At 72.4% G+C, this 55,207-nt stretch carries 55 protein-coding genes (1 of these 55 cut by a window edge); 23 read left to right on the forward strand and 32 right to left on the reverse strand.

Features of this window, described 5'->3' with window-relative positions:
* From AC5L3C_RS33855 to AC5L3C_RS33870, 4 genes are all read left to right on the forward strand, one after another.
* On the forward strand, positions 1-235 hold the 3' portion of the coding sequence (locus tag AC5L3C_RS33855; protein ID WP_493652921.1) for a hypothetical protein. It extends 14 nt beyond the left edge of the window; 235 of the gene's 249 nt are visible here — the last part of the coding sequence; its start codon lies beyond the left edge, outside the window; it ends in the stop codon at positions 233-235.
* Positions 219-716, forward strand: coding sequence for a VOC family protein (locus AC5L3C_RS33860; RefSeq protein ID WP_240661363.1), 498 nt, complete (start codon positions 219-221; stop codon positions 714-716). Before AC5L3C_RS33855 ends, AC5L3C_RS33860 begins: the two co-directional genes overlap by 17 nt.
* A 21-nt stretch (positions 717-737) precedes the next feature.
* Complete coding sequence (locus AC5L3C_RS33865) at positions 738-1,100, forward strand: DUF488 domain-containing protein (protein ID WP_125509018.1); 363 nt, start codon at positions 738-740, stop codon at positions 1,098-1,100.
* 120 nt (positions 1,101-1,220) lie between these two features.
* Positions 1,221-2,585, forward strand: a complete 1,365-nt coding sequence (locus AC5L3C_RS33870) for an APC family permease (RefSeq protein WP_493652922.1) — start codon at positions 1,221-1,223, stop codon at positions 2,583-2,585.
* 30 nt (positions 2,586-2,615) lie between these two features.
* On the opposite strand, the gene AC5L3C_RS33875 is transcribed toward AC5L3C_RS33870, so the two are convergent.
* The 6 genes from AC5L3C_RS33875 to AC5L3C_RS33900 form a co-directional block, all read right to left on the reverse strand.
* Positions 2,616-4,334: a VanW family protein gene (locus tag AC5L3C_RS33875; protein WP_493652923.1), complete on the reverse strand. Its 1,719-nt coding sequence runs from the start codon at positions 4,332-4,334 to the stop codon at positions 2,616-2,618.
* A 172-nt stretch (positions 4,335-4,506) separates the two neighbouring features.
* On the reverse strand, positions 4,507-5,532 hold the full coding sequence (locus tag AC5L3C_RS33880; protein WP_493652924.1) for a MerR family transcriptional regulator: 1,026 nt from the start codon (positions 5,530-5,532) through the stop codon (positions 4,507-4,509).
* A gap of 6 nt (positions 5,533-5,538) precedes the next feature.
* Entirely contained in the window at positions 5,539-6,210 is a 672-nt protein-coding gene (locus AC5L3C_RS33885; RefSeq protein WP_493652925.1) for a HEAT repeat domain-containing protein, read from the reverse strand.
* 75 nt (positions 6,211-6,285) lie between these two features.
* Entirely contained in the window at positions 6,286-7,032 is a 747-nt protein-coding gene (locus AC5L3C_RS33890; RefSeq protein ID WP_493652926.1) for a polysaccharide deacetylase family protein, read from the reverse strand.
* A 37-nt stretch (positions 7,033-7,069) separates the two neighbouring features.
* Entirely contained in the window at positions 7,070-7,972 is a 903-nt protein-coding gene (locus AC5L3C_RS33895) for a DMT family transporter (RefSeq protein WP_493652927.1), read from the reverse strand.
* A 13-nt stretch (positions 7,973-7,985) separates the two neighbouring features.
* Positions 7,986-8,831, reverse strand: coding sequence for an SDR family NAD(P)-dependent oxidoreductase (locus AC5L3C_RS33900; RefSeq protein ID WP_493652928.1), 846 nt, complete (start codon positions 8,829-8,831; stop codon positions 7,986-7,988).
* 238 nt (positions 8,832-9,069) lie between these two features.
* Here AC5L3C_RS33900 and AC5L3C_RS33905 point away from each other — a divergent pair, with 238 nt between their 5' ends.
* The gene (locus tag AC5L3C_RS33905) at positions 9,070-10,134 is read left to right on the forward strand and encodes an MGDG synthase family glycosyltransferase (protein ID WP_493654139.1); all 1,065 of its coding nucleotides are present in this window, start codon (positions 9,070-9,072) and stop codon (positions 10,132-10,134) included.
* Positions 10,135-10,164: 30 nt separating this feature from the next.
* Here AC5L3C_RS33905 and AC5L3C_RS33910 read toward each other — a convergent pair whose 3' ends face one another.
* The 4 genes from AC5L3C_RS33910 to AC5L3C_RS33925 form a co-directional block, all read right to left on the reverse strand.
* Complete coding sequence (locus AC5L3C_RS33910) at positions 10,165-10,998, reverse strand: ribonuclease BN (RefSeq protein WP_493652929.1); 834 nt, start codon at positions 10,996-10,998, stop codon at positions 10,165-10,167.
* The gene (locus AC5L3C_RS33915) at positions 10,922-12,952 is read right to left on the reverse strand and encodes a sigma-70 family RNA polymerase sigma factor (RefSeq protein WP_493652930.1); all 2,031 of its coding nucleotides are present in this window, start codon (positions 12,950-12,952) and stop codon (positions 10,922-10,924) included. The genes AC5L3C_RS33910 and AC5L3C_RS33915 overlap by 77 nt, the downstream gene beginning before the upstream one ends.
* 224 nt (positions 12,953-13,176) lie before the next feature.
* A complete protein-coding gene (locus AC5L3C_RS33920; protein WP_493652931.1) occupies positions 13,177-15,234 on the reverse strand; it encodes a SpoIIE family protein phosphatase in 2,058 nt (685 codons plus the stop codon).
* A 141-nt stretch (positions 15,235-15,375) separates the two neighbouring features.
* Entirely contained in the window at positions 15,376-17,484 is a 2,109-nt protein-coding gene (locus tag AC5L3C_RS33925) for an MMPL family transporter (RefSeq protein ID WP_493652932.1), read from the reverse strand.
* A gap of 73 nt (positions 17,485-17,557) precedes the next feature.
* Between AC5L3C_RS33925 and AC5L3C_RS33930 the strand changes: the two genes are divergently transcribed.
* From AC5L3C_RS33930 to AC5L3C_RS33945, 4 genes are all read left to right on the forward strand, one after another.
* Positions 17,558-18,067: a MarR family winged helix-turn-helix transcriptional regulator gene (locus AC5L3C_RS33930; RefSeq protein WP_493652933.1), complete on the forward strand. Its 510-nt coding sequence runs from the start codon at positions 17,558-17,560 to the stop codon at positions 18,065-18,067.
* 139 nt (positions 18,068-18,206) lie between these two features.
* Positions 18,207-19,442 carry an AfsR/SARP family transcriptional regulator gene (locus tag AC5L3C_RS33935; RefSeq protein ID WP_493652934.1) on the forward strand — a complete coding sequence of 412 codons (1,236 nt, stop codon included), beginning with the start codon at positions 18,207-18,209 and terminating at the stop codon, positions 19,440-19,442.
* Between the two features lie 120 nt (positions 19,443-19,562).
* Positions 19,563-21,080 (forward strand): aldehyde dehydrogenase, encoded by a 1,518-nt coding sequence (gene adh, locus AC5L3C_RS33940; RefSeq protein WP_493652935.1) that lies wholly within the window; start codon positions 19,563-19,565, stop codon positions 21,078-21,080.
* Entirely contained in the window at positions 21,080-21,484 is a 405-nt protein-coding gene (locus AC5L3C_RS33945) for a DUF779 domain-containing protein (RefSeq protein ID WP_493652936.1), read from the forward strand. Before adh ends, AC5L3C_RS33945 begins: the two co-directional genes overlap by 1 nt.
* A 64-nt stretch (positions 21,485-21,548) precedes the next feature.
* Here the strand turns inward: AC5L3C_RS33945 and AC5L3C_RS33950 are convergent, their stop codons facing one another.
* Entirely contained in the window at positions 21,549-21,956 is a 408-nt protein-coding gene (locus AC5L3C_RS33950; RefSeq protein ID WP_125509048.1) for a peptidase inhibitor family I36 protein, read from the reverse strand.
* Positions 21,957-22,217: 261 nt separating this feature from the next.
* Here AC5L3C_RS33950 and AC5L3C_RS33955 point away from each other — a divergent pair, with 261 nt between their 5' ends.
* Positions 22,218-23,279: a right-handed parallel beta-helix repeat-containing protein gene (locus tag AC5L3C_RS33955; RefSeq protein WP_493652937.1), complete on the forward strand. Its 1,062-nt coding sequence runs from the start codon at positions 22,218-22,220 to the stop codon at positions 23,277-23,279.
* A gap of 45 nt (positions 23,280-23,324) precedes the next feature.
* Positions 23,325-24,353 carry a methyltransferase gene (locus AC5L3C_RS33960; protein ID WP_493652938.1) on the forward strand — a complete coding sequence of 343 codons (1,029 nt, stop codon included), beginning with the start codon at positions 23,325-23,327 and terminating at the stop codon, positions 24,351-24,353.
* Positions 24,354-24,432: 79 nt separating this feature from the next.
* On the opposite strand, the gene AC5L3C_RS33965 is transcribed toward AC5L3C_RS33960, so the two are convergent.
* The 7 genes from AC5L3C_RS33965 to AC5L3C_RS33995 form a co-directional block, all read right to left on the reverse strand.
* Positions 24,433-24,768, reverse strand: coding sequence for a TcmI family type II polyketide cyclase (locus AC5L3C_RS33965; RefSeq protein WP_493652939.1), 336 nt, complete (start codon positions 24,766-24,768; stop codon positions 24,433-24,435).
* 40 nt (positions 24,769-24,808) lie between these two features.
* Positions 24,809-25,291 (reverse strand): SRPBCC family protein, encoded by a 483-nt coding sequence (locus tag AC5L3C_RS33970; RefSeq protein ID WP_125509056.1) that lies wholly within the window; start codon positions 25,289-25,291, stop codon positions 24,809-24,811.
* Between the two features lie 2 nt (positions 25,292-25,293).
* The gene (locus AC5L3C_RS33975) at positions 25,294-25,554 is read right to left on the reverse strand and encodes an acyl carrier protein (protein WP_125509058.1); all 261 of its coding nucleotides are present in this window, start codon (positions 25,552-25,554) and stop codon (positions 25,294-25,296) included.
* 27 nt (positions 25,555-25,581) lie between these two features.
* Complete coding sequence (locus tag AC5L3C_RS33980; protein WP_493652940.1) at positions 25,582-26,826, reverse strand: ketosynthase chain-length factor; 1,245 nt, start codon at positions 26,824-26,826, stop codon at positions 25,582-25,584.
* Positions 26,823-28,091 carry a beta-ketoacyl-[acyl-carrier-protein] synthase family protein gene (locus AC5L3C_RS33985; protein ID WP_493652941.1) on the reverse strand — a complete coding sequence of 423 codons (1,269 nt, stop codon included), beginning with the start codon at positions 28,089-28,091 and terminating at the stop codon, positions 26,823-26,825. The genes AC5L3C_RS33980 and AC5L3C_RS33985 overlap by 4 nt, the downstream gene beginning before the upstream one ends.
* Positions 28,088-28,555, reverse strand: coding sequence for a cupin domain-containing protein (locus AC5L3C_RS33990; RefSeq protein WP_125509064.1), 468 nt, complete (start codon positions 28,553-28,555; stop codon positions 28,088-28,090). The genes AC5L3C_RS33985 and AC5L3C_RS33990 overlap by 4 nt, the downstream gene beginning before the upstream one ends.
* A 70-nt stretch (positions 28,556-28,625) precedes the next feature.
* Positions 28,626-29,750, reverse strand: coding sequence for a SchA/CurD-like domain-containing protein (locus AC5L3C_RS33995; protein WP_125509066.1), 1,125 nt, complete (start codon positions 29,748-29,750; stop codon positions 28,626-28,628).
* A gap of 272 nt (positions 29,751-30,022) precedes the next feature.
* Here AC5L3C_RS33995 and AC5L3C_RS34000 point away from each other — a divergent pair, with 272 nt between their 5' ends.
* Entirely contained in the window at positions 30,023-31,663 is a 1,641-nt protein-coding gene (locus tag AC5L3C_RS34000; RefSeq protein ID WP_125509069.1) for an FAD-dependent oxidoreductase, read from the forward strand.
* 189 nt (positions 31,664-31,852) lie between these two features.
* Here AC5L3C_RS34000 and AC5L3C_RS34005 read toward each other — a convergent pair whose 3' ends face one another.
* Positions 31,853-32,821 (reverse strand): hypothetical protein, encoded by a 969-nt coding sequence (locus AC5L3C_RS34005; protein ID WP_125509071.1) that lies wholly within the window; start codon positions 32,819-32,821, stop codon positions 31,853-31,855.
* Between the two features lie 159 nt (positions 32,822-32,980).
* Positions 32,981-34,426 carry a glyceraldehyde-3-phosphate dehydrogenase gene (locus AC5L3C_RS34010; RefSeq protein WP_493652942.1) on the reverse strand — a complete coding sequence of 482 codons (1,446 nt, stop codon included), beginning with the start codon at positions 34,424-34,426 and terminating at the stop codon, positions 32,981-32,983.
* A gap of 199 nt (positions 34,427-34,625) precedes the next feature.
* Here AC5L3C_RS34010 and AC5L3C_RS34015 point away from each other — a divergent pair, with 199 nt between their 5' ends.
* Positions 34,626-35,030, forward strand: a complete 405-nt coding sequence (locus AC5L3C_RS34015; RefSeq protein ID WP_493652943.1) for an SseB family protein — start codon at positions 34,626-34,628, stop codon at positions 35,028-35,030.
* A gap of 27 nt (positions 35,031-35,057) precedes the next feature.
* On the opposite strand, the gene AC5L3C_RS34020 is transcribed toward AC5L3C_RS34015, so the two are convergent.
* The 5 genes from AC5L3C_RS34020 to AC5L3C_RS34040 all read right to left on the reverse strand — a co-directional run bounded on the left by AC5L3C_RS34020 (position 35,058) and on the right by AC5L3C_RS34040 (position 39,684).
* Positions 35,058-35,441, reverse strand: coding sequence for a MarR family winged helix-turn-helix transcriptional regulator (locus tag AC5L3C_RS34020; RefSeq protein WP_493652944.1), 384 nt, complete (start codon positions 35,439-35,441; stop codon positions 35,058-35,060).
* 82 nt (positions 35,442-35,523) lie between these two features.
* Positions 35,524-36,555, reverse strand: a complete 1,032-nt coding sequence (locus AC5L3C_RS34025; protein ID WP_493652945.1) for a LacI family DNA-binding transcriptional regulator — start codon at positions 36,553-36,555, stop codon at positions 35,524-35,526.
* A complete protein-coding gene (locus AC5L3C_RS34030; protein ID WP_493652946.1) occupies positions 36,552-37,445 on the reverse strand; it encodes a carbohydrate ABC transporter permease in 894 nt (297 codons plus the stop codon). The genes AC5L3C_RS34025 and AC5L3C_RS34030 overlap by 4 nt, the downstream gene beginning before the upstream one ends.
* Entirely contained in the window at positions 37,442-38,368 is a 927-nt protein-coding gene (locus tag AC5L3C_RS34035) for a carbohydrate ABC transporter permease (protein WP_493652947.1), read from the reverse strand. Before AC5L3C_RS34035 ends, AC5L3C_RS34030 begins: the two co-directional genes overlap by 4 nt.
* Positions 38,365-39,684: an ABC transporter substrate-binding protein gene (locus AC5L3C_RS34040; RefSeq protein ID WP_493652948.1), complete on the reverse strand. Its 1,320-nt coding sequence runs from the start codon at positions 39,682-39,684 to the stop codon at positions 38,365-38,367. Before AC5L3C_RS34040 ends, AC5L3C_RS34035 begins: the two co-directional genes overlap by 4 nt.
* A 218-nt stretch (positions 39,685-39,902) precedes the next feature.
* On the opposite strand from AC5L3C_RS34040, the gene AC5L3C_RS34045 reads away from it, so the two are divergent.
* From AC5L3C_RS34045 to crcB (AC5L3C_RS34065), 5 genes are all read left to right on the forward strand, one after another.
* On the forward strand, positions 39,903-41,924 hold the full coding sequence (locus tag AC5L3C_RS34045; RefSeq protein ID WP_493652949.1) for a beta-galactosidase: 2,022 nt from the start codon (positions 39,903-39,905) through the stop codon (positions 41,922-41,924).
* 142 nt (positions 41,925-42,066) lie between these two features.
* On the forward strand, positions 42,067-42,324 hold the full coding sequence (locus AC5L3C_RS34050) for an ArsR/SmtB family transcription factor (protein ID WP_493652950.1): 258 nt from the start codon (positions 42,067-42,069) through the stop codon (positions 42,322-42,324).
* A gap of 54 nt (positions 42,325-42,378) precedes the next feature.
* Positions 42,379-42,822, forward strand: a complete 444-nt coding sequence (gene crcB / locus AC5L3C_RS34055) for a fluoride efflux transporter CrcB (protein WP_493652951.1) — start codon at positions 42,379-42,381, stop codon at positions 42,820-42,822.
* The gene (locus AC5L3C_RS34060) at positions 42,819-43,181 is read left to right on the forward strand and encodes a DUF190 domain-containing protein (protein ID WP_493652952.1); all 363 of its coding nucleotides are present in this window, start codon (positions 42,819-42,821) and stop codon (positions 43,179-43,181) included. The genes crcB (AC5L3C_RS34055) and AC5L3C_RS34060 overlap by 4 nt, the downstream gene beginning before the upstream one ends.
* Positions 43,178-43,552 carry a fluoride efflux transporter CrcB gene (crcB, locus tag AC5L3C_RS34065; RefSeq protein WP_493652953.1) on the forward strand — a complete coding sequence of 125 codons (375 nt, stop codon included), beginning with the start codon at positions 43,178-43,180 and terminating at the stop codon, positions 43,550-43,552. The genes AC5L3C_RS34060 and crcB (AC5L3C_RS34065) overlap by 4 nt, the downstream gene beginning before the upstream one ends.
* A 6-nt stretch (positions 43,553-43,558) precedes the next feature.
* On the opposite strand, the gene AC5L3C_RS34070 is transcribed toward crcB (AC5L3C_RS34065), so the two are convergent.
* Positions 43,559-44,632, reverse strand: a complete 1,074-nt coding sequence (locus AC5L3C_RS34070) for a fatty acid desaturase family protein (RefSeq protein ID WP_493652954.1) — start codon at positions 44,630-44,632, stop codon at positions 43,559-43,561.
* Between the two features lie 165 nt (positions 44,633-44,797).
* Between AC5L3C_RS34070 and AC5L3C_RS34075 the strand changes: the two genes are divergently transcribed.
* The 3 genes from AC5L3C_RS34075 to AC5L3C_RS34085 all read left to right on the forward strand — a co-directional run bounded on the left by AC5L3C_RS34075 (position 44,798) and on the right by AC5L3C_RS34085 (position 47,655).
* Entirely contained in the window at positions 44,798-45,469 is a 672-nt protein-coding gene (locus AC5L3C_RS34075; RefSeq protein WP_493654141.1) for a FadR/GntR family transcriptional regulator, read from the forward strand.
* Complete coding sequence (locus tag AC5L3C_RS34080; protein ID WP_493652955.1) at positions 45,469-46,479, forward strand: asparaginase; 1,011 nt, start codon at positions 45,469-45,471, stop codon at positions 46,477-46,479. The genes AC5L3C_RS34075 and AC5L3C_RS34080 overlap by 1 nt, the downstream gene beginning before the upstream one ends.
* 243 nt (positions 46,480-46,722) lie before the next feature.
* Complete coding sequence (locus AC5L3C_RS34085; protein WP_493652956.1) at positions 46,723-47,655, forward strand: glutaminase; 933 nt, start codon at positions 46,723-46,725, stop codon at positions 47,653-47,655.
* A gap of 6 nt (positions 47,656-47,661) precedes the next feature.
* Here AC5L3C_RS34085 and AC5L3C_RS34090 read toward each other — a convergent pair whose 3' ends face one another.
* Both AC5L3C_RS34090 and rho read right to left on the reverse strand, forming a co-directional pair.
* Positions 47,662-48,813 carry a D-alanyl-D-alanine carboxypeptidase family protein gene (locus AC5L3C_RS34090; RefSeq protein ID WP_493652957.1) on the reverse strand — a complete coding sequence of 384 codons (1,152 nt, stop codon included), beginning with the start codon at positions 48,811-48,813 and terminating at the stop codon, positions 47,662-47,664.
* Between the two features lie 85 nt (positions 48,814-48,898).
* Positions 48,899-50,023, reverse strand: coding sequence for a transcription termination factor Rho (rho, locus tag AC5L3C_RS34095; protein WP_493652958.1), 1,125 nt, complete (start codon positions 50,021-50,023; stop codon positions 48,899-48,901).
* Between the two features lie 57 nt (positions 50,024-50,080).
* Here rho and AC5L3C_RS34100 point away from each other — a divergent pair, with 57 nt between their 5' ends.
* Together AC5L3C_RS34100 and AC5L3C_RS34105 are read left to right on the forward strand one after the other, a co-directional pair.
* Entirely contained in the window at positions 50,081-50,245 is a 165-nt protein-coding gene (locus AC5L3C_RS34100) for a hypothetical protein (RefSeq protein ID WP_493652959.1), read from the forward strand.
* 9 nt (positions 50,246-50,254) lie between these two features.
* Positions 50,255-50,983 (forward strand): class I SAM-dependent methyltransferase, encoded by a 729-nt coding sequence (locus AC5L3C_RS34105; RefSeq protein WP_493652960.1) that lies wholly within the window; start codon positions 50,255-50,257, stop codon positions 50,981-50,983.
* 494 nt (positions 50,984-51,477) lie between these two features.
* On the opposite strand, the gene AC5L3C_RS34110 is transcribed toward AC5L3C_RS34105, so the two are convergent.
* The 4 genes from AC5L3C_RS34110 to AC5L3C_RS34125 all read right to left on the reverse strand — a co-directional run bounded on the left by AC5L3C_RS34110 (position 51,478) and on the right by AC5L3C_RS34125 (position 54,904).
* The gene (locus tag AC5L3C_RS34110; protein WP_493652961.1) at positions 51,478-52,221 is read right to left on the reverse strand and encodes a GntR family transcriptional regulator; all 744 of its coding nucleotides are present in this window, start codon (positions 52,219-52,221) and stop codon (positions 51,478-51,480) included.
* Positions 52,222-52,339: 118 nt separating this feature from the next.
* Entirely contained in the window at positions 52,340-53,308 is a 969-nt protein-coding gene (locus AC5L3C_RS34115; RefSeq protein ID WP_493652962.1) for an acetylxylan esterase, read from the reverse strand.
* Between the two features lie 146 nt (positions 53,309-53,454).
* On the reverse strand, positions 53,455-54,174 hold the full coding sequence (locus AC5L3C_RS34120) for a ferredoxin reductase (RefSeq protein ID WP_493654142.1): 720 nt from the start codon (positions 54,172-54,174) through the stop codon (positions 53,455-53,457).
* 124 nt (positions 54,175-54,298) lie between these two features.
* Positions 54,299-54,904: a sulfite oxidase-like oxidoreductase gene (locus AC5L3C_RS34125; RefSeq protein WP_493652963.1), complete on the reverse strand. Its 606-nt coding sequence runs from the start codon at positions 54,902-54,904 to the stop codon at positions 54,299-54,301.
* Between the last annotated feature and the right edge of the window lie 303 nt (positions 54,905-55,207).

The following is a 55,207-nucleotide window of genomic DNA, read 5'->3' on the forward strand; positions in this document are numbered from 1 at the left end:
GTTCGGAGGCGGAAGGCGGCACCGCCGCGAGACGCTGGGGCTGGGCACGGCACAGCGCAACATCGCCGCCTCCATGGTCGTCGCGACGCAGAGCTTCGACGACCCCCGCGTCAACGCCATGGTCGTGGTGACCTCGTTGCTCACGCTGGTCGTCCTGTTCCCCATCGCTTTCACGATGAGAAAGCTGCGCCCCCGGGCACAGCGGGACGGAAGGACACATGGCACCTCCACATGAAGCGGCGTCTTCCCGTCGGCCCCCCGCACCGCTTCCGGACGGTCCGGAGGCGGCCGGCGCCGAACCCGGCGGTTACGGTCCGAGGCTCGCCTCGGTCGTGCTGTTCGTCCGTGACCACGACGAGTCGGCGGACTTCTACCAGGAGCTGCTGAACATGGAGCTCACGGTCCGCACCGCCACGGCCGCGCTGCTCGTGAACCGGGGCGGCTTCCAGGTGTACCTGCGCACGGTGGGCCCCACGGCCCCGCACCCGGTGGGCCACGTCGGCGCACAGTACGTGATCTGGGCGGCGGACGGCCCCGACGACTTCCAGCGGTGTGAGCGCGTGCTCAGGGCCCGCTCCGACCGTGTCGACGTCCGGCACGAGGAAGGCTTCACCCTCATCGAGGGCCGGGACCCCAGCGGCCTGCCCGTGCTGGTGGCCCACCCGGGGCCCGGCGAAGTGGAGCGCCTCGAGATCATCGCCCGCTACTACGTGTGACGTCCCACCAGGAGGTCCCTCATGACACACCACAGGACCGTCCGGGTCCGCCGCGTCTACGAGGAGCCCGAGCCAGCCGATGGCACCAGAGTGCTGGTCGACCGCATCTGGCCCCGCGGCATGAGCAAGGACGACGCCCGGCTCGACGAGTGGTGCAAGCAGGTCGCACCCTCGACCGAACTGCGCAAGTGGTACGGCCACGATCCGGAGAAGTTCTCCGAATTCGGCCGCCGCTACCGGACCGAACTCGAGGACGCCGAGCACGCGGAGGCCGTGGAGCACCTGCGTGAACTCGCCGCGAAAGGTCCGCTGACGCTGCTCACCGCGACCAAGGAGCCCGGGATCAGCGCGGCCGAGGTACTGGCGCACGTGCTCCGGGACTGACCGGCGCCGCGCGGGTGTGCCGCGGACGTACCCCGAATGCACCAGGCACAGGTATCACGTACGGGCCCGCCGGGCAGGCAACACCGTGTTCAGTGCGGAACGCCTCAGCGGGGAGCCTTCATGTCCACACCCGGAGAGGACGCGACCGGTTCACCGGGCGGAGGAGAGGAACCCTCGCTGCGGCGCGTCATCGGCCCCCGGCTGATGGTGCTGTTCGTGGTCGGCGACATCCTCGGCACCGGCATCTACGCCACGACCGGGGAGGTCGCAGGCAAGGTCGGCGGGGCCCTGTGGCTGCCGTTCGTCATCGGGTTCGCCGTGGCCCTCCTGACCGCGGCCTCGTACGTCGAACTCGTCGGCAAGTACCCGAAGGCGGCGGGTGCCGCCCTCTACACGCAGAAGGCGTTCCAGGTCCCGTTCCTGACCTTCATCGTCGCCTTCATGGTCATGTGCTCGGGCCTGTCCTCGGCGAGCGCGGCGGCCCGCGCCTTCGGCGGCGACTACCTGGCCGAGTTCACGGACTTCTTCCCGCCCACCTTCATCGCCATCTTGTTCATCCTCGCGCTGGCGGCGCTGAACCTGCGGGGCGTGTCGGAGTCCGTGAAGACCAACGTGGTCCTCACTCTGGTCGAGCTGACCGGTCTGGTCGTCATTCTCGCGATCGGCGCCTGGGCGGTCCTGACCGGTGAGGGCGAACCGGGCCGGCTCGGCGAATTCCGGGTGGAGGGCGGCGGTATCGAGCTGATCACCAGCGTGCTGGGTGCCACCGCGCTCGCCTTCTTCGCCTTCGTCGGCTTCGAGGACTCCGTCAACATGGCCGAGGAGACCAGGGATCCGGCCCGTACGTTCCCGCGTGCCATCTTCATCGGCGTCACCGTCACCGGCGCCCTCTACGTGCTGGTCGCCCTGGTCTCCTCGCTCCTCGTCGACTACCGCGTGCTGGGGGAGTCCAGCGGCCCGCTGCTGGAGGTCGTCAAGGCCGGCGGGCTCGACTTCCCGCCCAGGCTCTTCGCCCTGATCGCCCTGTTCGCGGTCACCAACTCGGCGCTGATCAACATCATGATGGCGTCCCGTCTGTGCTACGGCATGGCGAACGAACGCATCCTGCCGCGCGCCCTGGGCCGTGTACTGCCCAGCCGCCGCACCCCCGTCGTCGGCATCGTGTTCGTCTCCGTCCTGGCCATCGGCCTGGTCTCCACCGGGGAGATCGCCGGCCTCGGTGACACCACGTCCTTCCTGCTCCTGTGCGTCTTCGCCGTCGTCAACATCGCCGTCCTCGTGCTGCGCCGCGACCGCGTCGCACACGACCACTTCCGCGCCCCGACGGCTCTGCCGGTGCTCGGCGCGGTCACCGCCCTCGTCCTGGCCGGTCCGCTCTCCGACCGGCCCGCGAACGTCTACATCCGGGCGGGCGTGCTGCTGGCCATCGGCATCGGGCTGTGGGTCCTCAACAAGGCGGTGATGAAGGCGCGCGGGGAGGCGTGAGCCCCGCCCCGCCCCGGGCGTCCGGCGCCCTCAGAGTTCGTCCGGTGTCTCTTCGCAGACGATCTCGTTGCGCGGGGCGTAGTGCGTGCGGAACGGTTCCCGCTTCACCTCCCGGCCCTCGTCGCGGAAGACCCGCTCCACGGTGACGTCGAAGCCCTCGAGCGGGGTCTGCGGCACGCACTGCTCGTCGGTGCTCACCTTCGTCCCCGGCTGCTGGACCCGGGTGCGCGGCCCCTTGACCGAGGTGATCTCGTCGTACTTCTTGGTGCCCAGGAAGCTGACGGTCACCGAGGTCTCGGTGGACTCGGCCTGGATGTACACGGCCTTGCCGGAGTCGTTGGCGAACTTCAGGTCGAGGCTGCCCCAGGCGACCGTCGCCTCCCGGCCCTCGGGGTAGCGCTCGATGTAGAAGGAGTGGGCGCCGTGCTCGACGGGCTTGACGCCCGCGAAGAACATGGCGTTGAAGACCGTGGTGGCGACCGCGGAGACCCCGCCGCCGGGGGCCTTGGCGTACTGGTCGTCGTAGATCATGATGCCGTCGACGAAGCCGTTGGCCTTGGTGCGCGCGCCGACGGTCCGGTTGAAGCTCCAGGTCTCGCCGGGCATGACGACGGAGCCGTTGATGAGGTCCACGGCGCGGCCGACGTTCGTCGTGCGGTAGGCGGCGGGCTCGAAGTTGACGGTGAAGGAGGACAGCTTTTCCGTCAGCCCCAGGCGGGCGGCGTTCTCGCGGGTGACCTCGGGCTGGATCCGCCGTGTGTCCACCTCTCCGGCGCGGTCGGTGCCGGACCGGGTGAGCAGGGGCAGGACGGCCTTGCCCAGTGCCTTGTCGGTGACCTCGAGACCGGCCCTGGCATCGGCGGTCACCACGGCCTTGTCACCCGACGGCGCCAGTTGCGCGTTGCGCGGCGCGGCGGGGAGCTTGTTGAGAGGGCCGGCCACCTCCGGCGCCGCGCGCAGGCCCTTGCTGTCGAGCTTCGGCGTCAGCCTGCCGTCGTCGTCCGGCCGCATCGTCAGGTGCTTGCCCAGCACGGCCGGGGAGAGCGTGAACCGTTCGCCGCCGGCGGTGAGCGTGACCGGCGCCGACATCGCGGGCCGCGCGAACGCGTGCACCGCCCGCCGTACCTCGTCCGCGGTGACCTTCGGCGCGGTCTCGCGTGCGGGGAGCACCGTGACCGGGTCCGCCGGGCCGCGCAGGAAGGGGGCGCGCAGGGCGTCCACCGAGGCGTCCACGTCCAGCGCGTATCCGGTGCGCGGGGCGACCTGCTCGACGCGGCCGTCCTTGAACGAGACGGCGCCGTCGCGGGCCTTCTGGTCGACCGTGTCCGCCACCTTCCCGAGCGCGGCACGGGCCTTGTCCTCGTCGACGTGGACGACCGGCTCGATGGCACCCCCCGACCGGAACAGCCCGCCGATCGCGCTGACCGGATCGGCGCCGGTGGGCGTCGCGCGGTCGAGGGTCGCCGGGATGTCGACGGTGTAGCCCGCCTGCCGGGGATCGACGGTGGCGCGGCGGTCGCCGACCTTCACCGGGAGTGCTTCCGGGCCCGCCAGCTGCCGTTCCAGCGTGCGGGCGGCCTCCTCGCGGGTCAGACCCCCGAGGTCCACGCCGCGCACCGTCGTACCCGCCTCGATCTCCCCTCCGGTGACCAGCAGCCCGGCGAGATACAGACCGCCGACGCCGATGGTGAGCGCGCCGCCCGCGAGGGCGAGGGGCGGGAGGGACGTTATCCGGGGGACGGAAGGCATCCGGGGGCGCATGAGTCTCCTGAACGATCGTTGTAGCGTGCACCCGATATGGCGGGAAAGTGCGCGAGAGCAGTCGGCCAAGCTACATGCCGCCCGGAACGAAAAGGTATATCGAACCTCACATCGGACGTTCCGGATCATCGGACGTCATGGGCCGGAGGCGGTTCCGGGTTCAGCGGGGTGATTCCGTCCCCGTGTCCGTCCCCCGTGCTTCGCGCAGCCGGAGCACATACGTCGCGGTGAGCGCGACGCCCCGGTCCGTGTCCTGCGTCAGCCCGGCCAGCGCGCGGGAGGCCGTGCGCCCCGGGATGTCCGCGAGCGCCTGCGTCAGCCGCCGGCGTGCGGACACGTCGAGAGCGTCGTCGCTCAGGCGGCCGACGAGCCCGGCCGCGATCCGGTCCGCCGTCCCGGGATCACGCGCCAGCTCGCCCAGGGCGTCCGCCGCATCCACGTCGTTCGTCGCCCCGACGATCATGTCGACGAGCGTCGGAACCGCCTCGGCCACCCCCCGGGTCCCCGACGCCACGGCCGCGTGCCCGCGCACCACGGGGTCGGAGTGCGTGAGGGCGTCCCGCAGCAGCGCGGTCGCCGCGTCGTCCGTCATCTCGGCGAGGGCACGGACCGCGCGCTCCCGCACCTCGGCCCGTGGTGAAGCGAGCCCCTCCGCCAGCAGCGCCGGCCCGCCGCCCGAGCGTGCCAGTGCCCAGCGCAGGGCTCCGGCGACGTTCGGGTCCGTCTCGCCCAGCACCGCCTCGGCCAGCGCCTCCGCCGGCACCTCCGCCGTCGAGGACAGGGCCGCGCTCTGGCGCCGGCCCGCGCTCTCCGATCCCAGGGCGTGCAGGAGGGCGACGGTCTGCAGGACGTCCTCCCAGTCGGCGGGCCGCGCGGCACCGATCCGGCGGAGCCGGGTGAGGAGCTCCGTCTCACGGGCGATCCGCTCCCGCGTCCGCAGCACCAGGTCGTCGACGATCCGGCCGAGCGCGAACCCCGGATCGTCCAGCGCGCGCCCGACCTCATGCAGTGACAGGCCCAGCGACCGCAGGCTCTCGATGTGGAAGATCCGCCGGATGTCCTCGCCGGAGTACTCCCGGTAGCCGCCCGCGGTCCGGCCCGACGGCCGTACCAGGCCGAGCCGCTCGTAGTGCCTGAGCATGCGGGCGCTGACCCCGGACCGCCGTGCCACCTCACCGATCAGCACCCTGCGTCACTCCTTCTCGCCCGCCGCGCCCAGGGCCACGATGCGCTTCGCCTCCTCGATCGCGTACTCGAACCCGGCATCAGGGTCGCTCATCAGCCGTTGCGTGGCGATCGCGTGCTGCCGCACCCGTGGGTCGGGGTCCGCCGTCGCGGCGTGCAGGACCGGCACACTCGCCTCCCCGAGCGCGGCCAGCGCCCGGCCGAGACTCAGCTGCGTCCGCCTCCCGCCGCGCCCGAGCTGGGTCGCCAGCACCTCGGCCAGCGCGCCTTCCTCACCCGCGGGCACCAGGACCACCGCCGCCCGCCAGGCGCTCCGCGCCACCTCGTCGTCCGCGTCGGTCAGGACCGCCCGGGTGATCGCCGGCCACGCCCGGCGGTCCCCGATCTTGGACAGCGTGTGCAGCGCCTGGCTCCGTGCCTGAGCACGGTCCGAGCGGACTTCCCCGACGAGCCTCGGGACCGTGGCCGACGGCGGGTGCCGGGTGAGCGCCCAGGTCAGCATGTCCCGCACATGGAAGACGGGCTCGACCGCACTGCGTTCGACGAGTCTGCCGACCCACCGGGGGTCCGGGGCCGAGCCAGCCGCCAGTGCCGCCCGCAGGCGCGTCGACGCGTCGGCGTGCTCCAGCCCCTGGAACATCCGTCGTACGAGGTCCGTGTGCTCTTCGTGCGCGGTCATCGGGACCACCTCCTGGTCCGCAGTGAAGACCTTGTCACGGTGTCAAGGTCAAGCGGACCGGGTGCGGACGCCCGCTCAGCGGTGGTCCACGCCGTGTTCGGCGAGCGGGCCGACCGCCAGGCCCGCCCTCCGGCAGTCGTCCACGATGCCGGGCAGCGCGGCCAGCGTGGCCCGCCAGCAGCCGGGTGCCGCCATCCGGTCCGTGTCGTGCAGCAGCACGGTGCCCCCGCCGCGCAGACCGGCCGTCACGGCCGAGCGCACCGACGCCGCGGTGGCCCCGGCGGTCCAGTCCCTGCCCCAGGCGGTCCACAGCACTGGGCGCAGGCCCGCCGCACGCGCTGCCGCCCAGCGCCCGGAGGTGAGTATGCCGTAGGGCGGCCGGTACCAGCGGGGGCGCCGGCCCGTCAGCTCGGCGACGGCGCCGGCGGCCCGCAGCAGGGCGCGTACGTCGTCCGCCGGCGCCGGCAGCCACGGGCGGTCGTGGCTCCAGCCGTGCACGGCCAGCTCGTGTCCCCGGCGGAAGGTCTCCCGCACCACCGAGGGATGCCGTACGGCGCCGTCGCCCAGGACGAAGAAGGTCGCCCGGATCCCGAGCTCCTCCAGCGCGTCGAGGAAGCGCGGGGTGGAGTCCGGGTCGGGTCCGTCGTCGAAGGTCAGGGCGACATGGCCGGGGCGGCCCACACCGGCGAGGCGCGGGACGCCGCGGCGTACGACGGGCAGCCAGGTGGCGGCCGGAGCGATGTGGACCGCGGCGACGGCGGCCGGAGGAGCCAGCACGGCGGTCGCCCACCGTACGAGCGAGGGGCCGGCGAACGGGGACATCGGGACCGACTCCTTTCCGCGTGGGCGCTCGGAGCGCCTAGGACACCGGACGGGGGGAGCCGCTGCCCGAGCGCCGCGACGTCGTGTCCCAGCCTCCGGAGACCGACGGGGCACGGGCCAGCTCCGCGGCGCCCACGCCGATGAGCAGCACACCGGCCACCGCGGGCACCACCAGCACACCGAGGGTGATTCCCTCCCCGAACACCGCCCACCCCAGCCCCACACTCGTCAGCGCGTCGCCGAGGGTCAGCGCGGGCGCGGACGCCGCCAGTGTGCCGGCACGGAACGCGCCCTGCGCCAACAGGAAGGCGGTCACTCCGGCGACGGCGGTGGCGTACAGCGGCCACGTGCCCAGCACGGCGCCCGCCCCGTCCGGGATTCTGCCGGTCACCTCCTTCATCAGCGCAGCCGTCAGGGAGAACGACACGGCCGACGCCAGCCCGAGGAGCGCCGCGCGCGCCGCGCTCCCCACCGCGCGGGCCGTCACCACCAGGACCACCACGACACCCAGGGTCACCCCCCCGGTCACGAGCCACGTCCCCGCGGTGGCGGTGGACCGCCCCGGGGCCGGAGCGACGGAGGTCAGGAACACCGCCAGCCCGGTGGCCAGGGAGAAGAACGCCAGCCAGGTCCTGCGGTCCGGACGGCGGTGGAAGACGACGCTGCCGACCACGAGCGTGAACATCAGCTCGGTGGCCATCAGCGGCTGGACCAGCGCGAGACTGCCCACGCCGAGCGCCGCGGCCTGCAGCACGGTCGTCACGATCAGCATCCCGGCACCGGCGAGCCAGTAGGGATTGCGCAGCACCCGGCCGAGCCAGCGCACGGCCCCGCGCACACCCGCGCCCGCCTCCGGTTCGGCCGCAGCGGCCCGCCGTTGCAGCACCGTGGACGCGGCGTTGGCCAGCGCCGCCAGCAGGGCCAGCACCACGACCAGCACGCCGTGACGCCGTTCAGCCGAACACGGCGGCGAGCCGCCGGTACAGGCCGGGCGCCGCGCCACGCACCCGGGCGGGCACACGCAGCCAGCCGGGGACATAGACCTCGTCCCGCCCCCGCGCGACCGCGCTCCACACGGCGTCGGCGACCCGCTCGGCAGGCACCGGGCCCGGCCACCCGCGCCGGTAGGGGGTGCCGCGCCGTTCGAAGAACGGCGTGTCCACCACGCCCGGCACCACGAGACTGACGGCGACGCCGCTGCCGCGCAGCTCGTAGCGCAGGGCGTCGGCGAAGGCGCCCAGCGCGGCCTTGGCCGCCGAGTACACGGCCTCGCCGCGCACGCCCACCGTCCCCGCGAGGGACCCGATCAGGACCAGACGTCCGGAACCGGCCTCCACCATGTGCGGCAGCACCTGCCGGACCAGCCGCAGCGTGGCGAGGAGATCGGTCTCCACGACCTCCTCGAGGGCGGACGGCGGCATCGTGCGGAAGTCCCCGGCCCAGCCGACGCCGGCGCCGGCCACCAGCAGGTCCACCCGGCCGGCGTGGTCCAGGGCGAACCGGGTCAGCCGGTTCTCGATGCCGGGACGTGTCAGGTCGGCGGGGAACACCGCCGCCGGTGCCGCCTGCGCGACCCGGAGCAGGCGCTCCTCGTCCCGGCCGTTGAGCACCAGACACCATCCCTGCGCGGACAACCGCCGCGCCACGGCGGCCCCGATGCCCGAGGAGGCGCCGGTCACCAGCGCGGTACGCGGACACCCTGCCTCGCCGGCCACGCGGACGTCCGCCGCGTCGGCCCGCGCGGCGGACGTCCGGGAGAACGGCACACCGGTCGTGCCGGCACCGGAAGCGTGAGACATGGGCTGCACCTCGGCTACGAGGGGAACGCCCGGAACACGGTCGGCCGCGGCCGCTCCCGGCGTTCGACGGGGGAGTGACATCCGGGAGTAACCCGGACCAGGCGGACCAAACCCCGCACAGCGTGTTTCACCGGCGCAGCACAGGGAGACACGGCATCCCGTGCACTCACCGTCCTCGGCCCCCCGCCCGCCCGCGCCGGCGGACGGCAGGCTGCGCCTGCTGATCGTCAGCGCGAGCATGGGGGCCGGTCACGACACGGTGGCCGGCGAACTCGCCCGCCGCGCCCGCGAGCAGGGCCACGACGCCCAGGTCGTGGACCTCCTGCGGCTGCTCCCGCACGGCCTGGGCGCCGGGCTGCGCCTCTTCTACCAGGCGTCGGTACGCCACTTCCCCTGGGTGTACGCCGGTCTCTACCGCGCGCTGCTGCGCCCGGGCCCCCGGTACCGCCCCAGCGGTCTGCCCCTCGCCCGGCTGGCGGGCGGCCGGCTGACGGACCTCGCGGACCGCACGGGCGCCGACGTGGTGGTCCCCGTCTTCCACCTGGCCGCCCAGCTGACCGGCGACCTCAGGACGCGGGAGCGGCTACGCGCCCCGAGCGTGGTTCTCATGATCGACTTCGCCGTCCACCGGCAGTGGCTCCACCCCGGCAACGACCTGTACCTCTGCCTCACCGACGACGCCGCGCGGGACGTGGCGCGCGATATCGCCGTGCCCGTCGAGACGACCGGTCCCGTCGTGGCCCCCGACTTCTTCGCACCGGCGCCCGGGGCCGCCGCATGGACCCGGCGCTTCGAACGGCACGCCCCCGGACACCCGCCCGTCGTGCTGTCCGCCGGCGCCTGGGGCGCGGCCTACGACCTGGACGGGACCACCCGGCTGCTGGCCTCCGAGGGTTTCCTCCCGGTCGTGCTGTGCGGCCGCAACGAACGCCTGCGGGCCCGCCTGGCCGGGCTGCCCGGCGCGCTCGTACCGGACTGGGTCACGGACATGCCCGGCCTGCTGCGGGCCGCCCGCATCCTGGTCGACAACGCCGCCGGCCAGACCGCGGTACAGGCACTGGCCTGCGGGCTGCCCGTGGTCGGCTACCGTCCGCTGCCCGGCCACGGCGCGGAGGGCGTACGGCGGATGGCGGCGCTCGGCGTCTCCGAGATCGCCACGGACCCCGCCGGGCTGCTGCGCGCGCTGCGGCGGCTGTCGGCGGACGGCGCCCACCGCGACCGCAGGGTGGCCCGCGGGCGGGAACTCTTCCGCGGGGACGCGCTGGCACGGGTGACCGCGCCGGCCGGCACGTCCGCCGTGTGAGCGGCCGGCACCGCCGGAGGAGGACAGGGGTCAGCCGTTGTCGCGGGTCGGCTTCGCCCCGGCCGTCGGGGGCAGGTCGTCGGTGAACCGGTGCCCGTGGTGGTCCAGCAGCCAGCGGCCGAACAGGGCGCCGCCGAAGATCACGAACCCCACGCCGATGAGCCACGACTCGACGATGAGGACGACACCGACCGTGCCGTAGCTGATCGCGTTGTCGACGATCAGCGGGGTGAACACGAAGTAGGAGAAGCCCCGCAGGCCGATCAGCCCCGCCATGGTGGCGAGCGCGCCCGGCAGCAGATGCCACCAGCGGACCTGGCCGCCCAGCAGGAAGCGCTGGCCCCACCAGAAGAACAGCACACCGGTCGCCAGCGAGAGCGTGATCCGCTCCGGTCCGTACATGGCGTCGCGGGTGAGCACCTCCTGGTAGAGGTAGGCGGTCAGGAAACACAGCCAGGTCGCCTGCCGCCAGATCCGGTGCCACGGTCCCGGGGGCAGGGCCCAGGTGCGCTCGTACCCGTTCTGCACCACCCCGCCGAACGGGATACCGAAGACGGCGAGTGCCACCACGCCCCACACGCTGGTCGTGCCGACCACTTCACGCGGCGGGCTGATGATCTCCGCGAGCACGCGGGCGGACCGCCCGGACAACCCCATGCCGTCCGCCAGCCAGGCCGCGAAGCCGCCCCGCCCGAGCGGATCGGCGGCGGCGATCACGATGAGCAGGGGTGCGAGGGTGACCAGGGCGAGGGTGGCGAAGCCCAGGGCCCTGTGCATCAGTTCGAGGTCACGGCCGCGCCGCAGCAGGACGTCGACGCCCAGCCACTCCCATCCGCGCCGGAGCACGCGCAGGTGACGCCTCACGGTGCGCTCCTTCATCGGCTCGCGTACCCGCGTCGGTGTCACGCGGTGGCAGGCGGGACGGACCCGGGCGGGTCAGGTGGTTCCTCTCCGTGCATGGTGCGCCGGGCGGGGGCCGCGCGGCCCGCCGGGTACGGCGCCACACGCCCGACCGCGCCCTCGAACACCGGATCGTGCCGCTGGCACCCGGCGTACAACACCGGGCCCGGCCCTCGGCACCCGGCGCATGGGGCCGTCGCCCGCCCGCCGAAACCCCCCGGCCCCGCCCCGCACCACCCCACCGGCACCGGAACCCCGCGCCGTCCGGCGATCGGAGCCCGGCGGCGGACGGCGCCCGCCGCCTCGGGCCGGTCGCGGTCCGGTGTGCAGCGCCGACCGGGCACCGCGCTTTCCGGGCGGCCGGTGCCGGGGACACGGTGGCGGCTGATGAGGGGGGTGGCGGGTCGGCGGGTGCACGGAATCGCGGCCCGTGACCGGTTGGGGTCCGGTGTGCGGTGTCGGCCGGTGTGCGCGATCGCGGGTTTGTTTGGTGCCGGGGTTTCGGGTCGGTCGGTGTCCGGGGCTGTGTGGTGGCCGGGGGCTGCGGCCCGTGACCGGTTGGGGTCCGGTGTGCGGTGTCGGCCGGTGTGCGCGATCGCGGGTTTGTTTGGTGCCGGGGTTTCGGGTCGGTCGGTGTCCGGGGCTGCGTGGTGGCCGGGGGCTGCGGCCCGTGACCGGTCGGGGTCCGGTGTGCGGGGTCGTCCAGTGTGTGGAATCGCGGGTCCGTCCAGTGCCGGGGTTTGGGGTCGTGCGGCGCCCGGACGCCGACGGTGGCCGGCGCCTGCGGCCTCGAGCTGTTCGCGGTGCGGCGTGCGGTGTCGGCCGGTGTGCGCGATCGCTGGTTCGTCCGGGCGCGGAGTGCCGGGGCGGTCGGGGTGGGGGTCCCTGGGGCGCCCGGTGGTCGTCGGGTCGGGGCGGCCGTGGTCCGAGGGTGCGCAGGGTCCGGGCGCCGGGGCTGCGGGGCGGGCGGGGTGCGCAAGCGTGGGCCCGTCGTGGGCCGGAGTCCCGGGACCGGTGCGGTGCCGGGTGGTGCCGTCGTGGCCGGACGCGACGGGCGGACCGGGCGGACGTTGAGCGGGCCGCGTGTCCCGGCCCCGGGACCGGTGCCGGACTCGCCGGTGAGGAGTGCTCCCCGGAGCCGGTCCAGGCAGCGTCGCAGGATGCGGGACACCTGCATCTGCGAGACACCGACGGCCTCCGCGATCTGCTGCTGGGTGCGCTCCCGGTAGAAGCGCAGATACAGCACCCGGCGGTCGCGCTCCGGCAGCTGCCGCACCAGGGCCGCCAGCGCCACCGTGTCCACGACCCGGTCCAGGGCGGGATCCTCGGCGCCGACCAGACAGGCGAGCGAGGACCCCTGCCCCTGCCCGGCGGGCTCGTCGAGGGACCGCGTGCGGCAGGCATGCACCGCGCGCAGGGTGGACCGCACGCGCTCCTGCCCGAGCCCGGTGTGCGCGGCGATCTGCTCGGTCGTGGGCGAGCACCCGCCGAACCGCTGTTCGATCTCCTCGACGGCGTTCAGGATCCGCCCGCTCGCCTCCTGGAAGGGGCGGGGGAGCCGCACCGTGGCCGTGCGGTCGCGCAGATGCCGGCGGAGTTCGCCCGTGACCTTGGGCAGCGCGTACGAGAGGAAGGCGTGGCCCAGGGCGGGGTCGTAGCCGTCGACGGCCTTGATCAGCCCGAGAGACGCGACCTGAAGGAGATCGTCGAAGTCCTCACCGTGGCGCTGGAAGCGGCGGGAGACGCGCCGCGCCATCGGCAGCAGCCGGCGGATGACCTGGTCCCTCAGGGTGGCCCGGCGCTGCCCCGGCGGCTGTGCCGAGAGCTCGCGCAGCAGCGCGTCCAGTTCCTCCGAGGACGGCTCCGGCACGGCGGTGTCGCGCGTCCGGTGCACGTCGGCGGCTGGTGGGGTGGACATGGGCCTCAGAGGGGGGTCGGGCCTGGTGGGGAGACGGACACGGGGCCATCGGCGGTCACCTTGCGGCGAGGAGCCGTGGCACCCACGTCAGAGTCGGAGTCACCCCCCGGCCGGGTTCTGAAACCCCGCCTGGGCCGCGTGCGGGAACGCTGTCCGTCCGGTGGGTGACGCAGGGCGGCCGTCGCTTGCGCTCCCGCGCGCACGGCGCGAACGCCCCCGCCGCGTTAATGAGGGCTGATGAGGAGCAGCGCGATGTCGTCGCCGGGAGTGGGCGCATGCCGGATGAGCGCGTCGGCCATGGTGTCGAGGTCGGCCGGGTCCCCGTGTTCGAGGAGTCCGGCGAGGGCGGTGATGGCGTCGTCGAGGTCCACTCCGGGGGCTTCGACGAGTCCGTCGGTGTAGAGGACGAGCACGGAGCCGGGCGGCAGCGCAACCTCGCGGGTCGGGTAGCGGGAGTCCGGGTCGATCCCGAGCAGGAGGCCGGGCGGGACCAGGACGGGTTCGGTGTGTCCGTCGGCGTGGCGCAGCAACGGCGGCGGATGACCGGCGCTGGCCAGGCGGGCGCGCCGGGTGGCGAGATCGAGGTGGACATAGAGACAGCTGGTGAACAGATCCGGCTCGAGGTCGTTGAGCAGGCGGTTGGTGCCGGCCAGGACCCGGTCGGGGGACGACCCCGCGGTGGCGTGGGCATGGACGGCCGTGCGGACCTGCCCCATGAGCGCCGCGGCGTCCACGTTGTGCCCCTGCACGTCGCCGATCGCGGCACAGGCGGTGTGCTCGTCGAGGCGGATGAGGTCGTAGAAGTCGCCGCCGATGGCGAGGCCCTGGGCGGCCGGGAGGTAGCGTGCGGCGACCCGCAGACCGGGGACGTCGGGCAGCCGGTGCGGTAGCAGGGCGGACTGCAGGCGGTGGGCGAGGTCGTGCTTGCTGTCGTAGAGACGGGCGCGGTCCAGCGCCTGCCCGATCAGCCCGGCGATCGACATCAGGACGGCGCGTTCACCGGGCGGGAACGGATGGCGCTTGCGGTAGGAGATGAGGAGTGAGCCCTTGGGCCGGCCGGAGGCGATCAGCGGCAGGATGGCCCACGCGGCCATCTCGTCCTCGTGCACGGTGGACGGATACTCGCGGGCGAGGTCCGTGAACGTCGGGTAGAAGCCGGGGACACCCGTGGTCAGCACCCGGACCACGGGGAGGTCCGAGCTCAGCCGGACGGACTCGAAGCGCTGTACGAGGTCGGGGCTGTAGCCGCGGTGGCCGGTGATCCGCAGGCGGCCGTCGTCGACGGTCATCAGCACCATGCCCTGGGCGCCGAGCGCGGGCAGCAGCTGGTCGGCGGTCTGGTCCACCACGTCCTGCACGCCGATGGCCTCGGTCAGGGTGGCCGCCAGCTGCATCAGCTGGTAGAGCAGGGTGGCGCGACTGGGACCGACGGCCGCGTCGGACGGCGCGGGCGCGGCGGCGTACGGGTCGGCGGGGGTGATGCGGACGCTGATGCCGGAGAGGTCCGGATACAGCTCGAAGGACAGCCAGGTCCGCGGCGGGCGCAGCACGGTGAACGTCTGCGGCTGCCGGCTGACCAGCGCGGCCCGGTAGCGGTCCTCGACCTGGGGGACGTCCATCCAGGGCAGGGCCTCCCAGGGCAGCGCGCCGATCAGGTCCTCCCGGTCACGGCCGAGGAGATCGGCGCAGCCGGGGGTGACGAAGGTGAGGCGGCCGCGCACGTCCAGGGCGCAGGAGCCCCCGGGCAGCCGGTCGACGAAGGCCGCGGCGGCTTCCGCGTCGTCCCGGGGGCCGAGCCGGCCGGCCGGTATGGGCAGTGTCCGCGGCCGCTCCGTGACCCGCACCGGAGCGCCGCGCTCCGTGGCCTGCTGGAAGATCGTGCCCAGGAGGTGACAGCCCGACTCGATCGCCTCCCGCTCGAGGGCGGTCGGCTGCGGCGGCCGGGTTCCGGACCACAGCAGCACCAGCCCGCCGCGCACCGTGCCGCCCGAGCTGACCGGTGCGGCCGACAGGGCGAAGTCGTACGGCAGGACGAGGGCCGGCCGCGGGTAGCGGCGGGCCATCTCCTCCGGGCCGCTGATCCACACCAGGCGCCGCTCGCGCACGGCGTCCGCCACCGGAATCGGGTCGGTCAGCGCCACGCGCCGCCACGGGGTCGCGAGCTCCTGGGGCACGCCCGCCACCATCACCAGCGACAGCGCGTCGGCGCCCGGCGGCAGTACGTACAGCAGTCCGCCGTACGCACCGCTCTCCCGGACCACGGCGGCCATCGCGGTATCCATCAGCCGTCCATCCGATCCCACAGCGGCAGGGCACACGGTCCTGGCGGGGCGGCACCCCACCAGTCACACCGCATACCACGCATATGCGGACACTATGCCCCGCGTGCCGTGATGGCATCCAGGTGTCCGGGAAGGGTGACGTCACCCCGTCGGCTCGGCTCCGGGCGCCGGTTCCGGGGAGCGCCGGGACAGGGCGCTGGGCCACCACGCCGGCGGGCCGATGTCGAGCGTCAGGGCGGGGACGAGCAGCGACCGCACCACGAGGGTGTCGAGCAGCACCCCGAAGGACACGATGAACGCGATCTGCACCAGGAACGCCAAGGGGATGACCATCAGCGCGGCGAACGTCGCCGCCAGCACCACACCGGCCGAGGTGATCACCCCGCCGGTCGTGGTCAGCCCGCGCAGCACCCCCTGCCGGGTGCCGTGCACGAGTGCCTCCTCCCGGACCCGGGACATCAGGAAGATGTTGTAGTCGACGCCGAGGGCGACCAGGAACACGAATCCGTACAGCGGTACGGACGCGTCGGTACCCGTGAAACCGAGCAGGTGCTCGAAGACGAGCGTCGCCACGCCGAGCGTCGCCAGGAAGTTGAGCGCCACGGTCGCGACCAGCAGCACGGGGACGAGCAGCGAACGCAGCAGCAGCACGAGGATCAGCAGGATGATGCCGAGCACCACCGGAATGATCACGGTGCGGTCCTGCGCGGCGGTCTCCTGCGTGTCGTACTGCTGGGCGGTGTAGCCGCCGACCAGCGCGTCTGCCCCTGGCACCGCGTGCACCCTCTCGCGCAGCCGCTCGACCGTCCGCTTGGCGGCGTCGCTGTCCGCCGCGTCCTGAAGGGTGGCGTCGATACGGACGCGCCCGTCCACGATCTGCGGTTCGCCCCCCGGCCGTCCCGAGGCGGACACGGGGGCGGCCGAGTCCACGCCCTCGGTGTCGCGGGCCGCGGCCGTCACCTCCTCGGCGCGGTCGGCGTCGGCGATGACGACGGCCGGGTTGCCGGACCCGCCGGGGAAGTGCTCGCCGAGCTCCGCCTGGGCGGCCACCGACGGCGCGTCGTTCACGAAGATCTCGTCGAGTGGCGTCCCCTTGGCGGACAGGGAGGGAGAGAACGCCGCGAAGACGGCGAGGACCAGTGCGGTCGCCGCCCACACCCGGCGCGGCCGGCGGTCCACCGTCGCGGCGACCCGGCGCCACACCCCGTGGCCCTCCACGGAGGCGTCCGCCGCCTTCGGGCGGGAGGGCCAGTACGCCGCCCGGCCCAGCAGGGCCAGCACGGCCGGCAGGAAGGTGAGGGCGGAGAGGACCGCGCACACGATGCCGATGGCGCCGACCGGCCCGAGCGCCCGGTTGTTGGTGAGGTCGCTGGCGAGCAGGGCCAGCAGGGCGAGCGCCACGGTGGCCGCGCTGGCCACGATGGCGCCGAAGGAGCGGCGCACGGCCGCCGCCGCGGCCGCGGCCCGGTCGCCGCGCGCGGCGAGTTCCTCGCGGAAGCGCGCCGCCAGCAGCAGGGCGTAGTCGGTGGCGGCGCCGATCACCAGGATGGAGAGGATGCCCTGCACCTGGCCGTCCACCTGGACCACGTCCCGGTCCGCCAGCGCGTAGACCACGGCGCAGGCGAGCCCCAGGGCGAACACGGAGCCCAGGATGATCATGAACGGCAGCAGGACGCTGCGGTAGACCAGCAGCAGGATCAGCAGCACCGCGGTGAGCGCCACGCCCAGCAGCAGTCCGTCGACGCCCGAGAACGCGTCCGACAGGTCGGCCTGGGTCGCCGCCGGTCCGGCGATACGGGCCGTGGTTCCGGGTACGCCGTCCGCGGCACGGCGCACTTCGTCCAGGACCGCGGGCATGTCGTCGCCCAGGTCGGACTCCAGCTGAACCACCGCCTGCAGGGCCTTGCCGTCCTCGGAGGGCACCGCCGGCGAGGGGCGGCCGACGACCCCCTCGGCCCCGGCGAGCCCGCCGACCGCGGCCGTGGCCTCCGCCCGCTGCTCCTCCCCGATCCGGGGGCCGTCCGCCGTCCAGACCACGATCGCCGGCAGGGTCCCGGACTGGTCGAACGCCTTGCGTGCCTCGAGGACCTGGGTGGACTCGGCGCTCCGCGGCAGGAACGTGGACTGGTCGTTGGTGGCGACCTCGCTCAGCTTGCCCGCGTACGGGCCGAGCGTTCCGCCCACCCCCAGCCAGACGACGAGCAGGACCATGGGCACGAGCCATCGGGCCCAGCGCGGCGTGTTCTTCATGAGCATCCCCACGAACCGTGAAATGAGTCAACCATCGAGTATCTCAATGATTGAGTGATCTTATACTGAAGCCATGAGCGGTACCGGTACCCCCTCGACGCCGATTCAGGGGCACGACCCGGCGGGACTGCGGTCCTTCGCCGTCCAGTTGCGCCGGATGAACAACGAGTTCAACCGCATCGCCCACGACTTCGCGCAGTCCCAGGGACTGCACCTCACCGACGTCCAGGCGCTCATCGCCATCCTCGACGCGGACTCCGATCCCGGCGCGGAGGGCGGGCCCATGACACCCGGACGCCTGCGCAAGCGGCTCAACCTCACCTCCGGTGCGGTGACCGCCTGCGTCGACCGGCTGGAGAAGGCGGGGCACATCCGCCGCGTCCGGGCGGCCGGCGACCGCCGGGTGGTCCACCTGGAGTACGCGGAAGGAGCCCGAGACGTCGCCCGGGACTACTTCGGCCCCCTGGCCCGCAGCACCGACGCCGCACGCGGCCGCTTCAGCCCCGGCGAACTGGCGGTGATCGCGCGGTTCCTGACCGAGCTGAACCGGGAGCTGGCCCTGCTGCGCGAGAACTCCGGCTGAGCGGCCGCACGACCCGGCGCCCGCACCTTGCTTTTGCGGCCGGACTGACGGATAACACAGACATCGGCCGGGGACCGGGCCGCGGCGCGGTCCCCGCGGCCGATGCCGGTTGTTCCCGACGGACGGCAGGGAAGGGCACATGTCACAGCGCAGTGACCTGCGCCGGCACCGGGCCATGCTGGAGAGCGCGTGGTCCCGCTGGGTGCCGCAGATGCAGGCCGCCGGCAAGCGGCCCCTCGGAGCCGAGGCACTGAGGCAGGACGTGACCGAGTCCTGGCTGCGCTCACTGCACAGCGTGGACCCGGCGCAGGACAGCGCCCCCGTCACCGACGGGGGAGCGGTGCACCACCGCTGGCTCGGCTCGCCGCTGCGCCGGCCGGTCGACGGCCTCACCGACGAACTGCGCGCCATAGCGGAGGACGCCGGATTCGTCACCGCGGTCACCGACGAGACCGGCACCATCCTGTGGACCTGCGGCGGACGCACCATGCGGCGACGCGCCGAGCGGGTCAACTTCGCGCCCGGCGGCCGGTGGGACGAGGGCGCCATGGGCACCAACGCCCTGTCCCTCGCCCTGCGCACCGGCCGGCCCAGCTCCGTCTTCTCCGCCGAACACCTGGTCACCGCCCTGCACGGCTGGGTCTGTTACTGCGCTCCCGTGCACGGCCCGGACGGGCGCGTCCTGGGCGTGCTCGACATGTCCACCACCTGGGACCGCTCCAACCCGCTCGCCATGGCCACCGTGCGCTCCCTGGTCGCCACCATCGAGTCCCGGCTGCGCACCGAACCGCCCCCTGCCGACCCGGCCCCCGCACCCGTACGGCTGACCTGCCTCGGCACCGGGGACGCGGCCCGCGACGGAGCCCCCCTGCCCCTGCCGCCCCGGCAGCTGGAGATCCTCACGCTGCTCGCACTGGAGCCGGACGGCTTCACGCCCGCCAGGCTCCGCACGGCCCTGTACGGCGACCGGACGGTCACCGCCTCCACGTTCAAGGCGGAGATCTCCCACCTGCGCCGGGCCCTGCACGGCGGCATCGCCACCCGCCGCTACGCGCTGACCGTCCCCGTGTCCTGCGACGCCCGCGAGGTGCTGCAGGCCCTCGAACACGGGGACGTGGACACCGCGCTGCGGCTCTACCGCGGCCCGCTGCTGCCCCGCTCCGAGGCGCCCGGCATCGAGGAGTGGCGTACCCACCTGGAAGTGGCCGTGCGCGAGGCCGTGCTGGCCGGCTCCAGCCCGGAACACGCCCTCAGCTACGGCGAACGGGCCCCCTACGACGCGGAGGTGCACCAGCACGCGCTGCGCCTGCTCGACCCGCACGACACCCGCCGCGCCCTCGCCGCCGGCCGGCTCGCCACCGCCCTGCGGTACTGACACCCCGCCGCGGGACGCGGCACCAACCTCCCGCCAACCCCGGCGGCGCACAGTGCCCACCGTCACGACGGACCGGACCGTCGGGACCGTCGCACTCGCCACCCATCGAGGAGAGCCGCCATGGTGTACGCGCAGCCGGGAACGGACGGCAGCATCGTCGACTTCGCTTCGCGGTACGACAACTTCATCGGCGGGGACTGGGTCGCCCCCGTGGAGGGCCGGTACTTCGACAACCCCACACCGGTGACCGGCGCGACGTTCTGCGAGGTCGCCCGCTCCTCCGCCGCCGACGTCGAACTCGCCCTGGACGCCGCGCACGCCGCCGCGGGGGCCTGGGGCGCCACGTCCGCGGCGGAGCGGTCGAACATCCTCAACCGGATCGCCGACCGCATGGAACAGAACCTCGAGAAGATCGCCGTCGCCGAGACCTGGGAGAACGGCAAGCCGGTACGCGAGACGCTGGCCGCCGACATCCCGCTGGCGATCGACCACTTCCGCTACTTCGCCGGAGTGGTCCGTGCCCAGGAGGGCAGCATCGCCGAGATCGACGCCGACACGGTCGCCTACCACTTCCACGAGCCGCTCGGCGTCGTCGGCCAGATCATCCCCTGGAACTTCCCGATCCTCATGGCCGCCTGGAAGCTCGCGCCCGCGCTGGCGGCCGGGAACTGCGTGGTGCTCAAGCCGGCCGAACAGACCCCGGTCAGTCTGCTGTACGTGATCGAACTGATCGCCGACCTGCTCCCGCCGGGCGTCCTCAACGTCGTCAACGGCTTCGGCGTCGAGGCGGGCAAGCCGCTCGCCTCCAGCCCGCGCGTCGCCAAGGTCGCCTTCACCGGCGAGACCACCACCGGACGCCTGATCATGCAGTACGCCAGCGAGAACATCGTCCCCGTCACCCTGGAACTGGGCGGCAAGAGCCCGAACATCTTCCTGCCCGACGTCACCGCCGCCGACGACGACTTCCTGGACAAGGCCGTCGAGGGGTTCGTGATGTTCGCGCTGAACCAGGGCGAGGTGTGCACCTGCCCCTCCCGCGCGCTCATCCACGCGTCCGTCTACGACGAGTTCATGGCCCGCTGCGTCGAACGGACCAAGGCCATCGTCAGCGGCGACCCGCTGGACCCGGAGACCATGATCGGCGCCCAGGCCAGCAACGACCAGTACGAGAAGATCCTGTCCTACATCGACATCGGCCGGCAGGAGGGCGCCGAGATCCTCACCGGCGGCACCCCGAGGGCCGTGCCGGGCCTGGAGGGCGGCTACTACGTCGAGCCGACGATCTTCCGCGGCACCAACGACATGCGGATCTTCCAGGAGGAGATCTTCGGCCCGGTCGTCTCCGTCACCACCTACGACTCGGTCGACGAGGCCCTGAAGATCGCCAACGACACGCTGTACGGCCTCGGGGCCGGCGTGTGGACCCGGGACGGCAACACCGCCTACCGCCTCGGCCGCGGCATCAAGGCCGGCCGGGTGTGGACCAACTGCTACCACGCCTACCCGGCGCACGCGGCCTTCGGCGGCTACAAGAAGTCCGGCATCGGCCGCGAGAACCACAAGATGATGCTCGACCACTACCAGCAGACGAAGAACCTGCTGGTCAGCTACTCCGGGCAGAAGCTCGGGTTCTTCTGATGGAGGCCCGCACCCGGCGCGTCGAACTGACGCCCGCCGCCGAGGAGTTGGTGCGGCGACTGGTGGCGGTGCACGGTCCGGTGATGTTCCACCAGTCGGGTGGCTGCTGCGACGGCAGCTCACCCATGTGCTACCCGCGCGGCGAGTTCCGGGTCGGCGCCTCGGACGTCCTGCTCGGGCACGTGGCCGGCGACGCCCCCTTCTGGATGAGCGCCGACCAGTACGCGTACTGGTCGCACACCCACCTCACCGTGGACGTGGTCACCGGCCGGGGCGGCGGCTTCTCCCTGGAGGCCCCCGAGGGCGTACGCTTCCTGCTCCGCTCCCGGCTGCTCACCGAGGAGGAACTGCACCGCATCGAGACCGAACCGCCCCTGCCCACCGGGGCGGACCCGGCCGGATGAACCCCGGCGGCGTCACACCGGGCGGGGGCCGTGCCACGGCCCCCGCCCGGCCCCCGTCCCCTCGTCAGCTTCCGCAGGTCCCCTTGATCCACCGGTGCGAACGCAGCTTGTACGTGCCGGCGAGGTTCCCCTTCTTGCCCTGCTTGGTGCAGCCCTTCCGGGTCCCGTAGTCCTTCCCGGAGTAGTAGGCGACTCCGCTCCAGTTCGAGCTGGTGCCGTTGTTCTTGATCGACTTCACGTTCTTGGTGGCGGACCAGGAACACTTGATGTTGCCGTTGCGCCAGTCGGGATCGGCCTGGCTCCACATGCACATGTCACCCGTGTAGTCCGAACCGGTGTAGAAGCAGACGTACTTCTCCGGGCAGGGCGGCGGCGCGGAGGCGGCGGCGTTGGCACTGCCCGGCATCACCAAGGTGGCGGCGGTAGCCACCCCGGCGGCGAGGCCGGCGAGCATGGTGCGGGTCTTTCGCATCGTTCCCCCTGTGGTCGGGGCGATCAGACGGATCGCCCTCGTGCCTGTCTGTCCGGTTACTCTCCCCGACCCGGGCCCACGCGGCCAGGCCCTTGCTCCCTGCCGCAAAAGCCCAGGTCACGTGGGAGAGCGGAATGCCGCGGGCGCACTTCGGTGATCCCGGCCGCGTACGGCCCGGCGGGGTGCCGCGGCCCGCGAGCGCCGCGCCCGGCTGGGTGATCACCGGTGGCGGGGCGGAAGCCCCGCTCATAGCTTCGGCTCATGAACAGACGACACATCGCGTATCTCGCCTGCACCACCGCCGTCTTGGCCGCCGGTCTGGGAGCCGCCCCGTCGACCGGGCACCACCCCACCGTGCACCGTGTACAGCCCGGCCAGTCGATCCAGAAGGCCGTCGACGCCGCCGAGCCGGGCGACACCGTGCTCCTCGCCCCCGGAACCTACCGGGAGAGCGTCACGATCACCGCGTCGGACATCACCCTGCGCGGCCACGGCGCCAACAGCACCCTCCTGCTGCCCGCCGAGAAGGCCAAGGGCGCCTGCGCCGAGGCCGGAAACGGCATCTGCGTCACCGGCACCGACAAGAAGCCCGTCGAGGACGTCTCCGTACGGTCGCTGACGGTCCGTGGCTTCGACAAGAACGGCGTGTGGGCCACCGGGACCGAGGGACTGAAGGTCCGTTACGTCACGGCCGAGAAGAACGGCCAGTGGGGCATCGCCGAGGAACGCTCCGCGGACAGCGACATCAGCCACAACGTGGCACGCGGCAACGGCGACGCGGGCCTCTTCGTCGCCAACACCGTCGACACCGAGGAGGGCGCCCGCGACGCCCGGAAGACCGTCGTCCGGCACAACAGGACGGAAGGCAACCGGGTCGGCGTCACCGTACGGCGGCTGCGCAACCTCAGCGTCACCCACAACGAGGCCACCGGCAACTGCGCCGCCGTGTTCGTGGTGGGCGACGAGACCACGCCCCGCTCCGGCCACCTGGACGTGAAGTACAACCACATCCACGCCAACAACAAGTACTGCGCCAAGACACCGCGCCTGCCGTTCCTCCAGGGATCCGGCATCGTCCTCACCGGCGTCGAGAAGACGGTGGTGGCCTACAACCGCGTGGAGGACAACAAGGGCACCTCCCCGCTGTCCGGCGGCATCGTGCTCTTCAAGAGCCTCGTCGGCACGCCCAGCGAGCGCAACGAGATCCGCGACAACCTGGTGACCGGCAACAGCCCGGCCGACCTGGCCAACCGGGACACCGCCACGACCAACACCTTCAGCCGCAACACCTGCACGCTCTCCGAGCCCGCCGGTATGTGCTGACCCGCACCCCCCACCCACTGCACCACAGCAGAAGCGAGGCAACGGATGACCACCGTTGATCAGGCTCCCCCGCCGCCCATGCGGCTGAGGGAGCTCGTATTCGGGGCGGCCTGCGCCGCCGCCGTACGCGCGGCCGTGCGTCTGGGCGTTCCCGACGCCCTGGACGACAGCCCCATGACCGTCGACGACCTGGCCGCCGCGGTGAAGACGCAGCCGCACACCCTGCGCCGGCTGCTGCGCGCACTGTCCTGCCAGGGCGTCTTCACCGAGAACCCCGACGGCACCTTCGCGCACACCGAGATGTCCCGGCTGCTGCGCGAGGACGACCCGCACAGCCTGCGCTACATCGCCCTGTGGTGCACCGAGCCGTGGACCTGGAACGTCTGGCCGCTCCTCGACGAGGCGGTGCGCTCCGGCCGCAACGTCTTCGAGGACGTCCACGACCGCGAGTTCTTCACCTACCTCAACGAGTCCGCCCCCGAGTCCGCCCACGTCTTCAACCGGGCGATGACCACCTCCAGCGAGCAGTCCGCCCGTGACGTGGCCCTGCTCCTCGACCTGGACGACGCCTCCTCGGTCGTGGACATCGGCGGCGGCCAGGGCCACGTCCTGGCCAGCCTCCTGGAGAAGCACGCCCACCTCCACGGCACCCTGCTCGACCTGCCGGGCGTCGTGGAGAACGCCGACCCCCGGCTGCGCCCGGGCGGCGCACTCGCCGGCCGGGTCGACGTCGTGGCAGGCGACTGCCGGGAGTCCGTCCCCGTCGAGGCGGACGTCTACATCATCAAGAACGTCCTGGAGTGGGACGACGACAGCACCCGCCGGGCCCTGGCGAACGTCCGCGCGGCGGCCCGGCCGTCGGCGCGTGTCGTGGTCATCGAGAACCTCGTCGACGACACCCCCTCGATGCGGTTCACCACCGCCATGGACCTGCTGCTCCTCCTCAACGTCGGCGGCGCCAAGCACACCCGGCAGAGCATGACCGACCGCCTGACCGACGCGGGCCTGACCATCGACGAGATCCGCCCGGTCAACGCCTATCTCCACGCCTTCGAGTGCACCGTGCCCGGCTGACCCCCGCGGCCGCACAGCCCGAGGCCGCCGGCTCCGCGACTGACGCGGGACCGGCGGCCTCGGGCTGTGCGGCCGCGGCTCAGGAGCCGGCGTCGCGCTCCCAGCGGTAGAAGCACTGCGCCATGGCGTCCTTCGGGCTGCGCCACGTGGCCGGGTCGTAGGGGCTGACGTACGCCTCCAGCCGCTCGCTGATGCCGCGGAACTCCGGATGCGAGGCCAGCCGGGCGATGGCCGGCGCCGGGTCCTGCTCGGCCTCGATGAGGTGCAGGTACACGTCGTCGCCGAACTGGAACAGGCTGCGCCTGCTGACACCGACCAGATGGGGGAGTTCCCCCCGGTCGGAGGCGGCGAACACCTCGGCGATGTCCGGCGCTGAGCCGGGCTTCATCCGGGCGACGATGAGGGCGTGGTGCATGGGGTGTCCTTCCCTGTCCGGGTCCTGCCGGGACCGGCGCTCAGCGCGAGGACGCGACGGACGCGCTCTCGCTGTCGCGGGCGACCTGCTCGATCCGGTCCCGGATGAGGGCCATCTGCGTACGGGAGTTGCGGTTGATGTTGTCCGTCATCCACGCGTCGTCGACCGGGGCGTCGGGCTTCATCGCGAAGTCCTGCGTCCAGCGCATCTGGACACCGCCCGGCAGCTCCGCGTACTCCCACAGGATGTCCATGTGGGCGAACGGGCCCGTCTCCACCCGGCGGGCACGCACGATCCGCTTCTCGCGGTCGGGGGTGCGCTCCGACACCCAGCTCCACACCTTCCCGTTCTCGTCGGGGTGCATGGTCAGCCGGAACGTCGTCGTGTCGCCCTCGCGGGAGAGGATCTCCACGGACGCGTACTCGCTGAACAGCCGCGGCCAGTTCTCCAGGTCGTTGGTCATCTCCCACACGAGGTCGAGGGGAGCGTCGATCGTGATGCTGTTCTCGGTGTGTCCGGCCATGTTCAGGCTCCAGCCGTGAGGGTGCTGTTGACGAGGTTCAGGAACTCGCGGGGCGTCTTGCAGCGCTCCGAGTCGGGGGGCAGCGACTGGCCGTACCGGTTCTCCAGCTCGCCGACGATGCCGAGCAGACCGAGCGAGTCCAGTCCGAAGGAGTCGAACGGGGACTCCGCGGCCTCCTTCAGCTCCCGCGGGTCGACGGTGATGCCGGCCGCCTGCTTCATCAGGGCGGACAGCTCTTCGAAGGTCACTTCGGTGGTGATCATGGGTGACTGCTCCTTCCCCGCCCGGACCTACCGGGCGGATTCGTCACCGCGGCGCACGACCAGCGCCGCGTTGGAGCCCATCAGTCCCCTGCTGAGGACGAGGGCGGTACGCAGCTCGGCGGGACGAGCCTGCGACATCACCAGGTCGAGGTCGTGGCAGATGTCGAACACGTTGGGCGTCGGAGGGATCAGGCCGTGCTCCATCGCGAGCACCGCCGCCACCGTGTCCAGCACGGGCGCCGCACAGTAGGCCCGGCCGATGCCGGTCTTGGGCGCCGTGACCGGCACCCGGGTGCCGCGCCCGCCGAAGACGTCGGCGATCGCCAGCGCCTCCGCGTGGTCCGCCTCCACGACGCCCATGGCGTCGGCGAACACCACGTCGATCTCCTCAGGGGCGCAGTCCGCCTCGTCGAGGGCGCCGCGGATCGCGCGGACCAGGCCCTCCCGGGACTCCGCCCAGCGGGAAGCCCCGGTGAACGTGGCGGCATGGCCGGCCACGGTCGCCCGTACCGGCACCCCGCGCTCACGGGCCCGCTCCTCGTCCTCGACGACGAGCAGGGCGCCGCCCTCGGCGGGCACGAAGCCGCACGCCTTCTCGGTGAACGGACGGTAGGCGCGGTCGGGGTCGTCGAGGGTGCTCAGTTCGGGGTAGCCGAGCTGGCACACCATCGAGTACGGGGCCAGGGGCGCCTCCGCGGCGCCCACGACCATGACGTCGGTACCGCGCCGCACGGCCCGGCTCGCGTGCGCGAGGGAGTCCAGACCGCCCGCCTCGTCGCTCGCCACCACCCCGCACGGCCCCTTCAGACCGCCGCGGATGGAGATCTGGCCGGTGCTCGCGGCGTAGAACCAGGCGATGGACTGGTAGGGGCCGACGAACTTGGAACCCTGCCCCCACAGTTTCTGCAGCTCGCGCTGGCCGAACTCGCCGCCACCGGACCCGGCGGCGGTGACCACCCCGACCGAGAAGGGCTCCGCCGGCTCACCGCCGAGCCCGGCGTCGTCGAGGGCCAGGGCGGCCGCGGCCATCGCGAAGTGGCTGAACCGGTCGGTCTGCACCAGGAACCGGTCCTCGATCAGGGCCGCGGGGTCGAAGGACCGCACCTCCCCCGCCACCCGCAGCGGCAGGTGGTCGCAGCCCTCGCGGCCGATCAGGTCCAGTACCGTGAGGCCTTCACGGACGGACTTCCAGTAGGCGTCGGACCGCTGTCCGTTGGGCGCGATCACACCGATCCCGGTGACGGCAGCGCGCCGGGGGCGCCGATTGCTCATCGTGTCCTCCCGCCCGTCCCCGTCAGCAGCACCGCGGACTGGAAGCCGCCGAACCCGCTGCCCACGGAGAGCACGTTGGTCAGCTTCCGCGGCCGCGCGGTGCGCGGCACGTAGTCCAGGTCGCACTCCGGGTCCGGGGTCTCGTAGTTCGCCGTCGGCGGCACGACCTGGTGCTTGAGCGCGAGCACGCACGCGACCACCTCGATCGCGCCGATCGCGCCCAGCGAGTGCCCCACCATCGACTTGATGGAGCTCATGGGCGTGTCATGGGCGTGCGCGCCCAGCGACCGCTTCACGGCGGCCGTCTCGTGCCGGTCGTTCTGCCGGGTGCCGGACCCGTGCGCGTTGACGTAGTCGATCGACGTCGGGTCGATACGGGCCTGCTCGAGCGTGGTGTCGATCGCCCGGGCCATCTCCAGGCCCTCGCTGGTCAGACCGGTCATGTGGTAGGCGTTGCCGTAGGTGGCGTAGCCGCTGATCTCGCAGTGGATCTCCGCCCCGCGGGCCCGCGCGTGCTCGTACTCCTCGAGGACGAGCACCGCCGCGCCCTCGCCCATCACGAACCCGTCGCGGTGGGCGTCGAAGGGCCGGGAGGCGTGCTCGGGGTCGTCGTTGTTCGGCGACGTCGCCTTGATGGCGTCGAAGCAGGCCATGGTGATCGGTGAGATCGGCGAGTCCGATGCTCCCGCGATGCAGACGTCGGCCCGGCCCTCGGCGATGGTGTGGAAGGCGTAGCCGACGGCGTCGAGCCCCGAGGTGCAGCCGGTGGAGACGGTCTGCACCGGGCCACGGGCGTCGAACTGCTCGGCGACGACCGAGGCGAGGGTGCTGGGGGAGAAGGCCAGATGCAGCTTCGGCTCCGCCTTGCGGTGGTCCACGTCCCAGCGCCGCCCGTGCTCGCTGACCCGGACGTAGTCGCTCTCCAGCCGGGTGGTGCCGCCGACCGCGCTGCCGAGGGAGACCGCGGTGCGCCAGGGATCCACGGCCGCGGTGTCGAGACCGGAGTCGCGCACGGCCTCCCCGGCCGCCACCACGGCGAACTGTATGTAACGGTCCGCGTGCTGGCACAGCTCCATGTCCAGACCGTGCTCGTAGGGGTCGAAGTCGCACTCGGCGGCTATGCGCGAACGCAGGCCCGCCGGGTCGAACAGGGTGATGCCGCGGGTCGCGGTGCGGCCGGCTGCGAGAAGATCCCAGAACGCCGTCGCTCCGATGCCGCCGGGAGCGACCACACCTATACCGGTGACGGCCACTCGCCGGGTCATTTTATGGCCTCGCTCGGCTCGGCCGGCCGGCCGTGCTCGGGACCGCCGACCTTCAACTGCGGCCCGGCGACGGCGCTCTCGGTCTCCTCGGTGTCGACGTGGCCGAGGCTCGGATGCGGCGCGAGCGGCCCCAGGTGGAAAACCATCCGGGCCTCCTGGTCGCCGACGTTGCGGAAGCGGTGCCGCATGTCGACCGGGATCATCAGGGCCTGCTCGGCGCGGAGCGCGAACGGCTCGCCGTCCAGGTCCACTTCGAGCGCGCCGCTGACGACGTACACGAACTCCTCGGAGTACGGGTGGTAGTGCTCGCCGATCCGTTCGCCGGGCTTGATGACGGCCAGGCCCATGAACCCGCTGGTGGAGCCCACGGTGGCCGGTGTGAGCAGGGTCCTGAGGTCACCTCCGCGCCGTCGGTTGGGTTCCGTCTCGCTCAGGTCCACGATGCGTGGATGCTGCTTGGACATGGTTGATACCTCCGGGTGTGCCGGTGACGTGCGCGGCGGGAACGGCCGCGGACGTCACCGCGGTCGACCGTCAGGAATCCGCTGAGCTGCGGTCGGTGACGGGCAGCATGTCGGCGTGCGCCAGCAGGCTGTTGAGGTTGCGCTCCGAGTCCAGGGCGCCCTCGACACCGATCGCGGCGCCGTCCAGGAGACGCTCCAGCTCCGCCGCCTTCCCCGCACCCTTGATGCCGAGGGCGGCGGCCGGGTCCAGGTCGAGGTCGCGGGTGACGTCGACGAGACGCACCACGGTGTCGTCCCGCTGGAACACCGTGCTCGCGAACACCGGGCTGTCCGGGTCGTCGGCCGCGGTCTCGTCCTGGTGGGCGAGGAACCGGGCCAGGTCCATGCCACGGCCCTCGACGGCCGGGTAGTACAGTGCGTGCCGCCGCAGCCCGGCGGGCTCCGGCCGGCCGGCCGTCACATGGTGGACGGCGGGGAGCGCGGCCCGGGTGAAGAAGACCCGCGCGGACTCGGGGTCGGTCAGATCCCGGTCCTGCTCCAGATACGGGTTGATGGCCTCCTCGACCGCGCGCACCTCCGGCTGCCGGGCGACGTGCCGCAGCGCGGCCAGCAGGTCGCCCTCCACCTCCACGGCCCGCACGACGCGGTTGCCGTGCATGAACAGCGACGTGCGGCGCAGCCGCGTGGTGTCGTCGACCTGTGCCTTGGGCGACTCGTACCCGGCCAGCAGCTCCGCGACCTTGGACTCGGACCCCGGCTTGACGGTGAAGGTGAGGGCGTGGCGCGCCACGCCGTCGCCCACCCGTGCGGCCGTCTGGAGTCCCGCCGAGGCGGCCTCGGGGGTGAGCGGCCGGTCGGGGTGGGTCTCGCGCAGGATGCTGTAGCGCATCGACCGGGTGTCGCGGACGCAGCTGTGCATCGGCCGGACGGTTTCGACGTGTTCCTCGCTGTTCACCCACGCGAGGAACGGCGGGGCGCTCTCCCACTCGCTGGTGATGAGCCACTGCGAGGGGTTCTCGATCGACTGGCACAGCTGGTCGCTGATGTGTCCGGGGACGGACGCGACCTTGTTGCGCATGTGCTCGTAGGCGTCGAGGAACTGCTCCTGGGCCCCCTCGTACAGATCGAGCAGCAGGATCACCCGCAGTCTGGAACCGTCGAAGGCCGACTGCGCTATGCGTCCCGACGTGGTCATCCGGCGCACCTCTCCTCTTCTCGTGAAGCCCCTGCGCGGGGCTTCTTCCGGAAGCTCTTCACGGAAGGTCAGGGAACGACCGCCGTGTCCGATGGGCCGGGGTCGCCATGTGTCGATGGTTGACGCGACCCCAGCGGCGCGCGAGCGACACGGGGCACCCGGGTGAACCCCGCGCCATCCGGGTGCCGCCGGGACGCGAAGGGGCCCGTACCGGGCATGGAATGTGCGTCCCGTTCCGCAGCCCGTCCCGGGCGACGCTGGAGGCGTTTTCCATGAACCGACCCAACACGGCCGGCGAGGCGGTTCACCGCACGCCCGTCCTCATCGTCGGCGGCTCCCTGGTGGGGCTGTCCATGTCCCTGTTCCTGGGGCGGCTCGGGGTGCCGCACACACTCGTCGAACGTCACGCGGGCACGTCGATCCACCCGCGCGGCCGGGGCAACAACGTCCGCACGATGGAGCTGTTCCGGACCGCCGGGGTGGAGCGGCGCATCGCGGAGGCGGCGTCGGTGCTGGCGGACAACCACGGCATCCTGCAGACGCCGAGCCTGGCGGGCGACGCCGGCGAGTGGCTGTTCCGTGAGATCGACCCCGGCGGCGGGCTCGCCCGCTTCAGCCCGGCCGGCTGGTGTCTGTGCAGCCAGAACGACCTCGAGCCCGTGCTGCTGGCGAGCGCCCGGGAACTCGGCGGCGACCTGCGCTTCGGCACCGAGATGATGTCCTTCGACCAGGATCCCGACGGGGTGACGGCGCACCTCAAGAGCCGCGAGACGGGCGAGCACACCACCGTACGGGCGGACTACCTGGTCGCCGCGGACGGCCCCCGCAGCCCCGTGCGCGAGCGGCTCGGCATCGGGCAGAACGGACCCGGCGACCTGTTCCACAACGTCAGCGTCACCTTCACCTCCCGGGACCTCGCCGGGGTCGTCGACGACCGGAAGTTCATCGTCTGCTACCTCACCAGCCCGGACGCCGACGGCGCGCTGCTCCCGGTGGACAACCGTGAGCACTGGGTCTTCCACGCGCCCTGGCACCCCGAACACGGCGAGACGCTCGAGGAGTTCACCGACGAGCGGTGCGCCGCCCACATCCGGAGGGCCGTCGGCGTCCCCGATCTCGATGTGACGATCACCGGGCGGGCGGCCTGGCACGCCGCCGAGCGGGTCGCCGAGCGGTACACCGAGGGCAGGGTGTTCCTGGCCGGTGACTCGGCGCACGAGATGTCGCCCACCGGGGCGTTCGGCTCCAACACCGGCATCCAGGACGCCCACAACCTGGCCTGGAAGCTGGCCGCCGTGCTGGACGGCCGGGCGGGTGTGGCCCTGCTCGACTCCTACGACGCCGAGCGCAGGCCGGTCGCCGAGGCCACCAGCGCCCGTGCCTCGTCCCGCTCGGTGGAGCACAGCCACCCCGGGTACACACCGGCCGACGCGACCGCCGCGGTGGCCGGCCGCCGCGGCGGCATTCTCAACGTGGCGCTGGGCTACCGCTACCCGCGCGGCGCGGTGCTGGGCGCCGACCCCACGGCGCCGGTGGTCCCCGACGCCCTCGCCCTGACCGGCGAGCCTGGTACCCGCGCTCCGCACCTGTGGCTGGACCGCGCCGGTACGCGGATCTCCACGCTGGATCTGTACGAGCGGTCACTGGTCCTGCTGAGCGGGGAGGACGGGGCGTGGCACGAGGCGGCGGGGCGGCTGTCGCTGCCGGTCGAGTCCTACCGGGTCGGTGAGGGCCCCGATGCCGACCTGACGCCTGAGGCCGGCACGGACTGGACCGGCGCGCACGGCATCACCCGCGACGGCGCGGTCCTGATCCGCCCGGACGGCTTCGTCGCCTGGCGGTGCACGCAGCGCCCGGCGGACGCGGAGACCGCACTGCGCGAAGCAGTCACGACGCTGCTCTGCCGCCCCTGACGCCGTTCGTACCGTGCGCCGGGCCGGCCGTGGGGTGTTCGCGCAGCCCGGCGCTTGCGGGGTGCCTCCCCCACTCTCGGCTGCGCTCGAGCGGGAGGTACCCCCACCGCCCACCCGTGCCGCCCTGGGGGCACCTCCCAGGCCCTTCAGGCACTGGGGGAGGCACGGCTGCCCGCGGAGCGGCGCGGGTCACCCCCCGCCGATACCTCCTTGACGGCCCCGTTCCGACTTCGCCTGATGCTGTTCGAAGCGTTGGAGCGCGGGGCCGTCGACGTCCCACGGCCAGGGCGTGACCGTGCCCTGGAGGGCCTGGAAGACCGGGTGGGCGTCGGCGGCCCGCCCCGCCGCGCACAGCGCGTACGCCAGGACGTTCAGATCCGCCGGCGCCGCCACGTGCTGGAAGAAGCCCGGCTTCGCCCACAACGCGGCCGCCTGGTCCAGTGCCGCCGCGATCTGTCCGCCCTCCCACAGCTGACCGGCGGTCATGGCCCGCACCCCGCCCTGCGCCAGCAGCCCCTGGTACTGCCGGACGGCCGCGGTCAGCTCGACCGCCGCACACGGTGCGTTGGCCGGGATCCGCGTGCGCACCACGTCGATGAAGTCGAGGACGGACGCACTGGAACCGCCCTCCTCCGGCGAGAGGTACGCGAGCATCTGGAAGTACGCCTCACGGTGCCAGCGGTCGCGCGAGGTGGCCTCCCGCCAGACGGCGTTGACCTCGTTCTGGCCGTACCGCTCGATCCGTGACACACCGAGCAGCGCCACCCACGGCAGCGGGTCCTCCGGCCGGAGTTCGGCGGCCCGGCGGCAGTGGGACATCAGCTCTCCGGCGTCCTCCAGCCGTCCGTCCCGCAGTCCGCGTGTCAGCCCGGTCCAGGAGTGGAACACCAGGGCGTCGGCATGGTCCGGCTCCCGGTCCAGCCAGGCCGCCGCGATGCCGGTGTCCGCCGTCGCGCCGGCCAGGACGGACACCCGGTGGCTGCGGCTGTCCCAGTCGTCCCCGGCCTCCTCCAGCAGCGAGGCCGCCAGCGTCACGTCGGCCGCTTTGGCGCTCCCGCTCCGCTTGCTCAACTTGCCCAGCACGCGGGCAAGTTCGGCATCGTCGAAGGCGGGGTTGATACGGAGACGTCTGCTGGTGCGACTGCTGAAGAGGGGCATGCCCGAAGACTAGAAACTGCGCGTGCCCCGGCAAGCCGTATTGGGTGATCGTTATCGATCTGCCCCTTACCGCCGGTCAGCCGGGCAGAACAGGGCGGGGCCGGACATCTCGCCCGGCCCCGTCCGTCACTCCGCCTGCGCCTCCCGCGGCCTCCCGGCTCAGACCGCCGGGGACGGGTACGTCGGGTACTCCACGCCCGAGACGTACTGGACGACCCGGACGACCTGGCAGGAGTAGCCGAACTCGTTGTCGTACCAGAGGTACAGGATCGCGTTGTCGCCCTCGACCTTGAGCGCGCCGGCGTCGACGATCGAGGCGTGCCGCGAGCCGACGAAGTCGCTGGAGACGGCGTCGGGGGCGCTGATGAAGTCGATCTGGCGCTTCAGCGGGGAGGTCAGCGACACCTTGCGGAGGTGGTCGAGGACCTCCTCGCGGCTGGTCGCACGGGCCAGCTGGAGGTTGAGGATCGCGATCGAGACGTCCGGCACCGGGACCCGGATCGAACTGCCCGTGATCGTCGCGTCGAGGTCGGGCAGTGCCTTGGCGACGGCCGAGGCGGCACCCGTCTCGGTGATCACCATGTTCATCGGCGCGGAACGGCCGCGGCGCTCCGACTTGTGGTAGTTGTCCAGCAGGTTCTGGTCGTTGGTGAACGAGTGGACCGTCTCCACGTGCCCGCGCAGCACACCGTACTCGTCCGCCATGGCCTTGAGCGGCGGGACGATCGCGTTGGTGGTGCAGGACGCGCAGGACAGGATCCGCTCGTCCGGCTTCAGGGTGTCGTGGTTGACGCCGTGCACGATGTTGGGGACGTCGCCCTTGCCCGGCGCGGTCAGCACCACCTTGTCGACACCGGGACGCAGGTGCTGCGAGAGGCCCTCGCGGTCGCGCCACTTGCCGGTGTTGTCGATGAGGATGGCGTTCTTGATGCCGTACGCCGTGTAGTCGACCTGGGTCGGGTCGTCGGCGTAGATCACCTTGATGGTGTTGCCGTTGGCGACGATCGTGTCGTCCGCCTCGTTCACGGTGATCGTGCCCTGGAACTGGCCGTGCACGGAGTCGCGGCGCAGCAGCGAGGCGCGCTTGACGATGTCCTGTGCGCCGCCCCGGCGGACCACGATCGCGCGCAGACGCAGCCCGTTGCCGGAGCCCGACTTCTCGATGAGGAGCCGGGCCAGGAGACGGCCGATGCGGCCGAAGCCGTAGAGGACGACGTCGCGTGGCTCGCGGCGGTCGATCCTGTTGGCGCCGGTCGCGCCGGCGACGGCCTCGGCGGTGAACTCGGCCACCGACAGTCCCCGGTCGTCGGCGCGGTGGGCCTCGGCGAGCAGCCCGATGTCGATCTGCGACGGGCCGAGGTCGAGCGTGGTGAGTGCCTCCAGGAAGGGCAGCGTCTCGGTGACCGAGAGCTCCTCGCCGGCGATCTGCCGGGCGAAGCGGTGGGTCTTGAGAATGCTGACCACCGACTTGTTCACCAAGGAGCGGCTGTGCAGCAGGACGGTCACGTCCCGCTCCCGGTGCAGCTTCCCGATGATCGGGATCATCGACTCCGCGATCTCCTCGCGGTGCTTCCAATGGGTGAACGAGTCTTCGTTGACAGTCACAGGATCATCTTTCGAGCTAGAGGGTGCTCATATGATAGCCACGCTGTCGGGGCGGTCCTGAGGGGGTGCCCGCGGGCCACGGAAACGCCGGACTTCGCAGGGTTGCGCGAGATGCGAACGGGTACGCGTGCAGCACTGTGCCCGGGGCGGATCTTGTCCCCGGGCGGGCCGCACGACCGCCGCTACCAGGGAAACTGCCATGGAGACACCAGCGCACGAGAACAACCCCCCGACGCCCGCCCAGCGGGCCCTGGACACCCTGTCCGAGAACACCGAGGACACGGCGGCGCTGGACGCCCTCGCGAACAGCGACGTACTGATCCCGGTCCCCGACGACGCGGGCGACGAGGAGGCATCCGACCCGGGCGTGGTGGCGCTGCCGGTGCTGGAGCAGCCCGGCGGCACGCACGTGGTGCCCGTGTTCACGTCCGAGCTGGAGATGGCCGGCCTGCTGCCGTTCGTCTCCCGCTACCGTCTGGTCCCGCTCGGCGCGCTCGCCGCCCAGTGGCCCGCCGACGACCTGTCCCTCACCATCGACGGCAGCTCCGAGCACCGGCTCACCCTCACCTCGGAGGGGGTGCGCAGCCTGCTGGCCCGGCCGTGACCCGGCGGGCCGGCGCCTGCCCGCGCGCTATGCGTCCAGTGCGCGGGCCAGGGCGGCACGCTGCACCGGCAGCGCCTCGGCGTGCAGGTCGCGGCCCTTCGCGGTGAGCGCCACGAAGACGCCCCGCCGGTCCTCCAGACACAGGCTGCGCTCGACCAGACCGTCCCGCTCCAGCCGGGCGATGAGGCGCGACAGAGCGCTCTGGCTGAGGTGCACCCGGCCCACCAGGTTCTGCACCCGGCACGGCCCGCCCTCGCCGGGAGCCGCGAGCAGGTCGAGCACCTCGAAGTCGGACGCGCCGAGGCCGTAGGGATTCAGCGCACGGTCGATCTCGCCGAGAGTGCGCGCGTGCACCGCGAGGATGTCACGCCACCGTTCCTCGAGCCCGGCTCCGGCCGTATCCACTGCCATACGGGAACGGTAACACTTGTTCCACTTTCAATGAACGCACGGTGACGAGGCGTACCACCCCGTCGGACAGGCCCGTCCCCGCTCACGTGGAGTCACGACGCACCAGTTCCGTGGGCAGGATCACCGCCGCCGGGTCCTCACCGCCGATCTGGGCCAGCAGCACCCGGACCATCTCCGTGCTGATGCGGTCCCACGGCTGGCGGATCGTGGTGAGTGCGGGGCTCGCGGACACGGCCGCGGGGGAGTCGTCGAAGCCGCCGACCGCGACGTCCTCGGGCACCCGGCGCCCGGCCCGGTGCAGCGCGGTGAGCACGCCCTGGGCCATCAGGTCGGAGGCGACGAACACGGCGTCCACGTCCGGGGCCCGGGCCAGCAGCAGTTCGGCGCCCGCCTCACCGCTGGCCCGGCTGTAGTCGCCGGAGACGACGAGCCGCTCGTCGGCCTCGACGCCCGCCTCGGCGAGCACCTCCCGGTAACCGGCCAGGCGCTCCACACCGCCCGGGGTGTCCGGCGGACCGGTCACCACACCGATCCGCCGCCGGCCCAGCGCCAGCAGATGCCGCACCATGTCCCGCGCGCCGTCCCGGTCGTCGGCGGCCACGTAACTCACCTTCGAGCCCAGCCCGATCGGCTTCCCGCACGCGACCAGCGGCACGCCCGCCGCGCGCAGTTCCTCGGCCACCGGGTCACCGGAGTGGCTGGAGACCAGCAGCACCCCGTCCACGTGCCCGGCGGTGATGTACCGCGTGATGCGCCGCCGCTCGCCGTCCGTGCCGGCCAGCATCAGCAGCAGCGGAATGTCGTGCGCGGCCAGCGCCTGGGTGCAGCCCCGCAGCAGGACATTGAAGTTGGGGTCCTCGAAGAACCGCTCCTGGGGCTCGGTGAGCAGGAAGCCCACCGAGTCCGAACGACCGGTGATGAGCGAGCGGGCGTGCCGGTTGACGACGTATCCCGTCTTGCGGATCGCCGCGTTGACCGCGTCCGCCGCGGCGGGGCTGACGTAGTGCCCGCCGTTCAGCACGCGCGAGACGGTGCCGCGCGAGACCCCGGCCTCGCGCGCCACGTCATGGATCGTCGGTGGCTTGCGCCTGCCCCCCGTGCTGCTCATGGTCACGACTTTACGGCCCCGGAGAGCAGATCCAGACTCCAGAACCGCTGGATGACCAGGAACAGCGCCACCAGCGGGACCACCGCGAGGAAAGCGCCCGTGATCACCAGGGTGTAGAGCGCGGGCGTGCTGGCGCCCTGTTCCAGCAGGGTGTACAGACCGAGGGTGATCGGGAACTTCTCGTCGTCGCTGAGCATGATGTACGGCAGCAGGAAGTTGTTCCAGATCGCGACGAACTGGAACAGGAAGACCGTCACCAGCCCGGGCACCATCATCGGCAGTGCGACCTGGGTGAAGATCCGCCACTCGCCCGCGCCGTCCATCCGCGCGGCCTCCACCAGTTCCGCGGGTACCGCGGCGGTGGCGTGGATCCGCGCGAGGTAGACGCCGTACGGGGAGAGGATCTGCGGCAGCAGCACCGACAGGTAGGAGTCCGTGAGGTCCGCCTTCGCCAGCAGCAGGTACTGCGGGACGGCGAGGATCACCGGTGGCATCAGGACGCCCGCCAGCAGCACGTTGAACAGGGACTCCCGGCCCCGGAAGCGGTAGACCGCCAGTGCGTAGCCGCTGATCGCCGACACGCACGCCGACAGCAGCGCGCCCAGACCGGCGTACAGGGCGGAGTTGCCCATCCACCGCCAGTAGACGCCGTCGCGGTAGGCGTTGAGGTCCACGAGGTTGTCGGTGAAGCCGGTGCCTGGCCAGAAGGTGAAGGTGGAGAACAGCTCCGAGCCCGACTTGGTGGACGCGACGACCACCCAGGCGACCGGCAGCAGGCAGTACACCGCGCCGAGCAGCAGGGTCACGGTCGGGACCAGGGCGATCCGGCGGCGCCGCGCCGGGCCCCGGGCAGTGGCGGCCGCGGGTGCGGCCGGACGCAGGGTGAGGGAGCTCATCGTGCGGCCTCCTGCCGGGATCGCCGGTTCGCGGCCCGCAGGAACCCGAAGGACAGCACCAGCGTGGCGAGCGCGATGACGGTCGCCTGGGCGGCGGCCGCGTGGATGTCGCCGTTGCCGAAGGCGTCCTGGTAAACCTTCATCAGCGGACTCCAGGTGGTGGAGACGGAGTTGGTGAGCGGCTTGAGGGTGGTCGGTTCGCTGAACACCTGGAGCGTCGCGATGATCGAGAAGAAGAAGGTCAGCACCAGCGAGGGCGCCACCATCGGGATCTTGATCCGCAGCGCGATCTGCAGCGGCGTGGCACCGTCCAGCTTCGCCGCTTCGTACACCTCGGCGGGGATGGCCCGCAGCGCGGTGTAGATGACGATCATGTTGAAGCCGGTGCCGCCCCAGACCGCGATGTTCGACAGCGCCAGGTACAGCGGCCCGCCGTCCAGCAGGTCCGGCCGCGGCAGACCGAGCCGGTCGAGCACGAAGTGGAAGGGGCTCACGTCCGGCAGGTACAGAAAGCCCCACAGCAGGGCCGCGACGACGCCGGGAATGGCGTACGGCAGGAAGATCGCGAGCCGGGTGACGGGGGCGAGGCGCACCTTCTCGGAGTCCAGCATCAGCGCGAACAGCAGCGCGAGCCCCAGCATGACCGGCACCACGATGCAGCCGTACCCGAGCACGCGCAGCGCGCCGGCGAGCAGCTCGCTGTCGGACAGGGCGCCGGTGTAGTTCTCCAGGCCGGCCCAGACCTCCTCGCGGGCGCCGGCCCCGAGCCCGAGGCCGGAGACCTGAACCTTGCGGAAGCTGAGCCAGACGGCGTACCCGATGGGCAGCGCGAAGAACAGCAGGAAGAGAGCGGCGGCGGGGACGAGGAACGCGTACGGGGCCCGCTCGGCCCCGTACGGTGTCCGACGGGTGCGGGACCTCACTCCGCGACCCCGAAGCCCTGCTTCTTCAGGTCGGCGACCGTGTCCTGCTGCATGGTGGCCAGGGCGGCGGTGAAGTCCGACTTGTTCTTCGCGGCGGCACCGAAGGCGTCCCTGAACGTCGTGTACGCGACGTTGACGTTCGGCCCCCACGCGGAGGGCGCGGTGGTCTCCGCGATCTCGGCGGCCTTGCGGTAGAAGTCGGGCTGGTTGGAGAAGTACTCCGGCGGGCTGCTGAAGGCGCCGCTGAGCTGGGCCGAGGTGGAGGCGGGGTAGATGCCGCTCTCCTTGGCGAGCGCGTTGAGCGCTTCACCGTCGGTGTTCAGCCAGGCGGCGAACTTGGCGGCGGCCTCCTTGTTCCCGGAGTCCGTGGTCACCGCGGTGGAGGAACCGCCCCAGCTTCCGGTGCGGCTCTCGCCCTCGCTCCACTGGGGGAGCGGGGCCATGGCCCACTTGCCCTTGGTGTCGGGCGCCGCCGTGGTCAGCGTGCCCGGCGCCCACACCGCGCTCACCCAGGCGATCTGCTTCCCGGTGTTGAGCGCCTTGTTCCAGGCCGGGGTGTACATGGGCTGGTTGTCGACGGCGCCCTCCGCCACCAGGCCGCCCCAGAATTCGGCGACCTTCCGCGTCGCCGCGTCGTCGATGCCGACCTTCCACCGGTCGCCGGAGGTGGTCCACCACTGCGCGCCGGCCTGCTGGGCGAGGCCCGCGAAGAGCCCGGAGTCGTTGGCGGAGAAGGTGGTCAGGTCCTTGTCCGGGGCCTTCTTCTTCAGTGCGCGCGCCGTCTCGGCGAACTCGTCCCAGGTGGCCGGGACGGTGAGGCCGTACTCCTCGAACAGGTCCTCGCGGTAGTAGAACATCATCGGCCCGATGTCCTGCGGCACCGCGTAGACGGCGTCCGTGCCGAGCGTGGTCTGCTGCCAGACGCCGTCGGCGAACCTGCTCTTCGCGTCGCCCACGCTGTCGCCTATGTCGGCCAGCGCGTCATGACTCACCAGCGTGGGCAGCGCCTGGTACTCGGCCTGCACCAGGTCGGGCGCCTTGCCGGCCTTGTGCGCGGTGAGGATCTTGGTGACCAGGGTGTCGCCGGACGCCTGCTTCTTCACCGTGACGGTGATCTGCTCCTTCTTTCCCGGCCCCTTGTTCCACAGGTCCACGACCTTGTCCATGCCGGGGGTCCAGGTCCAGTACGTCAGCGAGACCGGGCCCGAGCCGGCCTCTCCGTCGTCGGACGAGGAGCCGCAGGCGGCGAGTGCGGTGGCGCCGAGCGTGACGGCGACGGCGGAACGCACGAGGCGACGGCGCTTCGTGTACGGCATGGATCTCTCCTCTGACCTGGGCCCCCGCCTCGTGCGAAGGCCGGCTGCACCCTGCGCGGCTCGCCTCCGCGGCGTTCGCGCTCCTTCTGTGAGCGTTCACAGTAGAGAAACAGATCGGACACTTGTCAATGGTTGAGACTGTGGGGTTATGTTGACCTTGCGCCGCCGAATCGGTGTGTGCACGTTCTCAGAACATCGAGCACTTGGGGAGAGAAACCATGCCGGAGACCACCCCCAGAGGCCTCACCGGGCTCGCCTTCGGTGGGGACTACAACCCCGAGCAGTGGCCGGAGAACGTCTGGGAGGAGGACGTACGGCTGATGCGGGAGGCCGGCGTCACCATGGTGAGCGTCGGGATCTTCTCCTGGGCCCTGCTCGAACCGTCACCCGGCGCGTACGACTTCGGCTGGCTCGACCGCACCCTGGACCTGCTGCACGAGGGCGGCATCCGCGTCGACCTCGGCACGCCCACCGTGGTGCCGCCCGCCTGGTTCTACCGCGCACACCCCGACGCGCTGCCCGTCACCGCGGACGGGGTACGCCTGGCGTTCGGCTCCCGCGGCGCCATCTGCCACAGCAACCCCCACTACCGGGCCGCCGCAGCGGGCATCACCACCCGGCTCGCCGAACGCTACGGCGACCACCCGGCACTCGCGATGTGGCACGTCCACAACGAGTACGGCGTCCCCGTCTCCGCCTGCTACTGCGACGGGTGCGCCGCGCACTTCCGGCGCTGGCTGGCGGCGGCCCACGGCTCCGTCGAGGCCGTCAACGAGGCGTGGGGCACGGCGTTCTGGGGCCAGCACTACGCCTCCTTCGAGGAGATCGACCCGCCGCGCGCCACCCCCACGGTCGGCAATCCCGCCCAGGCCCTCGACTACCGGCGGTTCGCCGACGCCACCATGCGCGAGAACTTCACCGCCGAGCGGGACATCCTGCACCGCCTGGCCCCCGGCGTCCCGGTCACCACCAACTTCATGACCGCCCTCAGCCAGTGCGACTCCGTCGACTACTGGGCCTGGGGCCGCGAGGCCGACCTCGTCACCAACGACCACTACCTGATCACCGACGGCCGCCGCACCCACGTCAACCTCGCCATGGCCGCGGACCTCACCCGCTCCGTCGCCGGCGGCGCCCCCTGGCTGCTGCTCGAACACTCCACCTCGGGCGTCAACTGGCAGCCCCGCAACCCCGCCAAGGCCCCCGGCCAGATGGCCCGCAACTCCCTCGCGCACATCGCCCGCGGCTCCGACGGTGCGATGTTCTTCCAGTGGCGCCAGTCCCGGCGCGGTGCCGAGAAGTTCCACTCCGCCATGCTGCCGCACGGCGGCACCGGAACCCGCGTCTTCCGGGAGGTGACCGAACTCGGCGCCGCCGTACGGTCGCTGGCGCCGGTCCGGGGCACCCGCACCGAGGCCGACGTCGCCGTGCTGTGGGACTGGCAGTCCTGGTGGGCTCAGAACCTCGACTGGCGGCCCAGCGAGGACCACGACGCCCGCGAACGCGCCGACGCCTGGTACGAGGCCCTCTACGACCACCACCTCACCGTCGACTTCGCCCGTCCCGAAGCCGATCTGTCGAGGTATCCCCTGGTCGTCGTCCCGGCCCTCTACCTGATGACGGAGGCGGCAGGGCACAACCTCAGCGGATACGTCGAGAGCGGCGGCACCCTCGTCGTGTCGTACTTCTCCGGCATCGTCGACGAACACGACGCCGTGCACGACGGCCCCTACCCGGGCGCGCTGCGCCACGTCCTCGGCCTGACCGTCGAGGAGTTCTCCCCCCTGCTCCAGGGCGAACGCGTCCGCCTGACCGGCCCCGGCGTCCCCGGACTCGACGCCGACGTCTGGACGGAGTTCGTGGTCCCGCAGGGCGCGGAGACCGTGTGGACGTACGCCGACGGACTCACCCGGGGCCGCCCGGCCGTCACCCGGCACCGCCTGGGTGAGGGCACCGCCTGGTACGTTTCCACCCGGCTCGGCGCGGAGGGCCTCGCCGCGCTGCTGGGCCGGGCCGCCGAGGACGCCGGGATCACCCCGTTCCCGGACCTGCCCCGCGACGTGGAAGTGGTCCGCCGCACGGGCGGGACGTGCACCTTTCTGTTCGTGATCAACCACACAACCACCGACGCCAAGGTGCCCCTGGACACCCCCGGCACCGAACTGCTGACCGGGGAACGCGCCGCGGGCCGCCTCGCGGTCCCGGCCGGAGCCGTCCGGGTCGTCCGGCTCGGCGGCTGAACCGCGGGAAGACTGAACGGGCGTGCGCCGTATGGCCGTTGGGTCCCGGACAAGGTGCCGGCAGTACGGGACACGAAGGCCCCCGACGCGGGACAGTGGGAGGGCACCGGAGTGAGGAGCGCCCGGCGCGGAGGTGGACGACATGCTGAGGACTCCTGTCGACGGGACGCGGCGGCGCATCCTGAGGCGGCTGGGCGAACCGGACACCGCGGAACGCGGGCTCACCGCCGACGACATCGCCGCAGGCCTCGGCATCCCCCTCCCGGTGGCCCTCACCCACCTGCGCTTCCTCACCTCCCTCGGCCTGCTGCGCACCGTCCGCCGCGGCGACCGGCTGCACTACCGGCGTGACGAGATACGGATCGCCGAGGTGACGCGCCTGTTCGAAAAGGGCTGGTAGTCCGCGCGTCCCCGCCCGCCGATACGCTGATCCCGAGCGAGTGGGAGACGTACGGTGAGCGACCCGGCAACCGAGGGCCCGCGGGCCCGCCGCACCGTCCGTGCCCGGGCCCCCGTCGTCGCGGCCGTCGCGCTGGGCGGGGCGGCGGGGGCGGCGGCCCGGTACGCTGCCACCCTGTGGTGGCCGACGCCGCCCGGCGCCTTCCCCTGGACGATCCTCTGCGTCAACGTCCTGGGCTGCTTCGTCATCGGCGCGTTCATGGTCGCCGTCACCGAGGTCCGCACCGCCCACCCCCTCGTCCGCCCGTTCTTCGGCACCGGCGTCCTCGGCGGTTTCACCACGTTCTCGACATACGCCGTCGACGTCCGGAACCTGTTCGACGCCGGTCACCCGGCCGCCGGACTCCTCCACCTCGCCCTCACCCCGCTCACGGCCCTGGCCGCCGTATGGACGGCGGTCTCGGCGACCCGCCGGGTACTGATCAGGAGGCAGCCATGACAAGCCCGACCGGGGACGCCCTGCGGCTGACCGTGCTCGTCGGAGAGAACGACACCTGGCGGCACCGGCCCCTGTACTCCGAGATCGTCCACCGGGCGCACGCGGCCGGGCTCGCCGGTGCCAGTGTCTTCCGCGGCATCGAGGGCTACGGGGCGTCCTCCCTGGTCCACACCTCCCGGCTGCTGTCCCTGAGCGACGGCCTCCCGGTGGCGGTCGTCGTCGTGGACACCGAGGAGCGCGTACGGTCCTTCCTCCCGGAACTCGACGCGCTCATGACCGACGGCCTGGTGCTGCTCGACCGCTGCGAGGTGATCCGCCCCGGCAGGGGAACCGGCACGCGGGACGGGGAGCCGCGGTGAACTGGCTCTACGTGGTGCTGGGCGCCATGGTCGGCGCCCCGCTGCGCTACCTCACCGACCGCGCGGTGCAGTCCCGGCACGACTCGGTGTTCCCCTGGGGGACCTTCACGGTCAACGTCACCGGCAGCCTGGTCCTCGGCCTGCTCACCGGCGCGGCGGCCGCAGGCGCGGCCGGGTCCCCGCTCCGGCTGTTCCTCGGCACCGGGCTGTGCGGCGCCCTGACCACCTACTCCACCTTCTCCTACGAGACCCTGCGCCTGGCCGGGACCGGTGCCCGCGGCTACGCGGCCGTGAACGCCGTGGCGAGCGTGGCGGCCGGCCTGGGCGCCGCCTTCGCGGGCGCCGCCCTGGCCGGCGTGGTGTGGTCCTGAGTCCGGTCAGCTGCCGGCCCGGCGCAGCGGCTCCCCGGCCTGACGGAGATGCCTCAGGGCCTCACGGTGCGAGGCGAACAGCCCCGTCCGGCAGTACGGGATGCCCAGCTCCGCGCAGTACCGCTCGGTGATGACCTGGGCCTCGCGCAGGGCCGGTGTCGGCATGCTCGGGAAGAGATGGTGCTCGATCTGGTGGTTCAGCCCGCCCATGAACGCGTCGGTCACCACACCGCCGTCGACATTGCGGGAGGTGAGGACCTGCCGGCGCAGGAAGTCCAGCTCGGTCCCCTCCTCGATCATCGGCATGCCCTTGTGGTTCGGGGCGAACACACAGCCGAGGTAGATCCCGAACAGACCCTGGTGGACGGCGATGAAGGCGAGCGCCTTGCCAGGGGAGAGGACCAGGAACAGACCGCCGAAGTACACGGCGAAGTGGGCGACGAGCAGGGCACCCTCGAGCAGCGGCCGCTTCATCGAGGGGCTGCGCAGGGCCCGGAAGCTGCTGACACTCAGATTGAGACCCTCCAGCGTCAGCAGCGGGAAGAACAGCGCCGCCTGATGCTTCCCGATGAACCGTGCGGGGCCCTTGGCCTGCCGCGCCTGACGCCGGGACCACACGATGATGTCGGGCGCGACATCCGGGTCCTTCTTCTCGTGATTGGGGTTCGCGTGGTGGCGCGTGTGCTTGTTCATCCACCAGCCGTAGCTCATGCCGAGCAGCACATTGGCCGCCAGCAGCCCGCCGATCTCACTGGGCCGCCGGCGGGAGAACACCTGGCGGTGGGCCAGATCGTGGGCGGCCAGTCCCAACTGCCCGAACACCACGGCCAGGGCGGCGGCGACGATCAACTGGCTCCAGCTGTCGCCGAGGACGGCGAAGGCGGCGACCCCGCCCGCGAGCGCCAGCCCCACAGCTCCGAAGCGCACCGAGTAGTAGAGCGGTCGCCGCCTGAGCAGCCCCGCTTCCGATATGCGCCGTGACAGCTCGGAGAAGTCGCTCCCCTTCCCCTGCCGTCGTCCGCTTCCCGCGCCGTCTTCGCGGGGAAGCGGGATGTCTGTGAGCACCGTTGGATTGGCCATGCGCACAGTATGAAGAACAGATCTTGAATATCAGAATGCTGGTGACCCCCCGCCGCAGGGTGTGGCTGGCCCCCCCGCTTGACAGCGTCTCCGCCGTCCCCGCACCATGCGCACGTGAACCTGTCAGACAGCCGGACAAGCGGGCCGGTGCGGCGCGTCAGCGCGATGGAAGCGGTGCTCACCCGCCTCCGCGGCGCCATCGAGCGCGGTGAGTACGCCATCGGGGACAAGCTCCCCTCCGAGGCGGAGCTGTGCCGCACCCTCGAGGTCTCACGGCCGGTGCTCCGCGAGGCGCTGCGGGCCCTGCAGACGATGGGCCTGACGGTGTCCAGGACCGGCAAGGGCACCTTCGTCGTGGCGGACGCGGTGGAGGACCCCACCTTCGGCGACTACGCGGCCAGCGATCTGATGGAGGTGCGCCGGCACGTCGAGATCCCGGTCGCCGGGTACGCCGCCCGCCGCCGCACCCCGGAGAACCTGGACCACCTCGCCCATCTCCTGGACCGGATGGAACGGGAGACGGACACCACGGCGTGGGTGGCGATGGACACCCTGTTCCACCTCGCCGTGGCCGAGGCTGCCCAGAACCCGGTGTTCCGCAAGGTCATCGAGGAGATCCGGGACGCGCTGGCCCGCCAGTCCGCCTTCCTCAACGAACTCGGCGGCCGCCGCGAACAGTCCAACCGCGAGCACCGGGCGATCGTCGAGGCACTGGCCGACGGCTCCGAGCCGGACGCCGTCGCGGCCATGACCCACCATCTCGACCGCGTCGAGACCACCCTCACCGACATCGTGCGCCGCGCGTCGGCCCACCACGACTCACCCCAGGCAGTGTGATGTACCTCAGCTCTCCCGCGGACGCACCCCCGATCCGCGCACCCCGGCACGCGCCCGTCGCCCACCTGATACGCGGCGCCGTCGTGGAAGGCGTCCACCACGGCTCCGTCGTCGTCCTCGCCCCCGACGGCTCGGTCCGGTTCCGGCTCGGCGACACCGAGGCCGCCTGCTACCCCCGCTCCGCGCTCAAGCCCGTCCAGGCGGTCGCCATGGTCCGGGCGGGACTCCCGCTCGACGGCGCACTGCTGTCGCTCGCCGCGGCCAGCCACTCCGGTGAGGAACGCCACCTCTCCGGCGCCCTGCGGATCCTCGGCCACGCGGGACTCACCGAGGACCACCTCCGCAACGTCCCCGACCTGCCGCTCGGCCCGGCGGTCCGGGACACCTGGGTGCGCGAGGGCCGCCCGCCGTCCCGCCTCGCGCAGAACTGTTCCGGCAAGCATGCCGCCATGCTCTGCACGGCCGCCCTGAACGGCTGGTCCCTCGACGACTACCTCGACCCCGCCCACCCCCTCCAGCAGGCGATCGCCGCGACCGTCGAGGACCTCACCGGGCAGCGCGTCGCCAGCGTCAGTGTCGACGGCTGCGGGGCGCCGCTGTTCGCCGTCTCCCTGCACGGTCTGGCCCGTGCCGCCGCCAGGATCATCACCGCGGCGCCCGGCACCCCGGAGGCCCGCGTGGCCGACGCGATGCGCGCCCACGCCGAGATGGCCTCCGGCTCCGGCCGGGACGTGGCCGCGCTGATGCGGGCCGTCCCCGGCCTGCTCGCCAAGGACGGCTACGAGGGCGTACAGATCGCCGCCCTGCCCGACGGCCACGCCGTCGCCGTGAAGATCGCCGACGGCGCGTCCCGGGCCCGCGGCCCGGTGACCGCGCGGGCGCTGGCGCTGGCCGGGGTGGACGGGGCGCTGCTCGCGGAGTTCGCGGGGGAGCGCGTGCTCGGCGGGGGGCGGCCGGTCGGCGAGATACGCCCACTGCTGCCTGCGGCAGCGGGACGGATGGCCTCCTAGCTAGTGCCGCGGCAGGCAACGTTTGCCCGTCAAGGAGCGGCGTCCGGTGCGTGCTCTCGGCGTGCCGGCCGGAAGTCCTCGTACTGGACGTACTTGGGCTTTCGGCCGGTGCGGCGAGAGTGCGTGCCGGGCGTCGCGACGGGGCGAACGTTGCCTGTCGGGGCACTAGGCGTCTTCTGCGGGCCGTCGTGGGCTGGTCGCGCAGTTCCCCGCGCCCCTTCAGGGCGCTTTCCATCCGTCAGAATGGTGATCATGACAGGGTCGACGAACTTCCAGCCGGTGCTGGAGCGTATTGCCGAGGAGATCGAGCGGACGCCCGGGCGCGGGCGGCCCGCGGACTACATTCCGGCGCTCGCGGCCTGCGACCCGCGCCGGTTCGGCATGGCCGTCGCCGAACCGGACGGCACGGTGTACGGGGTGGGGGACTGGCGGGAGCCCTTCTCGGCGCAGTCCATCACCAAGGTGTTCACGCTCGCCCTCGACCTGGCCCGGGAGGGCGACGCCCTGTGGGAGCACGTGGGCCGCGAGCCGTCCGGCAACCCCTTCAACTCCCTGGTGCAGCTGGAGTACGAGGACGGCATCCCGCGCAACCCGTTCATCAACGCGGGCGCGCTCGTCGTCACCGACCGCCTGCACACCCGCACCGGTGACGCGTCCGGCGAACTGCTCGCGTTCCTGCGGGCGGAGAGCGGCAACCCGGAGCTCGCCTTCGACCTGGACGTCGCCGCCTCCGAGGACGCGCACGGCGACCGCAACGCCGCGCTCGCCCACTTCATGGCGGCCTACGGCAACATCGACAACCCGGTGCCGGTCCTGTTGGACCAGTACTTCCGCCAGTGCTCCGTCGCCGCGTCCTGCGCGGACCTCGCCCTGGCGACCGGGTTCCTCGCCCGGCACGGCATCCGGGCCGACGGCACCCGGCTGCTCAGCCGCAGCCAGGCCAAACAGGTCAACGCCGTCATGCTGACCTGCGGGACGTACGACGCGGCCGGCGACTTCGCCTACCGGGTGGGCCTGCCCGGCAAGAGCGGGGTCGGCGGCGGGATCATCGCCGTCGTACCGGGCCGGTGCAGCGTGTGCGTATGGGGACCGGGGCTGGACGAGCGGGGCAACTCGGTGTCGGGTGTGGCCGCGCTGGACCGCTTCACCACGCTCACCGGCCTCTCCGTTTTCTGAGCACGTTCAGTCCTTCACCACGGGCCCCCATCTGAGCCGCAGATACAGCGCCGTCCCGGCGCCGCCCAGCAGCGCGGCGCCGGCGACCGTCCAGGACACCGGGCGGCCCGGCGCGTCCCGCCGGGCGGCCGGCACGGCGGCGGACTCCGCCTCGGGACCCCGCAGCGGTTCGGCCCGCAAGGCGTCCAGCGACCCCACCGGATCGACGCGTCCGGCCGCCTTGAACCCCCAGTCCAGGAGCGCGCGTGCCTCTTCGTAGACCGCGAACCCGTCGTCCGAGCGCGGGTTGAGCACTGTCGCCACGAGGGTGCGTCCGTCGCGCCGGGCGGCCGCCACGAGGGTGTTCCCGGCGTTGCTCGTGTAACCGTTCTTGACCCCGATCAGACCCCGGTAGGGTTCGACCCCGTCGGCCCCGGTGAGCAGCCGGTTGGTGTTGACGATCCCGTAGGAGCCGCCGTCGCGCGCGGGAAACCGCGCTTCCTCCCGGGCGCAGTACCGCGCGAACTCGGGATTGCGCAGCCCGGCCCGGCCGAAGACCGCCAAATCGAACGCGGACGACACCTGGCCGGGTGCGTCGTAGCCGTCGGGTGACTTCACGCGGGTGTCGCGGGCGCCCAGGGCGCGGGCCTTGGCCTGCATCCGCCGGGCCGTGGCCCGCCAGCCGCCGCTGAGCTCGGCCAGCACATGGACGGCGTCGTTGCCGGAGCTGAGGAACACCCCGTTCCACAGGTCCGACACACGGTACGTACGGTGCTCGGCGACCCCGACGAGGCTGCTGCCGGGGCCGATGTCCGCCAGCTCCTCCGGTTCCACCCGGTGCCGGATGCCGGCCGGCAGGATCGGCAGCACGGTGAGGGCGAAGAGGGTCTTGAGGGTGCTGGCGGGCGCCAGCTTGCGGTGTGCGTCGTGCGCCGCGAGCACCTCTCCGGTGCGCGCGTCGGCGATGAGCCACGCGCGGGCGGTCAGATCCGGGACCTCGGGCGCACCCGGGCGCGGGCGGACATGCGTGCCGGGGCGGAACAGCAGCGACGAGGCCGCGGCCGTCGCCCGCGGACCCGGGTCGACGCCGGCGGTCGCAGCGGGAGCGAGCACCAGCAGGCCCGTCGTGCAGAGCGCGCAGGTCGACACGGCAACCCGTGAAGCAAATCCGATTGTCATACCGCAAACGTAGGAAGGGCCTCCCGGAACACCGCGCTGCCCCGGCCGGAGCCCGCCCGCGAGCACCCGGATGCCACACGCGGCGTCAGAGCAGGGTCGGCTGGACGCGCCGCAGGAAGGACGCGTTGTCGGGGGTCTCGCGCATCCGTCCCAGCAGCGTCTCCAGACCGCTCACCGCGTCCCGGGACCCCAGTGCCCGCCGCAGCCCTTGCACGGCGGCCAACTCCGCCCTGTCGAGAAGGAGTTCCTCACGCCGGGTGCCCGAGCCCGCGATGTCGACGGCGGGGAAGAGCCGCCGCGCCGCCGCCTCACGGCTGAGCCGCAGCTCCATGTTGCCAGTGCCCTTGAGTTCCTCGAAGTAGAACGCGTCGGCACGCGAACCGGTCTCCACCAGGGCCGAGGCGAGAATCGTGAGCGATCCGCCCTCCTCGGCCCGGCGGGCGGCACCGAAGAACCGCTTGGGCCCGAGCAGCGCGGAGGCGTCCACCCCACCGCTGAGGGTGCGGCCACCGGACGCGGCCACGTTGTTGTACGCCCGGCACAGCCGGGTCAGCGAGTCGAGCAGCACCACCACGTCCTCACCCCCCTCGACCAGGCGCTTGGCCCGCTCGACGACCAGCTCGGCGAGCGCGATGTGTTCCTTGGCCGGCCGGTCGAAGGTCGAGGCGTACACCTCACCGCGCACCGAGCGCCGCATGTCGGTGACCTCCTCGGGCCGTTCGTCGAGCAGCACCACCATCAGCCGGCACTCCGGGTGGTTCCCGGCGACCGCCGCCGCGAGCTGCTGAAGCAGCACCGTCTTGCCGGTCTTGGGCGGGGCCACGAGCAGCCCGCGCTGCCCCTTGCCGACCGGCGCCAGCAGATCGACGGCGCGCCCGGCCAGCGCGGACGCGGGATGCTCAAGACGCAGCCGCTCGCTCGGGTGAAGCGGCGTCAGGTCCCGGAAATGCCGTCGGCCCCGAAGGGGCGTCCGCCCCTCGACCCGGGTGATGTCGACGAGGCCGCGGCGCTCACCGCGGACGCCCTCCACCCGGTCACCCTTGCGCAGCCCGTGGCGGCGCAGAAGGGCGGGGGAGACGGCCGGGTCGGAGGGCGAGGACAGAAGGTTCGCGCCCCGCAGGTGCCCCTTCCCGCCCGCGTCGATGTCGAGGACACCGCTGACGACCTGAGTCTGGCGGGCGGTGGGGGAAGCGACCGTAGGAGTGGTCATATGGGCCGGTCCTTTCACGGACGACGGACAGAAACACAGAAGGGAAGAGCGGCCGACATGGCCGACGAGGTGATGAGAAAGGCCGCTGCGCCGCTCGAAACCAGGCGGGACGGCGAACCCGAAAAGAACTGGCACCGACGCCCGAAGCAGGGCGTACAGAAAGTGCTGACATCACCCTACCATGCCGTGTATGAGCCCACGGTGATCCACGCCCTCCTCTAGGCTGTTGCGATGTTCAGCCCCGAAGGCCCTCGCCTGCGCGAACTGGCCGTCCAGGCACTGTCGTCCGTGGAACACGGCTACGACCTGCTCGCGCCGAAGTTCGACCACACGCCGTTCCGCACGCCGGACTCCGTCCTCGACGCCACGGTTTCGGCACTGCGGCGCACGGGACCGTACGGCTCCGGGCTCGACCTCTGCTGCGGTACGGGGGCGGGCGTCGATGTGCTGCGACAGGCGTGCGGGGAGAGTGTCACCGGCGTGGACTTCAGCGCGGGCATGCTGGAGGTGGCACGGGAGCGGAGCAGGCCGCAGGGGCTGCCGGTGTCGTGGGTGAGGGCGGACGCGCGGGCGCTGCCGTTCGGGCCGGTCTTCGACCTGGTGGTGAGCTTCGGCGCCTTCGGGCATTTTCTGCCGCGTGAACTGCCGGGACTGTTCGCTCAGGTGCACTCGGTGCTGCGGCCGGGGGGACAGTTCGTCTTCCCGGTGGTGGCGCCGCCGCGGCCGGGGTCGGTGGCGTACGGGATGTTGCTGGGGTTCGATGCGGTGATGAGGGTGCGGAACGCGGTGTGGCGGCCGCCGTTCGTGATGTATTACCGGGCTGTTCGGTTCGGGGATGTGTGGCGGGCGTTGTCGCGGGCGGGGTTCGAGGTGCGTTTCGGTCCGCTGCCGGAGTTCGGGTGGCGGGGGGATGGGAGTCCGAAGGTGCGGTTGGTTTTCGCGACGAGGGGGATGTCGTAGCGGGGGTTGTTCTGCAACTGTCGTTGGCAGGGTGCCGGGCGTTGGTGCGAGCCGGGGGGTGTCTGCGCAGCCCGGCGCCAGCGGGGTGCCGCCGCGCCCACCCGTGCCGCCCAAGCGGCACGACTGCCCGCGGCTCGCGCGGCTCGCGCGGCTCGCGCGGCTCGCGCGGCTCGCGCGGATGGCGCGGATGGCGCGGATCGCGGGGAGCGGCGGCGCGCAGCCCGCAGCCCGCAGCCCGCAGCCCGCAGGCCGCCGACAGCGCGCGGCAGGCGCGGACGGCGGGGAGGGCGGGGAGGGGACGGGACGGGGGTGTGCGCCCGCAGTGGCTGGCGCGTCCGCGCCCCGCACTTCCACCAACAAGCTCAATCGCGCCAGTCCGAGGACGTACACCCCCGGCACGGCCCCGCACCACCCACCCCCCGTAGGCGCTACGCGCACCCCCACCGGAGGGACAGCGGCGCCGCAGGCATACGGCCAGCGGCCCGCAGCCCGCGTCAGACCGCGGCCGGCACCGTGAACTCGTAGACCAGGACCTCCTCCTGAGCGTCCATGACCAGTTCCGTGATCTCCAGCGGCCGGGCGTGCTGGTCATGCACCCGCCGGGTGACCCGCACCGACGGTGTCCCCGCGATCCGCGTGATCGTGTCGCGGTGGTGCAGCGACAGCCCCGCCCGCCGCATCCAGTCGTAGGCCCGCCGCAGTTCCGCGGCGCACGTCCCGTCCGCGCGGTCACGGTAACGGGACAGCTCCTCCACCTCCGCCAGCGCCACCGCGGAAAACGATGTCACCGCGGTCCGCGACTCCCGCCCGTCGGCCGAAGCGGACCAGTAGCGGTGCACCAGCGTCGGCCGGCCGGACGCCACCCCCAGCGCCTCCGCGTGCCCGGGCGGCGGTGTCTCCCAGGCGACGGTGGCCCTGGTCACGGAGCAGTGGGTGGAGCCCCCGGCACCCAGCGGGAAGCCGAAGTACGCCGGCGTCTCGACCGGCACACCGGGCAGCGCGGCATGGCTGCCCCGCCGGTCCGTCGCGACCAGCCCGTCACGGCGCAGCAGTTGCAGCGCCTGCCGTACGGTCTCCCGGCTGACCCCGAAGTGCTCGGCCAACTGCCGCTCTCCCGGCAGACGTTCGCCGGGCGGTATGGTCCCGTCATGCAGCTCGCCGAGCAACTTCGTGGCGATCCTCCGGTAGAGGGGATCCCCTTCGGCGAGCGGATGGTCGTGCGGGGTGGTGCGGGCCATGCCGCGCCCTCCTGTTGGTGACGTTCCGTAGTTGTGTGGACTCATGGGGCAACCACTTCTAGCATTGGTCTACACCACCACGGAAGGGCGTCCCCGCACTTCGGCCGAAACCAACCCCTCAGATGTACGAGCGCATCCAGCGCAGCTTGGCCGCTTCCTGGAACGGCCCGCCGCCTTCGTGGTCGTTGAAGTCGTAGACCTCGATGGCCTTGTCCTCGTGCGCCCAGGCGTTGAAGGCGCCGAACACCGTCGACGGCGGACACGTCTGGTCTTCCAGTGCGGCCGAGAACAGCGCAGGCGCACTCCCGCGCGTGGCGAAATGCACGCCGTCGAAGTAGGACAACGTGCGCAGCACGTCCTCGAAGCGCCCGCGGTGCGTCTTCAGGTAGAGGCCGATCTCCCGGTACGGCTGCCGGTCGGTGAGCGTCGTGGCGCGCGGGAAGTCGCACAGGAACGGCACATCCGGTGCGATCCCCGCAAGGTCCGGAATCAGACCGCCCACGGCGAGGGTGATCCCCCCGCCCTGGCTGCCGCCGACGGCAACCGTGCGGCTCGCGTCGGTCAGCGGATGCGACCGCGCCGCCTCCACCGCACGCACGGCGTCCGTGAACACCCGCCGGTAATAGTAGTTTTCGGGCGCATCGATCCCTCGTGTCATGAACCCGGGGTACGCGGGAGCCCCGCCCACCGGATCGGCGGTGCCGCCCCCGCCGCCCCAGGCGCTGCCCTGCCCGCGGGTGTCCATCACGAAGTGCGCCCGGCCCGTGGACGCCCACAGCAGATGCTCGTGGGGCAGTCCACGGCCGCCTCCGTAGCCGATGAACTCCACCACCAGCGGCAGCGGCCCGTCGGCGTCGGCGGGCAGGATCAGCCAGCCCTTGACGGGGTGGCCGCCGAACCCCGCGAACGTCACGTCGAGGACCCGCACCGTCGACAGTCCGGTGTCGACCGGCTCGAAGCGGGCGTCGAGGTCGTGGGCGCGTGCTTCCTCGAGCGTCTTGGACCAGAACGCGTCGAAGTCCTCGGGCGCCGTGGACGCGCTGCGGTACGCGCGCAGTTCGTCGAGCGGAAGGTCGAACAATGCCATGGATGACCGCCTTCGTGCAGAGCCAGTGCGAAGCCATGTCACCGTACGCGGCCCCCTCGCCGTCCCGCTAGAACCACCCCACAAAACGCCAGGTGGCCGCCGCAGCAAGCGCTTGCTGTCCGCCCCCGCATTCCCCCCGACCGCCCTCAGCCGAACCGCTCGATCCGGATCCGCTCCACGGGCTGGCCCGCCGCCACCAACAGCCTGGAGGCATGCTCGGCAAAGGAGTTGGAGCCGCACACATAGGCCTCCCACCCGCCAACAGGCTGCTGCTCCAGGAACGGCGCCACATGTGCGGCCGCCATACGTCCCACCGGCACACCCTCCGGGGCGCTCCGGGTGAACACGCGGATGGTCTCCGCGCCGAGCTCGCGCGCGTAGATCAGCTCCTCGGGAGAGCGGGCCGACACCAGCAGCCGGAGCGGAAGCGTCATGTTCCGCGCCCGGTGGTGCCGCACCATCGACATCAGGGGGACCACACCGGAGCCGGCGCCCACCAGCAGCGCGGGCCGGTCGCCCGGCCAGGCGAAGAAGCCGCTGAGCGGACCGCGCACCTCGATCCGGTCCCCGGGTCGGGCCACCGTGTGGAACCAGCCCGAGACCTCGCCGCCCTCCACGTGGTCCAGCGTAAGCTCGATGAGCTCGGAGTCGTCCGGTGTCGACGCGATCGAATAGTGGCGCTGCGCCACATACCCGTCCGGGGCGGTCAGCCGCAGCATCAGATGCTGACCGGGAACATGCCCCGGCCAGCCGGGAACCGCGAACCGGAAGGTCGACGCGCGTGGGGTCTCTCGGCGGATCCCGGTCAGGGTGGCCGTGCGCCACACGGAGGCGGTCTGCTCGCTCACCCCGATGCGCCCCGGCACGGCGAACCGCGTGGGCGGAGCAAACCCCTCCGCAACACCCGTCGGACCCGCACCCGGCGCACCCGCACCCGCCGCACTCCACGCCCCCCGCGCCCGCACCCCGGCCACCTCCGCGTCCCTCGTCTCAGTCACCGGAGTACCGCTGCTCCTCCCAGGGATTGCCGCGGGGGTGGTAGCCGTTGCCCTCCCAGAAGCCCGGCTCGTCGTGGTCGAGAAGCCGCAGCCCCGCGATCCACTTGGCGCTCTTCCAGAAGTACAGATGTGGCACCAGCAGCCGCGCCGGACCGCCGTGCTCGGCGGGGAGCGGCCGGCCGTCGTACTCCCAGACGATCCAGGCCCGGCCGCCGGTGACATCGGCGAGCGGAAGGCTGGTGGTGTACCCGGTGTGCGCGTAGGCGACCACATGGGTGGCCGACTCGTGGGGCCGGACCACAGTCAGGAACGCGTCCAGCGAGACACCGCCGAACCGCACCCCGAACTTCGACCAGCTCGTCACACAGTGGATGGTGCCCTCGTACGACGAGGCCGGCAGCGCGTGCGCCTGCTCCCAGTCCCAGGTACGGGGCTCCGCCACCAGCCCGTCGATCCGGAAGGTCCAGTCGGCGGGCGCGAGGTCGGGGGTGACCTCGGCGGACAGGACGGGCCATTCGTCCCGCGCGTCGTACTGGCCGGGCGGCAGCCCGGGATCGTCCACGCGGGGGCGGCCGGTGAAGCCACGGGTGATGTTCACGTGATCGGCGATTTCCGTTGCGGTTGGTGCTCAAGTGTTACCGCGTTCAACCGTACGTGGTGCCGAGACGGTCGGGTAATGTGGCCGTCCGGCTGCGGACCGACCCGGCCGTGGACGCCGAGGGAGGTGAGACCCATTACCGCTTGTCAGGTCGGGTGCTCTCCCCTCGAAGCGACACGGTCACGCGGCTCCAGGTGACCTGGAGAGCGCCCTTCGGCTACCGAAAGGCCCCGTTACCTTGCCGCACCCGCACCCGCACCCGCACCCGCACGCCCACCCGCACCCGACGTCCGACCCGACATC

This window comes from Streptomyces speibonae (assembly GCF_984686075.1).

Bases quoted from the DNA above. Each gene is read 5' to 3' on its own strand.
- AC5L3C_RS33860 (WP_240661363.1), top strand. From the start codon at position 219: ATGGCACCTCCACATGAAGCGGCGTCTTCCCGTCGGCCCCCCGCACCG.
- AC5L3C_RS33865 (WP_125509018.1), top strand. From the start codon at position 738: ATGACACACCACAGGACCGTCCGGGTCCGCCGCGTCTACGAGGAGCCC.
- AC5L3C_RS33870 (WP_493652922.1), top strand. From the start codon at position 1,221: ATGTCCACACCCGGAGAGGACGCGACCGGTTCACCGGGCGGAGGAGAG.
- AC5L3C_RS33875 (WP_493652923.1), bottom strand. From the start codon at position 4,334: ATGCCTTCCGTCCCCCGGATAACGTCCCTCCCGCCCCTCGCCCTCGCG.
- AC5L3C_RS33885 (WP_493652925.1), bottom strand. From the start codon at position 6,210: ATGACCGCGCACGAAGAGCACACGGACCTCGTACGACGGATGTTCCAG.
- AC5L3C_RS33890 (WP_493652926.1), bottom strand. From the start codon at position 7,032: ATGTCCCCGTTCGCCGGCCCCTCGCTCGTACGGTGGGCGACCGCCGTG.
- AC5L3C_RS33900 (WP_493652928.1), bottom strand. From the start codon at position 8,831: ATGTCTCACGCTTCCGGTGCCGGCACGACCGGTGTGCCGTTCTCCCGG.
- AC5L3C_RS33905 (WP_493654139.1), top strand. From the start codon at position 9,070: ATGGGGGCCGGTCACGACACGGTGGCCGGCGAACTCGCCCGCCGCGCC.
- AC5L3C_RS33915 (WP_493652930.1), bottom strand. From the start codon at position 12,952: ATGTCCACCCCACCAGCCGCCGACGTGCACCGGACGCGCGACACCGCC.
- AC5L3C_RS33920 (WP_493652931.1), bottom strand. From the start codon at position 15,234: ATGGATACCGCGATGGCCGCCGTGGTCCGGGAGAGCGGTGCGTACGGC.
- AC5L3C_RS33925 (WP_493652932.1), bottom strand. From the start codon at position 17,484: ATGAAGAACACGCCGCGCTGGGCCCGATGGCTCGTGCCCATGGTCCTG.
- AC5L3C_RS33930 (WP_493652933.1), top strand. From the start codon at position 17,558: ATGAGCGGTACCGGTACCCCCTCGACGCCGATTCAGGGGCACGACCCG.
- AC5L3C_RS33935 (WP_493652934.1), top strand. From the start codon at position 18,207: ATGTCACAGCGCAGTGACCTGCGCCGGCACCGGGCCATGCTGGAGAGC.
- adh (WP_493652935.1), top strand. From the start codon at position 19,563: ATGGTGTACGCGCAGCCGGGAACGGACGGCAGCATCGTCGACTTCGCT.
- AC5L3C_RS33945 (WP_493652936.1), top strand. From the start codon at position 21,080: ATGGAGGCCCGCACCCGGCGCGTCGAACTGACGCCCGCCGCCGAGGAG.
- AC5L3C_RS33950 (WP_125509048.1), bottom strand. From the start codon at position 21,956: ATGCGAAAGACCCGCACCATGCTCGCCGGCCTCGCCGCCGGGGTGGCT.
- AC5L3C_RS33955 (WP_493652937.1), top strand. From the start codon at position 22,218: ATGAACAGACGACACATCGCGTATCTCGCCTGCACCACCGCCGTCTTG.
- AC5L3C_RS33960 (WP_493652938.1), top strand. From the start codon at position 23,325: ATGACCACCGTTGATCAGGCTCCCCCGCCGCCCATGCGGCTGAGGGAG.
- AC5L3C_RS33965 (WP_493652939.1), bottom strand. From the start codon at position 24,768: ATGCACCACGCCCTCATCGTCGCCCGGATGAAGCCCGGCTCAGCGCCG.
- AC5L3C_RS33970 (WP_125509056.1), bottom strand. From the start codon at position 25,291: ATGGCCGGACACACCGAGAACAGCATCACGATCGACGCTCCCCTCGAC.
- AC5L3C_RS33975 (WP_125509058.1), bottom strand. From the start codon at position 25,554: ATGATCACCACCGAAGTGACCTTCGAAGAGCTGTCCGCCCTGATGAAG.
- AC5L3C_RS33980 (WP_493652940.1), bottom strand. From the start codon at position 26,826: ATGAGCAATCGGCGCCCCCGGCGCGCTGCCGTCACCGGGATCGGTGTG.
- AC5L3C_RS33985 (WP_493652941.1), bottom strand. From the start codon at position 28,091: ATGACCCGGCGAGTGGCCGTCACCGGTATAGGTGTGGTCGCTCCCGGC.
- AC5L3C_RS33990 (WP_125509064.1), bottom strand. From the start codon at position 28,555: ATGTCCAAGCAGCATCCACGCATCGTGGACCTGAGCGAGACGGAACCC.
- AC5L3C_RS33995 (WP_125509066.1), bottom strand. From the start codon at position 29,750: ATGACCACGTCGGGACGCATAGCGCAGTCGGCCTTCGACGGTTCCAGA.
- AC5L3C_RS34000 (WP_125509069.1), top strand. From the start codon at position 30,023: ATGAACCGACCCAACACGGCCGGCGAGGCGGTTCACCGCACGCCCGTC.
- AC5L3C_RS34005 (WP_125509071.1), bottom strand. From the start codon at position 32,821: ATGCCCCTCTTCAGCAGTCGCACCAGCAGACGTCTCCGTATCAACCCC.
- AC5L3C_RS34015 (WP_493652943.1), top strand. From the start codon at position 34,626: ATGGAGACACCAGCGCACGAGAACAACCCCCCGACGCCCGCCCAGCGG.
- AC5L3C_RS34020 (WP_493652944.1), bottom strand. From the start codon at position 35,441: ATGGCAGTGGATACGGCCGGAGCCGGGCTCGAGGAACGGTGGCGTGAC.
- AC5L3C_RS34030 (WP_493652946.1), bottom strand. From the start codon at position 37,445: ATGAGCTCCCTCACCCTGCGTCCGGCCGCACCCGCGGCCGCCACTGCC.
- AC5L3C_RS34040 (WP_493652948.1), bottom strand. From the start codon at position 39,684: ATGCCGTACACGAAGCGCCGTCGCCTCGTGCGTTCCGCCGTCGCCGTC.
- AC5L3C_RS34045 (WP_493652949.1), top strand. From the start codon at position 39,903: ATGCCGGAGACCACCCCCAGAGGCCTCACCGGGCTCGCCTTCGGTGGG.
- AC5L3C_RS34050 (WP_493652950.1), top strand. From the start codon at position 42,067: ATGCTGAGGACTCCTGTCGACGGGACGCGGCGGCGCATCCTGAGGCGG.
- AC5L3C_RS34060 (WP_493652952.1), top strand. From the start codon at position 42,819: ATGACAAGCCCGACCGGGGACGCCCTGCGGCTGACCGTGCTCGTCGGA.
- AC5L3C_RS34070 (WP_493652954.1), bottom strand. From the start codon at position 44,632: ATGGCCAATCCAACGGTGCTCACAGACATCCCGCTTCCCCGCGAAGAC.
- AC5L3C_RS34075 (WP_493654141.1), top strand. From the start codon at position 44,798: ATGGAAGCGGTGCTCACCCGCCTCCGCGGCGCCATCGAGCGCGGTGAG.
- AC5L3C_RS34080 (WP_493652955.1), top strand. From the start codon at position 45,469: ATGTACCTCAGCTCTCCCGCGGACGCACCCCCGATCCGCGCACCCCGG.
- AC5L3C_RS34085 (WP_493652956.1), top strand. From the start codon at position 46,723: ATGGTGATCATGACAGGGTCGACGAACTTCCAGCCGGTGCTGGAGCGT.
- AC5L3C_RS34090 (WP_493652957.1), bottom strand. From the start codon at position 48,813: ATGACAATCGGATTTGCTTCACGGGTTGCCGTGTCGACCTGCGCGCTC.
- rho (WP_493652958.1), bottom strand. From the start codon at position 50,023: ATGACCACTCCTACGGTCGCTTCCCCCACCGCCCGCCAGACTCAGGTC.
- AC5L3C_RS34100 (WP_493652959.1), top strand. From the start codon at position 50,081: ATGGCCGACGAGGTGATGAGAAAGGCCGCTGCGCCGCTCGAAACCAGG.
- AC5L3C_RS34105 (WP_493652960.1), top strand. From the start codon at position 50,255: ATGTTCAGCCCCGAAGGCCCTCGCCTGCGCGAACTGGCCGTCCAGGCA.
- AC5L3C_RS34110 (WP_493652961.1), bottom strand. From the start codon at position 52,221: ATGGCCCGCACCACCCCGCACGACCATCCGCTCGCCGAAGGGGATCCC.
- AC5L3C_RS34115 (WP_493652962.1), bottom strand. From the start codon at position 53,308: ATGGCATTGTTCGACCTTCCGCTCGACGAACTGCGCGCGTACCGCAGC.